Genomic DNA, 56,438 nt, shown 5'->3' on the forward strand with positions numbered 1-56,438 from the left:
TTTGTGCCCGCCCTTGGGGGGGGGGGGGGGGCCCCCGGGCGCGGGGGGGGGGGGGGGGGGCCCCCCCCGCGCCGGGCGCCGGGTACGGCGGTCAGGATCCCTCGAACACGATCTCCACGCGCCGGTTCTGCGCCCGGCCCCACGGCAGGTCGTTGCCCTCGGCGTCGGTCTCCTCGGCCACGGGCTCCTCGGCGCCGCGCCCGCTCGCCTCGATGTCCGGGGCGTCGCCGCCCAGTTCCTCCAGCAGGGCGTCGCGCACCGCCTCGGCGCGGCGCTCGGAAAGCTCCTGGTTGTAGGAGGCGTCGCCCAGGCCGTCGGAGTGGCCCACCACCTCGACGGTGCCCGAGGCCCCGCGCAGCCGCTCGGCGATGTCGGCCAGCTCCCCCTGGGCGTTGTCGGTGAGCGTGGCCTCGTCGAACTCGAACAGCACGTCGGCGGCCACCGTGACCGTGGTGGTGCCGCCCTGGACCTCCTCGGTCTCCAGCGGCGTGATGGAGTTCTCCAGGTCGATCGCCTGGACCGCCGTCTCCAGGTTGATCGGCTGGACGGCGGCCTCGCGGTCGGCGGCGGTGACGTCCTCGGGGCCGGGCTCGGCGGCGGCCGGCGCGCCGGTCGCCAGCACGAGCGCCGCGGCCAGCGCCGCGGCCCCGCCGCGTAGCGGGCTCATCGCAGCACCGGGACGTCGGTCACCGGCGGCAGCCCGGCGACGTGCAGGTCCATGGTCTCCACGCCCTCGGGCGGCGCCGCGTAGGTGTAGCTCACCGGGCGGGGCTCGCCGAAGGGCAGGACGGTGTTGACCACGTCGGGGCCCAGTGACGACGCGTTGCCGGCCCGGACCACCTCGTGCTGGTTGAGGTTGACCGTGTCGACCAGGTAGGGGTAGGCGCCGAAGGAGCTCCACAGGTCGTACATGCTGGCCTCGGTGCCGCCGCTGCCGTCGTCGCCGGCGGTGATGGTGACGGTGAGCCGCATCAGCTCCCCGTCCACCTGGAGGGCGTGGATCTGCACCTCGGCCTCGCCGTCGGCGTGGGAGTAGGGCCAGGTGGTCTCGGCGACGACCTCGGTGGTCTCGGCGGAGGCGGACCCGCCGCCGCTGTTCTCCTGGCCGCCGGCGCCGTCCGCGGGACCCTGGCCGTCGCCGTCACCGCCGCCCAGGCCGCACCCGGACAGCAGGAAGGCGAGGGCGAGCAGCGGTACCGCAGCCCTGATGGGGGATCGCATCGTGGGCACTCCTCGGGTCGGGGGGACGTTGCAGGGGACTCAGGGGTCGCTTCGGGGGTCACCGGTGCTGGACACGGCACCGGCGGATTCCGTTCCGGGACATCATGGCCCAAAACCGGGTCCGGCGCACCGGGTGGTGTCCGCACCCGTCGCGACGTGCACCGATTATTCTCACGCGCTCCGCGCGCCGCCCGCCCGGGGTGCGCCGAACCAGCCGACCAGGTGGCGGGCGCCGATCCGGTAAGCAAAACGCCCATCAGGCAAGAACGCCTGATGGGCGAATCGGGGGTGGGATCAGACCGGCGTCTTCTCCGCCTCCTCCGGCTGCCGCTGGGCACGGCGCCGCCGCAGCAGCGCCGCCAGCGGCGGCACGACGATGACGGCGGCCAGCGCCACCAGCAGCGTCCCCGAGATCGGGCGGGTGAGGAACCCGGTGGGGTCGCCGTCGAACAGCAGCAGCGAGCGGCGCAGCGAGTCCTCCAGCAGCGAGCCCAGCACGAACGCCAGCACCAGCGGCCCCGGCTCGAACCCGAACTTCTTCATCAGGTAGCCGAGCAGCCCGAACACGATCACCAGGGCGATGTCGAAGACGCTGTTGCGCACGGTGTAGACGCCCACCAGCGTGATCAGCACCGTGATGGGCGCCAGGATGGTGGCGCGCACCCGCAGGATCTTCACGAACAGCCCCACCAGCGGGATGCTCATGATCAGCAGCAGGATGTTGCCGATGTACATCGAGTTGACCACGCCCCAGAACAGCTCCGGCTCGGCGGAGACCAGTTCGGGGCCGGGCTGCACGCCGTGGATCAGCAGCGCGCCGAAGATCATCGCCATCGTGGCGTTGGCGGGGATGCCCAGGGTCAGCAGCGGGATGAACGACGACGTGGAGGCCGCGTTGTTGGCGGTCTCGGGCGCGGCCACGCCCTCCACCGCGCCCCGGCCGAACCGCTCGGGCGTGCGGGAGCGCCGCTTCTCCACCGCGTAGGCCGCCAGCGACGACAGCGTCGCGCCGCCGCCGGGCAGGATCCCCAGGAAGAAGCCGAGCACCGAGCCGCGCCCCATGGCGCCGGCCGACTGCCGCAGGTCGGCCCAGGAGGGCCAGGCGTTGGCGACCTTGGCGGGCGCGGCCGCCGCCGTGTGCCGCTGCTCCAGGTTGTGCAGGATCTCGCCGATGCCGAACACGCCCATGGCGATCGGCACGAAGTCGAGCCCGTCGGCCAGCGACAGGGAGTCGAAGGTGAACCGCTCGACGCCGGCGAACGTGTCGCGGCCCACCGTGGCCAGCAGCAGCCCCACGCAGGCCGCGATGACCGCCTTGAGCCGGCCGCCGTTGCCCACCGTGGCCACCAGCAGGATGCCCAGCAGCGCCAGCGCGGTGTACTCGGGCGGCCCGAAGTCCAGGGCGAAGCCCGCCACCAAGGGTGCCAGCAGCGACAGCGCCACGATCGACAGGGTGCCGCCCGCGAACGAGCCGATCGCCGCGACCCCCAGCGCCGTGCCCGCGCGGCCCTGGCGGGCCAGCGCGTGGCCGTCGAAGACCGTGACGACCGAGGACGCCTCACCGGGCAGGCGCAGCAGCACCGAGGTGATGGTGCCGCCGTACTGGGCGCCGTAGAAGATGCCGGCCAGCATGATGATCGCGGTCACCGGCTCGGTGCCGAAGGTGATCGGCAGCAGGATCGCGATGGTCGCGGCGGGGCCGAGTCCGGGCAGGACGCCGACCAGCATGCCGACCACGACGCCGATCAGGCAGTAGAGCAGGTTGACCGGTTCGAGGACGACGCCGAACCCGTCGATCATGGGGGTCAGGGAATCCATCGCCATTCCTAGGAGAGGGGCGGCCGGGGGCGGGCCTAGAAGAGGTGCGGGATCGGCACGGCGAGCAGGCCGACGAAGACCGCGTAGAAGGCGGCCACGATGGCCACCGAGGCAACGGCCGAGAGCCGCCAGGACTCCCCGCCCAAAAAGCGCAGCCAGACGAAGGCCAGCAGCGCGGAGGGGATCTCGAAGCCGATCACGCCGACCACCGCGACGAAGGCGACCATGGTCGCCAGCGCGGCCACGACCTTCCAGCTCGCCGGGGAGAACACCTCGGTGTCGCGGGTGCGGCGGACGCCGGGGAGCAGGGCCGCGCCCAGGAGGGTGATGGCGGCGCTGATGATCAGCGGCCAGGTGCCGGCGGCGGGTTCGGCGGGCGTGCCAACGCCCAGCGACCACGAGCCGGCGATCCCGGCCCCGCCCAGCGCCATCACCACGAGGGCGACGGCGGCGTTGGCCACCGGTCCCATCGGAGCGACGACCGGCTCGGTGGGCTCGGCGGGGTCAACGGGGGCGGCGGCGTCGGCGGGGTCCGCGCCGGCGCCCTCGGGGACGTCGCCGGGCGCGGGGGCCTCGGTTGTGCCGGCGGGCGCCGCCGGGCGCGGCGCGGGCACGGCCGCCTCGGCGGCGGGGGAGGGCGCGGCGGCGTCCTCGCCCTCGCCGGGGCGCTCGACCGGGCGGGCGCTCACCCCTCCTCGCTCAGGTCGATCCCGTACTCCTCGACCATGCCCCGGTACTCCTCCAGGTAGCCGGTCCACTCCTCGGTGACCTCCTCGGGCGCGCTCTCGTGCGCGGTGAGCAGGTTGTCCTCGTTGAACGACTGGTAGGAATCGGTCTCGAAGACCGAGGTGAACGCGGTCCGCAGCTCCTCGACGACCGCGTCGGGGGTGCCGGCGGGCGCCACGACCGCGCGGTACTGGGAGACGCGCACCTCGTAGCCCTCCTCCACCGCGGTGGGGACGTCGGGCAGGTACTGGTTGGTCTCCTCGGAGAAGGTCACCAGCGGCACCAGCTCGCCGGCCTCGATCTGGGCGATGGCCTCGCCAAGCTGCACGGCCGCCACGTCGACCTCCTCGCCCAGCACGGCGGTGAGGGTGGGGGAGCCGCCGGTGAAGGGGACCGCGGTGCCGTCCACGCCGGCCTGCTCGAACAGCAGTTCCTGGGCGAGCTGGCTGCCGGTGCCCACGCCGGTGGTGCCGAACTTCAGCCCGCCGCCGGCGTCGACCACGTCCTGGAGGGAGTCGTAGTCGGAGGCGGCGGCCGTGACGAGCACGTAGTCGTCGCGGGAGACCCCGGTGACCACCTCGTAGTCGTTGATGTCCACGGCCTCCTCGTCGGACACCGCCAGGGGGGTGATCGCGGTGAGCGAGGCGTTGATGACCATCAGGTGCTGGCCGTTGGGCTCCTCCTCCGCGAGCTGGTTGGCGGCCAGGGCGCCGTTGGCGCCGGGGGCGTTCTCCACGGGCATCGCGACGCCCAACTCCTCGGAGGCGCCTTCGGCGAGCGCGCGGGCGATCAGGTCGGTGCTGCCGCCCGCGTCCTGGCCGACCAGCATCGTGATCGGCCCCTGGGGGAACTCCTCGCCCCCGCCGGCCCCGCCGCCCAGGTTGCCCCCGCACGCCGCGGCCGACAGCGTGGCCGTCACGGCCAGGGCCGACACCGCGCCCCGGCGTACGTTCCGCCCGCTGGGAAGCTGGATCATGCGTCCTCCTCGGGTAAGCTCCTCACCCGCCACGCGATGTGAGCGCCGCCACTATGGCGAGTGAGTCGCAGCATAGGAGGAGCGATCATGCATGTCCAAGTCAAATCCGACATAGCCTGATACCTTCTTGGCATCCATGTTCTCCTTCGACCAACTGCGCGGATTCGTCGCCATCGCCGAGGAACTCCACTTCGGCCGCGCCGCCGAGCGCCTCGCCATGACCCAGCCGCCGCTGAGCCGGCAGATCCAGAAGCTGGAGCGCGAGGTCGGGGTCCGGCTCCTCGAACGCGACAGCCGCCGCGTGGTGCTCACCGCCGCCGGCGAGGCGTTTTTGACCGAGGCGCGCCGCCTGCTCGCGCTCGCCGAGAGCGCGCCCGACCTCGCCCGGCGGATCTCGGCCGGCTCGCGCGGCACGCTGCGGATCGGGTTCACGGCCGCGTCGTCCTACGGCGTGCTCGGGCGGCTGCTCAACACGCTGGAGCGGGAGCTGCCCGAGATCGACGTCGACCTGTTCGAGATGGTCACCCGCGAGCAGGTCGACGCCCTGCTCGGCGGCGAACTCGACGTCGGCCTGGCGCGCCCGCCGTTCGACACCGACGTGTTCGGCTCGCGGGTGCTGCACCGCGAGGGGCTGCTGCTGGCCGTGCCCGCCGCCCACCCGCTGGCCCGCCGCGACGGCGCGCTGAGCGTGGAGCACCTGGTCGACGTGCCGCTGATCATGCACTCGCCGACCAAGGCCCGCTACTTCTACGACCTGGTCGTGGGGCTGATGCCGATCGCCCACCAGAACGTGGTGCACACGGTGAGCCAGGTGCTCACCATGGTCTGGCTGGTGGCGGCGGGGCGCGGGGTGGCGTTCGTGCCCGCCTCGGCCACCGGCCTGGGGGTGGCCGGGGTGGTCTACAAGCAGCTCGCCGGGCTGCCCGAGGACCCGGTGGAACTGCACGTCATCTGGCTGCGGGAGACGCGCAACCCGGTCGTGCACCGCGCGCTGGAGGTGTGGGGCTCCCGGCGCGGCGGCGCCGAGGGCGGCATCTGACGATGCCGTGGCGGTATCGGTCAATGCCCAGGTTGTCTTGGACAGCATCGAAGAGCGGTCCGTACGGTAACGCACAACACAGCACCCCCCGCATGGGCGGGCTTGACCTGCCGATCTAAGGACGCACGTGAACACGATGCACCCCGGTGACCTCGCCGACCGGCTGAAGTCCGGCCTCCTGTCGTTCCCCGTCACCCACTTCGACCGCGACCTGGCCTTCGACGAGGCGCGCTACCGCGAACACCTCGCCTGGCAGGCCGGCCACGGCGTCTCCGGCCTGTTCGCCGCCGGCGGGACCGGCGAGGGCTTCTCCCTCACCCCCGCCGAGATCGACGCGGTGGTGCGCACCGCCGTGGACGAGGTCGGCGGCACGGTGCCCGTCATCGCCCCCGCCACCGGCGGCACGGCGGCGGCGGTCGCCCAGGCCCGCGCCGCCCAGGAGGCCGGCGCCGACGGCGTCCTGCTGCTGCCGCCCTACCTCACCGAGGCCGGGCAGGCCGGCCTGATCGAGCACGTCAGCGCGGTCTGCGCGGCCACCGACCTCGGCGTCATCGCCTACAGCCGGGCCAACGCGGTCTACACCGACACCACCGTCGCGGCGCTGGCCGAGCGCAACCCCAACCTCATCGGGCTCAAGGACGGCGTCGGCAACATCGAGGCGATGACCCGCACCTACGCCAGGGTCGGCGACCGGCTCATCTACATCGGCGGGCTGCCCACGGCCGAGACCTTCGCGCTGCCGCTGCTGCAACTGGGCGTGAGCACCTACTCCTCGGCCATGTACAACTTCGCGCCCGAGTTCGCGATGGGGTTCTTCGAGGCGGTCCGCGCCCAGGACCGCGAGGCGGTGTACCGCAAGCTCAACGAGTTCGTGATCCCCTACCTGGACATCCGCGACCGCGCGCGCGGCTACGCGGTGTCGATCGTCAAGGCCGGCCTGGACGCGGTCGGCCGCCACGGCGGCCCGGTCCGCCCGCCGCTGACCGGCCTCACCGAGGCCGAGCGCGGCGAACTGGCCGCCCTGGTCGAGAAGGTGGCGTGAGCGCCACCCCGCCGCGCCCGCGCCCGGCGCGCCGCGTCACCTCCACCACGACGAGGACCCCGGAGAACCGATGACCACACAGCCCCAGTCCCTCGCCGCCCCCGGCGGCGCCGCGACCGCCGCCTCCGCCGACCGGATCGCCTCGGTGACGCTCTCCCGCGTGGACCTGCCCCTGGCCACGCCCATCAGCGACGCCAAGGTGCTCACCGGGCGGCAGAAGCCCCTCACCTCGGTGTCGATGCTGTTCGCCGAGATCCGCACCGAGGAGGGGTGGGAGGGCGTCGGCTACACCTACTCCAAGCGGGCCGGGGGGCCGGGGCAGTACGCCCACGCCCGGGAAATCGCCCCCGAACTGGTCGGGGAGGACCCCAGCGACATCCAGCGGCTGTGGACCAAGCTGGTGTGGGCGGGCGCGTCGGTGGGGCGCAGCGGGCTGGCCACGCAGGCGATCGCGGCCATCGACATCGCCCTGTGGGACCTCAAGGCCAAGCGGGCCGGCCTGCCGCTGGCCAAGCTGCTGGGCGCCCACCGCGACGCGGTGCGCTGCTACAACACCTCGGGCGGCTTCCTGTCGACGCCGCTGGAGCAGGTGGTGGAGAACACCCGGGCGGCCCGGGCGGCGGGCATCGGCGGGATCAAGATCAAGGTCGGCCACCCCGACAACCGCGAGGACCTCAAGCGCGTGGCGGCGGTGCGGGAGGAACTGGGCGACTTCCCGCTGATGGTGGACGCCAACCAGCAGTGGAACCGCAGCACGGCGGTGCGGATGGGCCGCACACTGGAGGAGTTCGGGCTGGTGTGGATCGAGGAGCCACTCGACGCCTACGACGCGGAGGGCCACGCGGCCTTGGCGCGCGAGCTGGCCACGCCGATCGCCACGGGCGAGATGCTGACCAGCGCGCGCGAGCACGAGGACCTGATCCGGATCGGCGCGGTCGACTTCATGCAGCCCGACGCCCCGCGCGTGGGCGGGGTGACGCCGTTCCTCAGCATCATGGAAAGCGGTCGGCGCGCGGGCGTGCGGATGGCCCCGCACTTCGCGATGGAGATCCACGTCCACCTGGCCGCCGCCTACGAGATCGACCCGTGGGTGGAGCACTTCGACTGGCTCCAGCCCCTGTTCAACGAGCGCCTGACGATCGCCGACGGCCACATGCACATCCCGCCGCGCCCGGGGCTGGGCTTCACGATAAGCGAGCAGGCTCGGGAATGGACGGCGCAAAGCGTCCAAGTCGACGCGAACGGCCGCACCGACGTGAAGGGGTAGTCGGGAGTTGATGCCCGGTACCGCCCGAGAGGCGGTACCGGACATCAGTTATGTGCGGGGCGGACCATCCCCGCGCGTGCGGGGAGCACTCGAGGGCGGCGGGCGAGCGGACACCGGTCACGGGACCATCCCCGCGCGTGCGGGGAGCACGAGCCTGTACCTAGGCACACGCGCACCTAGGCGGGACCATCCCCGCCCGTGCGGGGAGCACCCGAGAGCGGCCTGCACCGTGCGCACCGACGCGGGACCATCCCCGCGCGTGCGGGGAGCACTGCTACACCGTCCGCTGCGGCTGCGGTGAGGAGGGACCATCCCCGCGCGTGCGGGGAGCACCCTCGATGACCTGGGACGCTATCCGGCTTTTGCTCCGTTTCCAGTCACTCCTGTGAATCGGCTGGGCTGGAGGGCGAAGGTATGGGCGGCAGGCGTGCCGGGCGGGTTTCCGGGCGGTTGTGGTCCGTTCCCTCAGCCGGTCAGTCCTGCCCCGCCGGGGCAGTGGCCATCGCTCCGGCTGTGCGTCCGTCGCCTCCCGCGTCAGGGCGCTCGGACACGGCTTCCGGCCGCTCTTCCCGCTCTCCATCCCCTACCGTGCCGAACCTCGCCAGTACCGCTCCGGTCTCGCGGTCGGTCACGGCCGCGCGGACCGCCGGACGGCGGCCCTCTACCGGGATCGCGAAGACCACGTCGACGTCGCGGCCGTTGCGGCGGCCCGGGAACGCGGCCATGCTCCAGCAGCCCTGGCGCCAGACGTCGGTCGGCTCCTCCGCCGACACCAGGCTCACGTTCGTCCGCCACACGTCACTCGCGCGCAGCCGGGCCAGCGCCTTGCGGACGGGCATCTCCCGGACCTCGCACGGGGTGCCGTTGACCGCCCGCCGCCGCAGTTCCACCAGTTCCGGCGAGAGCGCGGCCAGCAGCGCGACCTCCACCACCAGCACCGCACCGTGGCCGAGCGTCGGCGCGGCCACCACCCCGGCGCCCGTCGCGGGGAGTCCCACCGTCGCCCCGGCGGCCACCGCGAGCAGGGCGCCGCGCGTGATGCTGCGCCAGTCGACAGGGGTCGTGCTCAGCGACCCGAAGCAGCCGCAGCCCATGTCAGGGGCCGTGCGGCGCAGCACCACCAGGGCCACCGCCGCCCCCGCGAACAGCGCGGCCGCCGCCCCGCGCGCCAGGTCGCCCGGCAGGCCGGGCAGCACCGTGACCGCCACCGCCAGTACGGCCTCGGCGGCGCCGTTGGCCAGGGTCGCCGGCCGGCGCCAGCGCGGCGGCAGCAGGACCGCCGGCCCCTGCCCGCGCCGCGAGCGGTCGGCGAACTTGGCCAGCGCGCCCAGCAGCAGCAACACCGCCAGCAGCGGCAACTGCACCTCGCGGACGGCCTCGAACGTGGCGGCCACCGTCGTCGTCGCGCTCATCGCATCGCTCTCTCGGACCTCGTCGCCGGTACCACTCAGCCCACCACCATGGTCGCGTTGAAGCAGCCGGTCTCCGGGCGGCCGCCCAGCGCCAGGAAGCTCATGAGGGTGAGGTGGGCCAGGCGGCCCTGCGCGTCGGAGTCGCAGGCGGTGCAGCGGTCGCAGAAGTGCGCCGCCGCCGACCCGCAGGCCACCACCGGGAGGGCGGCGACGCCGCCGGTGCAGTCGTTGCGCAGGGTGAACGTCGTGCCGATCGACATCAGCGGCAGGTGCAGGCAGCTCTCGGCGCGGTCGCACCCGCCGTGGCCGCTCGCGGGGTCAAGCGCGGGGTAGGCGGCGCCGCGCAGGTCGCCGCGCGGATCGGGGCCGTTCGGGGGACCGGCGGCCGCCCGGCCCGCGCCGTCCACCGCCGCCGCACCGCGCCCGTCCCCGCCGTCGCCGACTTCGCCCCCGCCGCCGCCGACACCTCCGGCACCGCCCCCGCCAACGGCGGCGCCGTCGTGGGCGGGGTCGTACCAGGCGACCGTGCCCGACAGCCGCACGCCGCCGGCCCGCTCCTCCGCGCGGCGCCGCCGCGCGGGCGGGCGCGGCGGGGCGTCCCACACCGGATAGGGCGGCTGGGTGGTGACCGGCAGGGTGGCGTGGAAGGCGCTGTCCTCCCACACGCCCACCGCGTCGAAGAGGTAGCCGGGTTCGAGCACGGGGTGGCGCACGCCCAGCCGCCCGGAGTAGCGGTAGGGGACCACGACCTCGCGGCGGGGCAGGGCGTGGCCGGCGTCGATCTCCAGGGTGTCGCCGGAACGGGCGGCGATGACGCCGGTGGCGCGGGCGATCCGGACCCACACCCGCTCGGCGACCCATCCGCCGGGGCGGCAGCGGACCACCACGTCGTCGCCCGCCCGCACGGCCGAGGCCCCGGTCTCGCGGCCGCACCAGAAGGTGGTGGCGGCCTCGAAGAGCAGGCGGACCTCGCCCGTGGCGGTGGCCAGGACCAGCAGGTGCGGGGTGGCGTCGAGGACGGTGCCGCGCACGATCGCGGCGGCCGGTTCGGCGGGGGCGGGGGCGGCGCGCTCGCCCAGGACGGCGGCGGCCAGCCGCCGCCGCTCGGCCGTCTGCTCCCGCATCCGCCCTCCCGGTGGGTGGTCCGGTACGTCCGGTGGTCTCGGTGCCGCCGTGCGGCGCCGTGTCCTCCATTGTCGCCGCCGTGACCTGCCGGGCGGCACCCCACGCCGCGCGGCGGGCGCGCGTTACGCGGGTGTTTCGCGGCGGTGTCCTGGAGCAGTGCCATCCCACCGCAAATGATGACATTCTGTTATCGGTAAAAAACATTCCGTGAACGGCATTGATCGGCGCGCGAACCCGACGCACTCTCGTCACTACGTTGGGTGATTACAAAACGGACCGAAACGGCCCCGCTCCGCGAAGGGAACGGTCATGGACACCACCACCGCGAACACCACCACTTCCGCCGCCGCCGCCACCGTCGTCACGGCCACCACCGCCATCGCCGTCCCCGCGCGCCGCCGCGCTCGCGCTCGCCGTCCCGGCCATCGTGCTGAGCCTGTCCGCACCGGCGAGCGCCGCCGAGCTGGCGCCCATCGCCCAGGCGCTCGACGGTGTCGTGGCCGCCACGACCGAGCAGGCGGCGCTGAGCGCGACCCTGGCGAGCCTGGGGCTGTGACCCCGACGCGGGCCGCTGGGCGCTGGGCGCGCCGGGCGGGCGCCCCGGCATCGCGGGGCGCCCGCCGCGCGCGTTCGGGCGGCGGGCCACCCGGCGGGGGGTGTCGGAACGGTCCGGCGAAACGCCCGGCCGGGGGTACGGCATCGGGTTCCGGATACCCGCTTCCCGGGGGTGTTGGACGTCCGGTTTGTGTAGAGATGATCGTGTCCAGAAGTCGCGATTACCCCCTGCGTGCCAGAGTGAAAGGCATGAGGGCGATGTGATCGGGGGTGCCCTCCGGGGCCGCGCCCGCCCGGGGGCGCCCACGAGCCGGGTCGGTGATCGCGTGACGGGAACAGTACGCAAGTCCAGGTACGACGAGTTCTCCGCCTATGTCAGCAACCGGGGGCCGGCACTCCTGCGGATGGCGCGCTCGCTGGCCAACAACACCTCCGACGCCGAAGACCTCCTCCAGGCCGCCCTGATCAAGACCTTTTTCGCGTGGGACCGGATCGCCAGCCCCAGTGCCCGCGACGGCTACGTGCGCCGCGCCATGGTCAACACCCAGATCTCGGAGTGGCGCCGCCAGCGCCTCGCGGTCTACCCCACCGACCAGATCCCCGACCAGCGCATCGACGACCCGTCGTGGAAGACCGACCTCGCCGACACCGTGCACCGCGCGATCGTCCGGCTGCCCGAGCGCCAGCGCACGGTCGTGGTGCTGCGCTACTACGAGGACCTGACCGAGGCCCAGATCGCCCGCCGCCTGGGGGTCACGGTCGGCACGGTCAAGAGCACGATCTCCCGCGCCGCCGCCAAACTTCGCGAAGACGCCGACCTCGCCATCAACCGGGCGACGACCTGAGCGCCTTCCGGGGACATTCGTTTTGCGCCGGACACCTCGGCATCGGTACCCTTAACGCAGCCAGGAGGATTCGCCTAGTCCGGTCTATGGCGCCGCACTGCTAATGCGGTTAGGGAGCAATCCCTTCCGGGGTTCAAATCCCCGATCCTCCGCAGGTCAGAAGGGGTCCGTCGCACAGCGGCGGACCCCTTCGCCGTGTCCGGCGCCCGCCCCTCGGGGGTCAGGTGGCGGCGGGCACGCGGGCGCCTATGGCGTGGGCGGCGCGGCGGGTGTCGGCGGGCAGGGGGGTGGCGGTGACGTCCCGCAGGGACGAGGTGGCTCCGCTGAGGCCCAGCGAGCCCAGCGGGCGGCCGGCGGTGTCGGTGATCAGGGCGGCCACGGCGGTGGTGCCGATCTGGCGTTCGTCGACCGACACCGCGTAGCCGTTCTCCCGTACGCGCCGCAGGTCGGCGCGGACGGCCTCGGTGTCGAGGAGGGTGCCGTCGGCCAGCGCGACCGGTGCCAGGCGGGCCGCGACCGCGTCCGGGTCCTCGTCGGCCACGAAGACCTTGCCCGCGGCACCGGGGTAAAGCGGCAGCCGCTCGCCGATGGGCAGCGAGTAGTGGGGGCGCCGCCCGCCCTCCACGCGGTCGATCAGCACCCGGGTGTCCTGCACCCGCACGTACAGCGAGGCGGTCAGTCCGGTGGTGGTGGCGACCTCCTCCAGGACGGGGCGGGCCACCAGGCGCAGCGGGCTGGTGGTGGCGAACGCGTGGGCGGTGGACAGGGCCGCGGGGCCCGCGGTGTAGCCGTTGGCGTGGCGGCTGGCGTAGCCGTGCTCGGTGAGGACGCCGACCAGGCGCTGGGTGGTGGCCACGTGCAGGCCGGCGCGCTGGGCGAGGTCGGTCAGCCGCAGCGGCTGCTGGGCGAGTTCGAGGACCTTGAGCACGTCGAGGGCGCGGTGGACGGAGCGCATCGGGCTGTTGCCGGTCGTGGTCACGCGGCCTCCAAGGTGGGCATACCCCGAAATCTATCACTGTATGAGAAGTTTCCTCATTTCTTCCCACTCCTCTTGACCGATATTCACACTGTGATGAACACTCTCATTAAATGCATGTTTCTATCATAGAGTGATAATCGGGGGGCTGATGAGGATCGCAGTACTGGGACTGGGCGAAGCCGGCACGATCTACGCGGCGGGATTCGCCGCGGCCGGTGCCGCCGTCGCCGGGTTCGACCCGGCGCAGGCGCCCACGCCTGAGGGCGTCGACCGGGTCGCGAGCGCCGCCGAGGCCGTGCGGGGCGCGGACCTGGTGATCAGCCTGGTCACCGCCGCCCACGCGGTCAACGCGGCGGCCGAGGCCGCCCCCCACCTGGGGCCCGCAACCCTCTACGCCGACCTCAACGCGGCGTCGCCGCGCCTCAAGCAGGAGGTCGCCGCGGCCCTGGGCGAGGCCGCCGCCCGCTACGCCGACGTCGCCGTCATCGGCTCGGTGCCCAAGTTCGGCCCCCGCACCGCGCTCGTGGTCTCCGGCGCCGCCGCCGACGAGGTGGCCGAGCGGTTCCGCGCGCTGGGCGCGCCCGTGGACGCGATCGGCGGCGCCCCCGGCGACGCCTCGCGCCGCAAGATCCTGCGGACCGTGTTCATGAAGGGACTCGGCGCGGTGATCACCGAGGCCGTGGACGCGGGCGCCGCGGCCGGCGAGACGGAGTGGGTGCGCGCGCAGATCGCCGCCGAACTCGCCGGTGGCGAGCAGGCGCTGGACCGCCTCGACCGGGGGACGCGCAAGCACGCGCTGCGCCGCGCCCACGAGTCCGAGGCCGCCGCCGACCTCCTCGCCTCGCTCGGTGTCGCGCCCCTGGTCACCACGGGAACCGCCGACCGGCACCGCGCCTTCACCCGCGCCGCCCCCCGCGACCTGACCGCGCTGCTCGACTCCTACGCCCAGGTGCCCACGGCCGCCATCGGCGACGCCCGCGAACGCCTCGGCGTCGTCCACCCCCGCGTGCGCGCGATGTGGCCCGGGGCCCGCGTCGCCGGCCGCGCCCTGACCGTCCTGTGCCGCCCCGGCGACAACAAGGGCATCCACCAGGCCCTCGCCGCCGCCGGACCCGGCGACGTGATCGTGGTCGACGGCGGCGGCGACGCCTCACGCGCCCTCATCGGCGAGTTGATCGCGCACCGCGCCCTCAACCGGGGCGTGCGCGGCATGGTGATCGACGGCGCCGTGCGCGACGTGGGCGCTCTGCGGGAGGCGGGCTTCCCGGTGTGGGCCGTGGGATCGTCACCGGCGGGCCCCTACAAGTCCGGCCCCTGCCGCGTCGGCGCCGACGTCTCGGTCGGCGGCGTGGTGGTGCACCGCGGCGACATCGTGGTCGCCGACTCCGACGGCGTCGTCGTCGTGCCCGCAGCCGAGGCCGAACGCTCCCTCGCCGGCGCGCGGGCCGTCCTCGACGACGAGGCCGCCCGCTACCAGGCCATCCTCGCCGAACGCGCCGACCGGCCCTGACACCGCCGCGCGCGGGCCGTCCGCGCCCCCACCCCCCGCTCACCCCGCCCACCCGCTGAACAGGGGAATCCCCATGCCGACCGGGCTTGTCGCACTCGGCGCCTTCATCGCCGTCATCATCGTCTGGAACGTCGCCTTCAAGAGGAACATGGGCGAGGCCATGCTCCTCGGCCTCCTCGCCACCGCGGCGTTCGCCGGCGCCGACGCCCCCGGGGCGCTGCTCGCCGGGCTGCGCGGCGCGCTGGACGAGGAGGTGCTCTACGCCGCCCTGGCGTTCGTGTTCATGGCCTACGTGGTCGACCGCACGGGCCTCATCCACCGCCTCCTGGCGATCCTGAACTCGCTGGTGGGCCGGGTGCGGGGCGGTCCCGCGCTCGTCGACACCGCGGGCTCGGCCGTGATGGGCGCGCTCTCGGGCTCCAACTCCGGCAACACCGCCGCGACCGGCGCCTTCACCGGCCCCTGGATGGTGCGCACCGGCTGGAGCCCCGAGCGCAGCGCGACCGTCCTGGCCGGCAACGGCGGCCTGGGTGCGGCGCTGCCGCCCAGCGCCTCCATGGTGATCATGATCGGGTTCGCCGGCTCCATGGTCACCACAGGCGAGGTCTACCTGGCCCTCCTGTGCGCGGGGCTCTACCAGGTGACCTGGCGGGTGCTCCTCGTCTGCTACTTCGTCCGCCGCGACCGGATCCCCCGCGTGGCCGACGAGGAGCTGCGGCCCCTGGGCCAGGTGCTGCGCGAGGGCCGGTTCGCCCTGCTCATCGTGCTGGGCGCGCTCGTCCCCATCGCCGTCACCGTCGGCCCCCTCGCGGAGTTCCTGGCCGCGGCGGACCGGCTGGGCGGCTCGGTCGAGGACATCTCCATCCTGACCTGGATCCCGGTGCTGGTCACAGCCCTGGCCCTCCTGGTGGGCCGCCGTGAACTCCCTCGGGGCGCCCGTGCGTGGGGCACCTGGATCACCGCCGCCATGCCCCGCTTCACCAGCATCGGAGCGCTGCTGTTCTTCGCGGTGGCCGCCAGCGAGGTCCTCAGCGGACTGGGGCTCGCCGAGGACATCGACGCCCTGCTCGCCGGCTTCCACCTCAACCAGTACGTGGTGGCGGTGCTCGTCGGCGTCCTGATCGCCGTGGTCGCCGGGCCGCTGTCCTCGACCGCCACGCTCACCGCTGTGGGCCAGGTGTCCCTGCTCACCCTGGTGTCGGTGGGTGTGGACCCTGTCCTGGCCGTCACCGCGATCCTCGTCTTCGCCTCGACCGAGGGCGCCTCACCGCCGGCGTCGGGGTCGATCTTCGTCGCGGCCGGCCTCACCGGCGCCCGCCCGGAGAGGACGTTCCTGCCGCTGATCGTCTACTACATGCTCCCGATCATGCTCATCGGCTGCCTGGTGGCGTGGGGCGTCCTGCCCGTCCTCACCTGACAGCCGCGAAAGGACTCCGCCATGACCGCTCCGCTCCGCGACCGCGCCCAGACCGCCTGCCGAGCCGCGTTCACCGCCACCCTGCTGGTGTTCCTGGCCCTGGCCACCGCCCTGGTGGCCACCCAGGCCGCCGGTGTGCTCCTCCTGCGCCCCGACTGGGTGACGGCCGCATCCGACGCCCTCCTCGTCCCCAGCATCACCGCCGCCGTCGCCTTCGGCCTGGTCGGCTTCGTCAGCGGCTACGTCATGCCCAAATCCGACGGCCCCGCCGACTGAGGCGCCCGGGCGGCGCCCGTCCGGGGCCGTCCGGTTGTGGGGAGTACGCCTCTTCTCAGACGAGCGGGGGAGACGGAATCCACCTTGGGGGCCATGGGCGGGCGCGGGGATCGCGAATACGCTGTGGGCGACGACGACTAGGGGAGCGAGCGTATGCGGCACAGGATGGCGGTGTCCGTGATGGTCCTGGCGGTGGGTGCGGCCCTGGTCGGGTGTACTCCCGAAGGGCGGGAGCAGGTGTTCGGCGAGGTCGCCGCCGAGGGGCTGCGGGTGGCGGCCGAGGACGCGTTCGCCTCGGCCGGGTTCCCCATCGAGGGGCAGTTGGACTGCGAGGTCGGCGAGGAGACCGCCGGCGAGATCACGGCGAACTGCTCCGGCACCACCGAGCAGGGGGCCGATGTCGCGTTCGACGGCTCCTTCAACACCGGCGACCGCGACTTCACCGACGGGGTCGAGGGCTCCTTCCGCGGAGAGGTCAACGGCGCCGAGGTGTTCTCGACCGACTGCCTCGGCTGCTGACCCGCTGACGCGCAGCCCCGCGCTCCGCCGCGCCCGGCGTGCGGCGGGGCGGGGCGGGACACGAGCCGCCGTGTCCGGGCGGGCTCGTCTCCCGCGGATCGGCGCCAGGACGCCCCCCGGCCTGGCGCGGTGGTGCCCGCCGTGCCTACGCGGCGGTCTTCTGGACGTAGGCGGTCATGATCTGGGCGGCGGCCCAGCCGGTGATGCGGTCGCCGAAGTCCTGCTCGGACCCCTGGCTCTTGCGGGCGGCGATAACGGCCTTCTCGGTCTCGTCGCCGTAGTGGCCGTCGGCGCCGTACTCGGGCAGGTCGAAGCCCGCCTTCATCAGGATCACCTGGAGGTACTTGACCCGCTCCCCGGTGTCGCCCTTGCGCAGTCCGACCATGTCGTCCTCCCCGTCTGCTGACTCTCCCCCGCCCCCGGCGGGCATTCCGTTGTGCACCCAGCGGTGCAGGTCGTCGCCGGGGCAGTCGGTCGAGCCGACGTCGCGGTGCCCCTTGGCGGACAGGCCGCCGCCCTTCCTGCCGACCGCCTCGTCGTAGAGCGCGCGGATGGTGTTCTTCGCGGCGGAGGTGGCGTCGCCGTCGCGGCCGATGAAGCACACCCCGATCCCCGAGGTGTTGTGTCCGGTGGCGTGCGCGCCGATGACCAGCCAGCCCCGGCCCTCATAGGCGGTGCCCTCGACGTCGACCAGGAAGTTGTAGCCGATGTCGGACCATCCGTTGGAGTCCATGTGGAAGTCCTGGATGGACTGGACGGACTGGCTGGTGGGTCCCTCGGAGTAGTGGACGATGAACTCGGTGCGCGCCGACCAGGTGGTGGTGTCGGTTCCGCGGGGGGAACGCGCTCCCCACGCGGAACGCGAAACGATACTGACCATGCGGTGTCCTCCCGACATAGGAAAACCCTGGACACCAGGTCAGGGCAAAGATCGCGTATCTGTCCATCCGCGCAGGTCATCGGGGGTGGACCCGCATACAACCAGGTCACCAGGTGGCTTTTCGGATGAAATGCGAAATCCGAGGTCAGCGGCCGGTCGCTCGGCCCGCGCGGGCGGCCACCCGGTGGACGGCGGGGTGGACGCCTGGCGGCGGTGGGCGCGGTCGAGCTTCGTATAGCGGTTTCTAGAATGTCGGCTAGACGGCGGTAGACGTCGGCATGGTGCGGGGAGAGTTGGAGAATCTAGGGGTGTATTGGGGGAACCCTAGATTGCGCTAGAAGGGTGAAGAGGCGGGCTCAGTCGGGCTGGCGGCGGAGGAAGCGGCCGAAGTGCGGGACGGTGAACGCGATCGTGCCGCGTTCGGCGCTGTAGATCAGGCCCTTCTTGATCAGGCTGTCGCGGGCCGGCGAGAGGCTGGAGGGCTTGCGGCCCAGGGAGGTGGCGACCTCGGTGGTCTGCACGGGGTCGTCGCCCAGGGCGGCCATGGCGCGCATGTAGTCGCGTTCGGCCGGGGTGGCGCGGTCGTAGCGGCTGCCGAAGAAGCCGACCGCCAGCTCCTCCTCGGCCTCGGGGGCGGCGATCGCGACGTCCTCGGCGGTGATCGGGCTGTGCAGCGCGTGGTCCCAGGTGACCTTGCCGTACGCCTGCACGAAGAACGGGTAGCCGTCGGAGATCTCGTACAGCGCGGCCAGCGCCTCGGGGCCGAACTCCACGCCCTCGAGTTCGGCCGGCGCGGTGAGCGCGTGGTCGGCCGCGCCGCGGCTGAGGCGGTCGATGCGGGCATAGCGGAACAGCCGCTCGGAGTAGCTCTTGCTGGCCGACAGCACCGCCGGTAGGTGCGGCAGGCCGGCGCCCACCACGATCAGCGGGCCGCCGTTCTGCGCGAGTTCGTGGCAGGCGGTGCACAGCGCCGAGATGTCGTCGGCCGGGATGTCCTGCATCTCGTCGATGAACAGGGCGATCCCCACGCCGAGGTCGGTGGCGGTCGACGCGGCGTCGACGAACAGCTCCACGAGGTCGATCTCAAGATCGCCGGAGTCGGCCCGGCCGCGCACCGCCGGGGCTTCGATGCCCGGCTGCCAGCGGGCGCCGCCGCGCGCGGCCCGGCCCGAGCGGCCGGCCGGGGGGTCGGAGTCGGCCTGGGCGAACGCCTTGAGGACCCCGAGCACGTGCTCGATGCGGTCGGGCGCCAGGTGGCGCGGGGCGAGTTCGCGCAGCGCCATGTGCAGCGCGGCGGCGACCGGGCGGCGGATGGACTGGTCGGGGCGGGCCTCGATCTTGCCGGTGCCCCACAGCCGCTGGATGGCCATGGACCGGAAGGTGTTGAGCAGGACGGTCTTGCCCACCCCGCGCAGGCCGGTGAGCACCATGCTGCGCTCGGGCCGCCCGCGCGCCACGCGTTCGAGCACGACCTCGAACTGGCGGAGTTCGCGGTCGCGCCCGGCGAGTTCGGGGGGACGCTGGCCGGCCCCGGGTGCGTAGGGATTGCGCACGGGATCCATGGGATCGGACTCTATACGCGGCTCTAGAGCGGCTTCTAGAGACCGGTAGAAAGCCGCAGAGGAGCGGGCGCCCCAGTCGACCCGCCGCAGCGCGCGGCGGTCGTCGAAGGGGGAGTGGGGGGCGCGCCCGACCCCGGCGGGCCGAGGCGCGGTCCGACCTGGGACGTGCGCTGCCGTGGTCATGCCCCCCACTCCCCTTTCTCGAACTGGTGTTCGATCACTGGGAACTGTAGTGGATCCGCGACCGCCGCGCCACCCGGACACGCCACCCGGCGCGCCGCCCCCGCGGCCGCGGCGCCGCCCCTACGCCGTGATCTCGTCCTCGCGCTCCACGGCCTTGCGGGTGAACCCGACCAGCAGGTCGCGGTAGTCGTCCTCGGCGTTGGGCCCCAGCACCGAGGTGGCGCCCAGGTGGTCGCCGTTGCGGTACAGCAGGCCGTACATCCACACGGTCTCGCCGTCGACGTCGGTCTCGACGGCGAAGGCGCGCGAGCCGTCCGCGATCTCCTCGACGTCCAGCTCGGTCAGGCGGTAGGACGCCGTGGTGCCGTCGTCCAGGGTGGCCTCGTAGGTGCCGCAGTCGGCGGGCACCTGGGCCGACAGCGCCTCCTCGGCCGCGGAGGCGGGCACCCGCAGCAGGGTGTGGGAGATGGTGTCGCGGCCGCGCGCGAAGGTGGCCAGCGACGCCGGGGCGTCGCGCACCTCCGGCAGCCGCCCCCACTCGTTCACCACGTCCATGCACTCGGGCTTGTCGAAGGTGGCGGACTCCCGCAGTCGCTCGGTCTGGCGGGTGCTCACCAGCCGGGAGTAGGTGCCCATCTCGCTGTGCTCGGGCACGACCGCGGCGTCGCCGTACTGCACCAGTTGCGCCTGGTTGAGCCGGGCGGCGGCCTCGGCGTTGGGGTCGGCCTCGGCCGCCGACCCGCTCCCCTCGGCTCCGCCGCAGGCGCTCAGGGCCAGGACGGCGGACACGGCCAGTGCCGCGCCCGCCGCCCTCCGTGGTGTCCGGGGGTGCTCCATGGTGCTGTTTCCTCTTCTGTGCGATATTGCGGCTGGGGTCCGCGGGCCCGCCTTCGAGCGGTGATCGCCCAACGTAGCCTGGACATCGCACAGCGTATCGAGGAAGGACGACGGTGTCGGAGCCGAATCCGCCATATCTCCGGGAGGTCCTCGCCTCCATCCCCGCCTACAAGCCCGGGCGGAAGGTCGCCGGCCCCCACGGCCGCGCCGTGAAGCTCTCCTCCAACGAGAGCCCCTACGGCCCGCTGCCCTCCGTCCTGGCGGCCGTGTCCGCCGCGGCGGCCGACCTCAACCGCTACCCCGACTCCGGCGCCGCCGACCTCACCGCCGCGCTGGCCGCCCGGTTCGGCGTGGCCGAGGACCGGGTCGCCGTGGGCGCGGGCTCGGTTGGCCTGATCCAGCAGTTGCTGGAGGCCGTGGCCGAGCCGGGCGCCGAGGTGCTCTACGCCTGGCGGTCCTTCGAGGCCTACCCGCTGCTGGTGGAGCTGTCCGGCGCCACCCCGGTGACCGTGCCCCTGCGGGACGAGACCCACGACCTCGACGCGCTCGCCGCGGCCGTCACCGACCGCACCCGCCTGGTCTTCGTGTGCAACCCCAACAACCCCACCGGCACCGCCGTGCGCGAGCCCGCCCTCACCTCGTTCCTCGACCGGATGCCCGACCACGTGCTGGTGGTCCTGGACGAGGCGTACCGGGAGTACGTGCGCGACCCCGAGGTCCCCGACGGGATCGCGCTCTACGGCGACCGCCCCAACGTCGCCGTGCTGCGCACGTTCTCCAAGGCCTACGGCCTGGCGGCGCTGCGCGTGGGGTTCTGCGTGGCCCACCCCACCATCGCCGCCGCGCTGCGCAAGACCATGGTCCCCTTCGCGGTGAACCACGTCGCCCAGGCCGCCGCCGTGGCGTCGCTGGCCGCCGAGGGCGAACTGCTGGAGCGGGTGGCCGCCACCGTCAAGGAGCGCGAGCGGGTGCGCGACGCCCTGCTCGCCGACGGCTGGGAGGTCCCGCCCACCGAGGCCAACTTCGTGTGGCTGCGGCTGCACGGCGACACCCTCGCCTTCGCCGAGGCATGCGAGGCGGCCGGGGTGGCCGTGCGCGCGTTCGCCGGCGAGGGGCTGCGGGTCAGCATCGGCACCCCCGAGGAGAACGACGCGTTCCTGGCCTGCGCCGGGGAGTTCCCCCGGCGCAACCGGGGCTGAGCGCGGCCGCGCGGCGGGAGGCGGCCGGCCCCCTCCCGCCGTCGGCTACTTGCCGGCCTTGTCCTTGTCGAGCTTCTCGATGATCAGCCGGTAGAGCTGGCGCGGCCGGCCCGGCTGGAGGGTGCGGTTGGGCGGCAGCGGCCAGGCCAGGCCCTCCTCGACCAGTGTGCGCAGCAGCCGCCGCGCCGTGCGGGGGGTGACCCCCAGCATGCGGCCGGCGTTCTCGGCGTCGACGACCAGCGGGCCGTCCTCCTCGGCGATCTTCTCCGACAGCCGCAGCAGGGTCTCGCGGCCCTTGGTGCGCAGCGGCTCGGCCGACTGGCGCTGGGGCGCCCGCTGCGCCGGCACCAGGGACCGGCCCTCGCGGTCGACGGCGAAGCTCTGGCGGGTGGCCTGGGCCCGGCTGAGTGCGGCGCGGGCGTGGGTCTCGGCGTCCTGGGTGGTGCGGCCCATGCCGATGCCGACCTCGATGGCGATGCCGAGTTCGGCCTTGATGCGGTCCACGAACGGCGGCTGGCGGAATCCCTCGGTGGCCGCCACCAGCGAGCCCCGCGTGGCGGTGACCATGAAGGTGTGGTCGTCCACGGGGTGGGCGGTGGCGTTGATGCGGTGGGCCTCCTGGAGCAGCAGCCGGTGCAGGGCCAGGCGGAGTTCGTCGCGCCAGTAGCGGGGGGTCGAGCGGCGCGTGGAGTCGCGCAGGGTGGGCACGTCGACCACGACCACGCCCAACTGCGCCTCTTCGAGGCGGTGGTGGGCGCCCAGCAGGCCGGCGGTCTGCAACGCGCTGCGCACCCCGGCGTTGGTGGGCCGCAGCCGGGTCACGGGCACCCCCATGGCCTCAAGGCGCTCGGCGACCCCGCGCACGCAGGTGATGGCCATGCGGGTGGCCTTGCGCCGCCACAGGGCCTCGTGGAACGAGGTGAGCTGGGCCGTGGTGGTCAGCTCCTCGTGGACGTGGATGCCGTCGACGGGGAGGTCGACCTCGGAGTACGCCTCGACCACGTCGGAGCGGCTCAGGACGTCCAGGCTGGCTTTGGTGGGGTCGAGTCTGTCGTCGAGCGTGGCCCGCAGCAGCGCCTCGTGCAGGCTGGCCCCGCCCAGCGGCACGTAGGTGGCGGGCATGGTGAGCACGCCGGCCTTCCGTGCGAACTCGTAGGGGACGGGGCTGGCGAACAGATACGCGTCGATCGCCGAACCCAGGCGCAGCACCTTGTCGGTGGCCTCTTGCTCATCTCGATACGCGGCGGCGATGAGTCTGGCGTTGAGCGGCCCCGTGGAACCCGGGCCCATCAGCATGACCCGTTCGACCACCTCGTGCGGCCCGATGACACCAATCGTCAGATCGCCAGTTCGCTGCGCACTCACCTCGGGCTGCTCCCCGCTACCATTCCACGCTCTTCACTATGTGCGCCCACTGGTTTCCCGACCCTGCTCCCTGTCACGGCATGATTGCCGAGATCGTACCCATTGTGCGGGGCCAATGAAGATCGTTTCCCACAGAACGCCGAAAGCCCGGGCGGGAGGTTGCCCTCCCGCCCCGGCCTCCGCTGGGATTTCGGTGTCTATTCGGCGCTTTCGCGTACCACGTCCGCGCCGAGGGCGGCAAGTCGGGTGGCGAACTGAGCGTGACCGCGGTCGACCAGGTAACCAGGTGCGACCACAGTCTCGCCTTCGGCGACGAGACCGGCAAGCACCAGCGCGGCGCCGGTGCGCAGGTCGTGGGCCACCACGGGCGCGCCGCGCAGCGCGGAGGGGCCGTGGACGATGGCGCGGGTGCCGTCGACCTCGATCTTGGCGCCCATCTTGGTCAGCTCGTCGGCCAGCGCGAAGCGGCCGTCGTAGATGGCCTCGTGCAGGTAGCTCTCACCGTCGGCCAGGGTGGCCAGCGCCATCAGCGGCGACTGGAGGTCGGTGGCGAAGCCCGGGTAGGGCGAGGTGACGGCGTTGATGGGGCGCAGCGGGGCGCCGGGCTCGCGGCGCACGTGCAGCACGGCGCCCTGCTGGGCGAACTCCACGCCCATCTGCTCCAGCTTCCAGCGCGCCACGCCCAGGTGCTCCAGGTTGGCGCCCACCAGGCTGACGTCGCCGCCGGCCGCGGCGGTGGCCATGGCGAAGACGCCGGCGTCGATGCGGTCGGACATGATGGTGTGCTCGACCGCGGTCAGCTCCTCGACGCCCCGCACCGTGATGAAGCCGGTGCCGCCGCCGCTGATCTTGGCGCCCATGCGGCTGAGGAACTCGATGACGTCGAGGACCTCGGGCTCCAGCGCGGCGTGCTCGATGACGGTGGTGCCCCGGGCCAGGACCGCCGCCATGATCAGGTTCTCGGTGCCGGTGTGGGAGGGGGTGTCGAGGTAGAGGTGCCCGCCGGTGAGGTGGGGCGACTCGATGTTGATGTGGTTACGCTCGTCGTCCTCGGTGACCTGCGCGCCGAGGCGGGCGAAGCCGCGGTAGTGGAAGTCGAGCTTGCGGCTGCCGAGGTTGCAGCCGCCGACGCCCTCGATCCGGGCGCGGCCCATGCGGTGCATGAGCGCCGGGACGAACAGCACCGAGCCGCGGAAGCGGGCCGCGATGTCGGCCGGCAGGACCGCGCGCTCGGGGTCGTTGAGCTGGGAGGCGTCGATCACGACCGTGCGCTCGGCCTCGTGGAACTCCACTTTGGCGCCGATGTGCTCGGCCAGCTCCAGCGCGCGCTTGACGTCCTCGATGATGGGGACGTTGCGCAGCACCGTGCGGCCCTTGGCCGCGAGCAGGGCGGCGCCGATCATCGGCAGCACGGCGTTCTTCGCGCCCTGGATGAATGCCGTCCCGTTGAGGGGACGACCGCCTCGGACGCGGTAACGAACCTCCTGGCCCATGCTCATGTGCTCCTTCGTGAGGCGATTCAGGTTTAGGGGTCGTACTCGTCGGGATCGTGTCTATGCGGTGGGACGCGGACAGCGGGCGAAGCGTTCCGGATGGAGGTGCCCTGCCCGCGCGCCACCGCGTGTCCGGAGTCGGTCGACGGGGTCAAACGGCACTACGGGTCGTGTGCCCGATCCGAACGGTGTCATACCGCTGGCGGGGATGAGGTATTTGACCGCGTCGCCGTCCCGGTCCCGGGAGATGGCAGGTGTTGTGTAGACCTTTGCGGCTTCTCGACCGTCGCGGCCGCCCGGCAAAGGACCGGTACCACTGTATGTCCTGCGCGTACGGTTCGCTCCCAAGGTGGCCGGGATCACCGATACCGCAACCGCTGCGGGGCGGGCGCCGGCGGCGCGCGGCGGGCGCGCGGCGCGGTCCCGCCGGCCCCCGCCGGGGCGGGCCGGGCCGCGCCGCGCGGTGCGGCTAGTCGCCGGTGAGGCGGGTGACGGCCTCCTCGTACTTGGCGCGGGTGGAGGCGACCACCTCGGGCGGCAGCGGCGGGGGCGGGGTGTCGGCCGCGCGGTCCCAGCCGGACTCCGGTGAGGTCAACCAGTCGCGGATGAACTGTTTGTCGAACGATGGCTGGGGCCGGCCGGGCCGCCAGGAGTCGGCCGGCCAGAACCGCGAGGAGTCGGGGGTGAAGACCTCGTCGGCCAGCACCAGCGCGCCGTCGGGGCCGCGCCCGAACTCGAACTTGGTGTCGGCCAGCAGGATCCCGCGCTCCTCGGCGAGGGCGCGGCCCCGGGAGTAGACGGCCAGGGTGAGGTCGCGGAGTTCGGCGGCGGGGGCCTCGCCCAGCAGCGCGGCGACGTGGTCGAAGGTGACGTTCTCGTCGTGCTCGCCGACCTCGGCCTTGGTGGCCGGGGTGAAGATCGGGGTCTCCAGCCGGGAGCCGTCGACCAGGCCCTCGGGCAGCGGCACCCCGCACACCGCGCCCGAGGCGCGGTACTCGGCCAGGCCGGAACCGGCCAGGTACCCGCGCGCCACGCACTCCACCGGGATCATGTCGAGGTTGCGGCAGATCAGGGTGCGCCCGGCCCAGTCGGCGGGCGCGCCCGGCGGCGGGGTGTCGGACAGCACGTGGTTGGGTACGAGGTCGGCCAGCCGCTCGAACCACCACAGCGACAGCCGGGTCAGCAGCCGCCCCTTGCCGGGGATGTCGGTGGGCAGCACCCAGTCGAAGGCCGACACGCGGTCGCTGGCGACCATGACGAGGTCGCCGGAGGCGGTGGCGTAGAGGTCGCGGACCTTGCCGGTGTGCAGGTGGGTCAGCCCCGGCACCGCGACGGGCTCGGGCTTGACGACGAAGCCGCTCATGGGGTTCCTCCTCGGGGCCGGGGCGGCGGGGTCAGCTCAGGTCCTTCAGGCGGTCGAAGACGGCGTCCAGGCGCCGCACGAACCGCTCGGGGCGGCAGACCTCGTCGAGGCGGGCCTCGTCGAGCGTGACGCCGCGCGCGGCGGCCTCGGCCCGCAGGGTGTCGCGGAAGGGGCTCTGGGTGTCCCAGGTGCGCATGGCGGCGGTCTGCACCAGGGCGTAGACGTCCTCGCGCGAGGCGCCGGTCTCGATCAGCTCGGAGACGACGGTGGAGGAGTAGATGAGCCCGTGGGTGGAGTCGAGGTTGGCGCGCATGCGGTCGGTGTCGACCACCAGGCCGGTGACCAGCCGGGTGGTGAGGTTGAGCAGGTAGTCGGTGGCGATCGCGGCGTCGGGCAGCGAGATGCGCTCGGTGGAGGAGTGGGAGATGTCGCGCTCGTGCCAGAGCGGGATGCCCTCCATGACCGGGACGATCTGGGCGCGGACGTTGCGCGCCATGCCGCAGATGCGCTCGGACATGATGGGGTTCTTCTTGTGGGGCATGGCGCTGGAGCCCTTCTGGCCCTTGCCGAACGGCTCCCACAGCTCGCGGACCTCGGTGCGCTGGCCGTGGCGGACCTCAAGGGCCACCGCCTCGCACACCGTGGCCATGATCGCCAGGCACGACACCCACTCGGAGATGCCGTCGCGCAGCACCACCTGGGTGGAGACGTCGGCCGGGCGCAGGCCGAGGCGCTCGGCGACGTAGGACTCCACGGCGGGGTCGATGTTGGAGTAGGTGCCCACCGGGCCCGAGATCGCCATGACGCCCACCGCCTCGCGCGCCCGGCGCAGGCGGTCGCGCGAGCGGGCCATGCCGAACGCGAAGTCGGCCACGCGGTGGCCCCAGACGTCGGGTTCGCCGTGGATGCCGTGGGTGCGGCCGACCCGCAGGGTGTGGCGGTGCTCCAGGGCGTGGTCGCGCAGGGCCGCCACCAGGGTGTCGGCCTTGGCCAGGAGGATGTCGGTGGCCTCGACCAGTTGGGCCGCCAGCGCGGTGTCGAGGAGGTCGGAGGAGGTCATGCCGAAGTGCACCCAGGCCGCGGCATCGCGGGGTTCGGTGTTGTCGGCCCAGGCGGTGAGGAACGCGATGACGTCGTGCTGGGTGACGGCCTCGATCTCGGCCACGCGCTCGGGCGTGGGCGGCGGCGCGGCGCGCACGGGTTCGACGGTGTCGGCGGGCACGGTGCCGGCCGCGGCGTGGGCCTCCAGCACCAGGGTCTCGACCCGGCACCACAGCTCGTACTTATGGGCGTCGGAGAAGACGCGCCCCATCTCGGGAAGGGTATAGCGCTCGATCACCCGCCCATTTTCGCAGGTACCCGAGCGGAGCCGGGCATCCGGAGGAGGACCTGTGGAAAACCGGTCCTCCCCCGGGTCGCTCAGGCCGACTGAGCGGCGGCGCGTTCGGCGATGTCGCGGCGGTAGAAGGAGCCGCGCAGCTCGATGCGGGAGGCGGCGGCGTAGGCGCGCTCGCGCGCCTGGGCCAGGGTGGCGCCGGTGCCCACCACGTCGAGCACCCGGCCGCCGGCGGCCTTGAGGTCGCGGGCGCCGCTCCAGGCGGTGCCCGCGTGCAGCACGTAGGCGCCCTCGACGGCCGCGGCGGCCTCAAGCCCGGTGATCAGGTCGCCCTTGGCGGGGTCGCCGGGGTAGTTCTCGGCGGCGACCACCACGGTGACGGCGGCGCCCGAGCGCCACTCCAGGCGGGTGTCGGGGGACAGGCCGCCGGTGTCGGTGGCCTGGAGCAGCGCGCCGATGGGGGTGGCCAGGCGGTCCAGCACCACCTGGCACTCGGGGTCGCCGAAGCGGGCGTTGAACTCCACCACGCGCGGCCCCTGGGCGGTCAGCGCCAGGCCGACGTAGAGCAGTCCCTGGTAGCGGGTGCCGCGCCGCGCCATCTCGGCCAGGGTGGGCCGCACGACGGTCTCCATGACCTCGGGGACCAGCCCGGGCGGCGCCCAGGGCAGCGGGGTGTAGGCGCCCATGCCGCCGGTGTTGGGGCCCTGGTCGCCGTCGTAGGCGCGCTTGAAGTCCTGGGCGGGCAGCAGCGGGACGGCGTGCACGCCGTCGCTGATGACGAACAGCGAGACCTCGGGGCCGTCGAGGTACTCCTCGACCACCACGCGGCCGCACTCGCGGGCGTGGCGCTCGGCGGCGGCGCGGTCCTCGGTCACCACGACGCCCTTGCCGGCGGCCAGGCCGTCGTCCTTGACCACGTAGGGCGGCCCGAACTCCTCCAGCGCCTCGGCGACCTGGTGCGGCGAGCGGCACAGCCGGGCGCGCGCGGTGGGCACGCCCGCCGCCTGCATGACCTCCTTGGCGAACCCCTTGGAGCCCTCCAGCCGGGCGGCCTCCTTGTCGGGGCCGAAGACGGGGATGCCGCGTTCGCGCAGGGCGTCGGCGACCCCGGCCACCAGCGGGGCCTCGGGGCCGATCACGACGAGTTCGGCGCCGATGCGGGCCGCGAGCTGGGTGACGGCCAGGCCGTCGACCACGTTGATGACGTGGTTCTCGGCGAGTTCGGAGGTGCCGGGGTTGCCGGGGGCGCAGTGCAGGTCGGTCACGCCGGGGTCGAGGGACAGCGCGCGGACGAGGGCGTGTTCGCGGCCACCGCCGCCGAGGACCAGGGCTTTCACTTCATGGACCCTTTTGTGTGTTGTGGGGAGGGCAGGGACGGGCGGCGGCGCTCAGACCAGGGAGCGCAGCTCCAGGGTCTGGTCGCGGCCCGGGCCGACACCGATGGCCGAGACCGGGGCGCCGACCATCTCCTCCAGGGTACGCACGTAGGTCTGGGCGGTCTTGGGAAGCTCCTCGAAGGTCCGGGCGTGGGAGATGTCCTCGTTCCAGCCGTCGAGGTACTCGTAGACCGGCACCGCGTGGTGGAAGTCGGTCTGGGTCATGGGGATCTCGTCGTGGCGGGTGCCGTTGACGTCGTAGCCCACGCAGACCGGGACGCGCTCCAGCCCGGAGAGCACGTCGAGCTTGGTGAGGAAGAAGTCGGTGATGCCGTTGACGCGGGTGGCGTAGCGGGCGATGGGGGCGTCGAACCAGCCGCAGCGGCGGTTGCGCCCGGTGGTGACCCCGTACTCGCCGCCCTTCTGGCGCAGCCACTCGCCCCACTCGTCGTGCAGCTCGGTGGGGAAGGGGCCCGAGCCCACGCGGGTGGTGTAGGCCTTGAGGATGCCCACGACCTTGGTGATGCGGGTGGGGCCGATGCCGGCGCCCGCGCACGCCCCGCCCGCCGTGGGCGAGGAGGAGGTCACGAACGGGTAGGTGCCGTGGTCGATGTCGAGCAGGGTGCCCTGGGAGCCCTCCAGGTAGACCGTGCGGCCCTCGTCCAGCGCCCGGTTGAGGATCAGGGAGGTGTCGGCGACGTAGGGCCGCAGCTCCTCGGCGTAGCCGGTGTACTCCTCGAAGACCTGGTCGACCTCCAGCCCGCGGCGGTTGAACACCTTGGTCAGGATCTGGTTCTTGTCGTGCAGCGCGAGTTCGAGCTTCTGCCGCAGGATCTTGGGGTCGAACATGTCCTGCACGCGGATGCCGGTGCGCGAGATCTTGTCGGCGTAGGTGGGGCCGATGCCGCGCCCGGTGGTGCCGATCTGGCGCTTGCCCAGGAAGCGCTCGGTGACCTTGTCCAGCGCCCGGTGGTAGGGCATGATCAGGTGGGCGTTGGCCGAGACCAGCAGCCGCTCGGTGTTCACACCGCGCTCGCGCAGGCCGCGCAGCTCCTCGAACAGCACCCCGGGGTCGATCACCACCCCGTTGGCGATCACCGGCACCACGTCGGGCGAGAGGATCCCGGAGGGCAGCAGGTGCAGGGCGTACTTCTGGTCGCCGATGACCACGGTGTGCCCGGCGTTGTTGCCCCCCTGGTAGCGCACCACGTAGTCGACGCGGTTGCCGACCAGGTCGGTGGCCTTCCCCTTGCCCTCGTCCCCCCACTGGGCCCCAACGAGCGTGATCGCCGGCATCCGGGTCTACCTCTGCATTCTTCCGATCGGACCGTGGATGTTCGCGCGGTGCGCCGCACGTGAAAAGCCCCTGGCGCAAGAAAGCGACAGGGGCCCTTGCGCATTGAGCGTACACGACCGCTGCTCGGGCGTTAAGCGAGGTTTGTCGGCGCCGCCGCGCTGAGCTGCGGCGACGACCTGGCCCGCCGCGGCGCGCCGGGCGCGGGGGCGGCCCGGGCGCGGGCGGCCCGCTAGGAGGCCAGGGTCCGCGCCGCGGTGGCGCTGCTGTCGCGCAGGAAGGCGGCGCAGCGGTCGGCCTCGTCGGACTCCCCGATCGCGCCGGCGGCCATGCCCAGCATGTGCAGCGCGCGCAGGAAGCCCTGGTTGGGCTCGTGCTCCCAGGGGACGGGGCCGTGGCCCTTCCACCCGGCGCGGCGCAACTGGTCCAGGCCGCGGTGGTAGCCGGTGCGGGCGTAGGCGTAGGCGGCCACGGGCTCGCCGGCGGCGAACGCGCGCTCGGCCAGGGCGGCCCAGGCGGCGGACGAGGCAGGGAACCGGGCGGCGACCTCGGCGGGGTCGGTGCCGGCGGCCAGGAGTTCGCGGGCCTCGGGGAGGTCGGGCAGGTGCGTGGCGGGAGGTTCGCCGAGCAGGTTGCTGTGCGGGTCCATGCCCCCATCCTGCCAGCGCCCGGCGGCCGCCGGTGGGCGGCGTGCGGGGAAAGGGGCGTGCCCGGCCACCACGTCCGCCCAAGGAAGGAAGCGGCCGGGCACGCGCGGCCCCTGATCCGTGGGGAACCAGGGACCGGTCTGGGGCGGGCCGCTACTTCATCTTGTTGCCCGCGGACTTGAGGTGCTGCGCGGCCTCGACGACGCGCGCGGCCATGCCGGCCTCGGCGGCCTTGCCGTAGGCGCGGGGGTCGTAGGCCTTCTTGTTGCCGACCTCGCCGTCGACCTTGAGGACGCCGTCGTAGTTCTTCAGCATGTGGTCGGCGATGGGCCGGGTGAAGGCGTACTGGGTGTCGGTGTCGATGTTCATCTTCACGACGCCGTAGTCGATGGCGGCGTGGATCTCCTCCATGGTGGAGCCGGAGCCGCCGTGGAAGACGAAGTCGAAGGGCTTGGCCTTGCCGTACTCGGCGCTGACCGCCTCCTGGGCCTCCTTGAGGACCTCGGGGCGCAGCTTGACGTGGCCGGGCTTGTAGACGCCGTGGACGTTGCCGAAGGTCAGGGCGGTCATGTAGTAGCCCTTGTCGCCCAGGCCCAGGACCTCGGCGGTGCGCAGGGCGTCGCCGGGGGTGGTGTAGAGCTTCTCGTTGATCTCGCCGACGATGCCGTCCTCCTCGCCGCCGACGACACCGACCTCGATCTCCAGGATGGTGCGGGCGTCGTTGGAGGCGGCCAGCAGCTCCTCGGCGATCTGGAGGTTCTCCTCCAGCTCCACGGCCGAGCCGTCCCACATGTGCGACTGGAACAGCGGCTGCTCGCCGCGCGCCACGCGCTCGGCCGAGGCGCGCAGCAGCGGGCGGACGAAGCCGTCGAGCTTGTCCTTGGGGCAGTGGTCGGTGTGCAGCGCGACGTTGACCGGGTACTTGTCGGCGACGATGCGCGCGAACTCGGCGAACGCGGTGGCGCCGGTGACCATGTCCTTGACGGTCGCGCCGGACAGGAACTCCGCGCCGCCGGTGGACACCTGGATGATGCCGTCGCTCTCGGCCTCAGCGAAGCCCCGCAGCGCGGCGTGCAGGGTCTGGCTGGAGGTCACGTTGATGGCGGGGTAGGCGAAGCCCTGGGACTTCGCGCGGCCCAGCATCTCCGTGTAGACCTCTGGGGTGGCGATAGGCATGGTGTTGACTCCCTGGTTGGCCTGGAGTGTCGGACGAGGCGGTCCCGCCGGCGTGCGCGGTCCCGCATGAGTTTCCGGCAGTGCCCCGGTGCGTGAGCAAGTATCGCGAAGTCGGCAGCCGAGCGAAAGGTCTAGACCAGGACGGCCGCGCGGCGCCGCCCGGCCCGGTGGTCACGGTGCGTGCACGGCCACTACTTTACGCGGTTTACGCGCTGGTTTCCGCCCGCCCGGCCGGGTTCGGACAGGTCTGTGTGTTCCCACCGTCGATTGTCCCCGGTGATACACGCTACATTCAGCACCGTGGGACGACATCGCAATGATCCGCGCGGGATCGGCCAGATGCTGGCCATCGTCGGCGCGATCGTGCTCTTCATCACCCTGGTCATCCTGGGCGGCTACTTCCTCTACCGGTCGCTCCCCGCGGGCAACCCCGACTCCGCCGTGCCCGAGAGCGCCGACACCGCCGCCGCGCAGGCCGGCGGGGTGGCCACCGGCACCCTCTACATCGAGGTGGTGGGGGAGTCCAGCGACGTGGTCGTGCGGGTGCCCGGCGGCGACGTGCTCACCGACGCCACCATGGGCCGGGGGGAGTACGTCACCTTCGACGAGTCCCGCCCGCTCGACGTGACGATCGGCGACCCCTCGGCGGTGGAGCTGTACGTGCACGGCCAGCCGCGCGACATCTCGGGCGAGGAGCCCGGCTACAGCCTCACCGTCGAGCCCTGACCGCCCGCCGCACCCGCGACCGCACCCCGCACCCGCGTCCCGCTCTTTTCCGCCCGGTGCGGTCCTTCGGCGTCGCCCCCGGCTCCGCCGACCGGGCCGCCGCCCTCACACGTCGAGGTCGCCGGCCTCGAAGACCGCGCGGTAGTCCAGCCCGGCCTCGGCCACACGGGCCCGCGCGCCCCGGTCCACGATGACCGCCACGCCCACGACCTCGGCCCCGGCCTCGCGCAGGGCGTCGACCGCCGTGAGGACCGAACCGCCGGTGGTGGAGGTGTCCTCGACCGCCAGCACGCGGCGCCCGGCGACGTCGGGGCCCTCGATGCGCCGCTGGAGGCCGTGGGCCTTGCCCTCCTTGCGCACCACGAAGGCGTCGAGCGCGCGGCCCCGGGCGGCGGCGGCGTGCAGCATGGCGGCGGCGACGGGATCGGCGCCCAGGGTCAGCCCGCCCACGGCGTCGAAGGAGAGGTCGGCGGTGGCCTCCAGCAGCACCCGGCCCACCAGCGGCGCGCTCGCGCCGTCGAGCGTGACGCGGCGGAGGTCGACGTAGTAGTCGGCCTCGCGGCCCGAGGACAGGGTGACGCGGCCGCGCACGACGGCCTTATCGTTGATGTGCTTCAGCAGAACTTCGCGGTCGCTCATGGTCAACGAGCCTAGAACGTGCCGGTGAGTCGCCGCGCGCGCCGTCCACAGGCGACCGCGCCGGCCCCGTAGGAAGGCGGCAGGAGGCGGCCATGACCCACACCCCCGGCGCACCCGCCCACGTCCGCGTCGAGACCACCACCGGCACCGCCGAGTCGGCGGCCGACCTCGCCCGCTCCGCCGTGGAGCGCGGCCTGGCCGCCTGCGCCCAGGTCGAGGCGCCCATCACCAGCCACTACCGGTGGGAGGGCGAGGTCCGCGCCGACCCCGAGTGGCGCGTCGCCTTCAAGACCGCCCGCGACCGCCTGGGCGATCTGGTGGACCACCTCACCGCCGCGCACCCCTACGACGTGCCCGAGGTGATCGCCGTGCCCATCGAGGGCGGCAGCCCCGAATACCTGGCCTGGCTCGTGTCCGAGACCCGGCGCTGACCGTGGCGCTCCCCCCGCCCGCGCCGCCCGGCGCGCCCGCCCTGGTGCTGCTGGCCGACCCGCTGGGCGCCCCGCAGTGGTGGCCGGCGCTGCCCGGCGGACTGCGCGGGCGCGGCGCCTGGGCCGCCGCCGCCGAGGTCCCCGGCGACCCCGCACCGCCCTACGCCGCCCGCCACATCGCCGGCGCGGCCCTGGCCATCGCGCGCCTGGACCCACCGGGGCCGCTGCTGCTGGCCGCGCACGGCGGCGCCGGGCCGCTGCTGCCCCGCGTGGGCGCCGCCCAGCGCGCGGCGCACCGCCCGCTCGCCGGGTACCTGCTGGTGGACTCCCTGCTCCCCCAGCCCGGCACGCCCTCCCGCGCCGACCTGCGCCGGGCCCAGTTCGGCGCCGACGCGGCCGCGCCCGGGGCCGCGCCGGTCCCCGACGGCTACGACACCGAGCCGCTGCCCATGGCCGCCGACTGGCCCGACGCGCCCGTCGGCTACCTGCTGAGCGACCCCGCGCTCGCGCCGTGCGCCCGGCTGGCCGCGCTGCGCGGCTGGCCGGTCCTGGACCGCGCCGGCGCGCCCGCCCCCACGGCGGCCGACCTGCTCGACCTGGCCGCCCTGCTGTAGCCCCGCCGGGTGCCGAAGGCGCCCGACCGCACCGGCCCGCCGCCGCGCCCGCCCCCGGCCGCCGCCCCCGCGCACGGGTGAGGGCGCGCCCGCCTCCCCTTGCGGACGCGCCCCCGGGAGCACCGCATCGCGGCGCTCCCGCCACCGGCCGGCGCTTCGCGGCCGCCCCTCGGGGCCAGAAGGCCGCCGCCGGGCCGGTGGCGGCCGGCCGGTCGCGTTCGCCCCCTCTGCGAACAGCGCCGGCCGGCGGCCGTCGGCACCGGGCCCACGCCCCCTCTGCGGGGCCGCGCGGCGCCGACGGCGTTCCATCCGTCTTCGGTCAGTACCTCCCGTCCTCGGCCGCGCCGATGGCGTCGAGCAGGTCGAGCGCCTCGGCGTGGGTGGGCGGCAGCGGCACCGACCACACCTCGGCGCCGTGGCCGCGCCCCGCCCCGATGCGGGCGCGCAGCCGCCGCAGCGACTCGGCCGTGCGCCCCGGCGCCGCCGCCAGCACCGCCACGCGGCTGCGGCTCAGCAGCGACACCGACTCCCCGGCCGCGAAGAACCGGCCCAACTCGTGGCCGAGCACGATGAGCCGCGCCGTGCGCCGCCACGGGTCCAGCCAGGCCGGCAGCGCGACCACGATCAGCCCGTGGCCCCGGGCGCCCGACCACGGCGGCGCGCCCCGGTACAGCTCGCCCAGGCGGGTGCGCAGGTAGGCCGCCGTGGTCAGCCCGGTCAGCGGGTCCTGGCAGTCGTCGCGGCGGCGGCCCTCGCTCCAGCCCTCGGCCACCGCCCGCACCAGGGCGAACGGCGGGCCGCCGGGGTAGGCGCCGCCCCACTCCGGGGCCTCGGCGACCTCGGCGAACAGCGCCGCGAGGTCGTCCAGCGCCGCGCCGATCGGCAGGCCGTCGCGCGCCCGGCCCCGGCCCAGCCGCGCGCACGCCGCCACCAGGGCGGGGGTGTCGCCGGCCGCGCGGCCGCGCAGGTCCTCGGCCACCGCCGCGCACACCGCCTCCACCGCCGGGCTCCACCAGTCGTCGTGGGGCTCGCCCCGGTCCAGCCGGCTGCGCCGGCACCACCGCTCCCGCAGCCGGCGGGCGGGGTCGACCCGCCCGGCGGCCACGGCGCCGGTCTGCTCACTCGTCCCCATGCCACTCCCCTCTGCCGGCGGTGCGCGGTGTGAGTCGAAGCGGGCGCGCCCCGATGCGTTCACCCCTAATCACGCAGTTCGGTGGCGGGCATGACGCGAGTGCGGGATATTTTTTCCGCGGCCTGTGCACACGGCCGCCCACGCCGCACGACACCGGCGGCCGCACCGTCGACGGCGACCCGGTGCGGCGCCTCGCACACGTGCCGCACCACCGGGGGAAGGGCAGGGCATGACCGAGCCTTACGGCGATCACGGAGAGCTACTCATCGGCGACGACGAGCTTCTGTCGCAGGTCCGCGAGGGCGACACCGACGCGTTCGAGTCGCTCTACACCCGCCACGCCGGGGCGGCGCGCGGCCTGGCCCGCCAGCTCGTGCGCGGGGACTCCGAGGTGGACGACGTGGTCGCCGAGACCTTCACCCGCGTGCTGTCGGTGGTGCGGCGCGGCGGCGGCCCCCGCGACGGCTTCCGCCCCTACCTGCTCACCGCGCTGCGCCACGTCGTCTACGACCGCGCCCGGGGCGAGAAGCGCCAGGTCGTCACCGACGAGATGGAGCACTTCGACTCCGGCGAGCCGTTCGTGGACCCCGCCGTGGAGGGGCTGGAGCGCTCGCTGATCGCCCGCGCCTACCTCTCCCTGCCCGAACGCTGGCAGGCCGTGCTCTGGTACACCGAGATCGAGGGCGTCAAGCCCGCCGAGGCCGCCCCCAGCCTGGGCATGAAGCCCAACAGCGTCGCCGCGCTGGCCTACCGGGCGCGCGAGGGCCTGCGCCAGGCCTACCTCCAGATGCACCTGGCGGGGTCGGCGGCCGAGACCTGCCGGCCCGCGCTGGACCGCCTGGGCGCCTACGTGCGCGGCGCGCTGGCCAAGCGCGACACCGCGCTGGTCGACCGCCACCTGGACGAGTGCGCCGACTGCCGCGAGGTCTACGCCGAGCTGATGGACGTCAACGTCGGGCTGCGCGGGATCATCCTGCCGCTGTTCGCCGGCCCCGCCGCCGCCGGCTACCTCGCGGCGCTGCCCGCCGGGCCGCTGGCCGGCGGCTGGTGGGCGCGCCTGCCCAAGGGCCAGCAGCAGGCCGTGGCGGGCGGCGCCGCCACCGCCGCCGTCGCCGCCGCGGTGGCGGTCGCCCTGGTGGCCAACGAGCAGACCGTGCCGGAGGACGACCCGCCCGCCGCCGCGCCGCCCGCACCCTCCGGCGAGCAGCCCGCGCCTCCCGGCCCGCGCCCGGAACCGCCCGCGCCCCCCGGGCCGCCGGACGCCCGGCCGCCCCAGCAGCAGCCCCCGGGCGAGCGCCCGCGCCCGGCCGAGCCCGCGCCGCCCGGCGCGCCCGACGCCGCGCCCCCCGACCGCCCCCAGCCCCCTGAGGCGCGGCCGGCCGCCGCGCCGGCGTTCACCGCCGCCATCGACCCCGTCGGCGCGCTCGTGCCGGGGCGGGCCGGCATCGTGGTGCTGTCGGTGCGCAACACCGGCGGCGCGGCCGACGACGACGTCACCGCCGACATCACCCTCCCGGCGGGGGTCACCGTCAGCGAGTCCGCCCGCGCGGGCAACGCCGTGCCCTTCGCCGAGGGCACCGGCGACTGGAGCTGCGGCGCCACCGCCGAGGGCGGGAACTGCGTCACCCCGGGGATCGCCGCCGGCGACACCAGCACCCAGTACATCGACGTCGACGTCGCCTCCGACGCCGACTCCGGGGGCGCGCTGCGGGTGTCGGTGCGCTCGGGCGGGGTGCGCGCCACCGCCACCGGCAGCCGCGGCGTGGACCCCGAGGGCACCGCCGCCCGCTACGCCACCGCCGGCCGGGTGCGCGCCGAGACCGTGGGCGGCGCGCTCCAGACCTGCGTCCCGCCCGAACCGCACACCCACTGGTGGCCCTGGACCCCCGAGCCGGGGTGGCCGTTCGGCCCCGAGTACGCCCCGCCCGAGGAGTCCCCGGCGCCCTCCCCGCCCGCCCCCTCGGCGCCCGAGGCGCCGGCCGCGCCCCCGGCGGAGCCCCCGGCCGAGGCCGACGACCACCGTCCGCCGCGCCCCGCCCCTCCCGCCCCGCCGACCTCCCCGCGGCCCAGCCGGCCCCCCGCCCCCCTGCCGCCGCAGGCCTCGCCGACCGCCCCGACCCCGCAGGAGCCGGCCCCGCCCCGGCCCTCGGCCCCGGCGCCGCCCGCCGCCTCGACCGGTCCGTCGGCGCCGCCCTCGGCCGCGCCCCCGGCCGGGGACGGCCGCCGCGGCCACCGCCCGCCGCCCTGCGCCGAGGCGCTCGATCCCTCCGGCGTGCGCCTGGACAACGACCACTGGCGGATGCGCCGCCTGGACCTCGACGACGACCCCGACACCCGGTCCTCCAGTTCCGCCGCCTGGGAGCTGCCGCGCGGCGGCGCGGTCCGCTGGGCCGGGCTGTACTTCTCCGCCGTCGGCGCCGCCCCCGAGCGCGCCACGGCCGCGCTGCGCGGCCCCGGCGCCGCCACCTACACCACCGTCACCGCGGAGTCGGTGCGCCCGGCCGACCTGCCCGGCTACCCCGCCTACCAGGCGTTCGCCGAGGTCACCGACCTCGTGCGGGCGCACGGCGGCGGCCGCTGGTGGGCCGCCGACATCCCCCAGCGCACCGGTGTGGGCACCTACGCCGGCTGGAGCCTGGTGGTGGTGGTCGAAGACCCGGCGGCCCCCGTCAACCAGGCGATGGTGCTCGACTCCGGGCGGCCGGTCTTCCACGACCCCCGGGGCGCCCGCCTGCCGCTGGCCGGGCTGCTGCCCTCGGCGGTGCCGGCCACGGTCGACGTCATCGCCTGGGAGGGCGACACCGGCCTCGGCGGCGACCGGGTGCTGCTCAACGACCGCCCGCTGACCCCCGCCGGCGGCGACCCCGACAACGCCTTCACCGGCACCGCCCGGGGCGCCCGCGGCAACCCCCACGGGTTCGGCACCGACGTCCGGCGCTTCTCCGCGGTGCTGCCGCGCGAACCCGAACTCCGGCTGGTCTCGGCCCAGGACGCCTACCTGGCCGGCGCGGTGGCGGTCACCGCGCCGCTGCGCACATGAGCGCGAGCGGGGCGGTTGTCCCGGTCCGGCCTGATCCGGCCGCCGTCCCCGCACGTCGCGGCGCTGAAGGCGCCAGGGGCCGGGTACACGGCGGCACAGACTTGGTTAGGCTGTGGCGCGGCCCGTCTGCGGGCCGAGTGCCGAACGCCGGCAGGACCCGGTGCGTATCCGTCGCCCCGGGGAACGAACCAACGGGAAGGGGCGGTGTCGCGTGGATCGCTGCGCGCTGTTCGTAGACGCCGGCTACCTCCTCGCCGATGGCGCGATGGCAGTGCACGGAACCCGCAACCGCGACTCCGTGTCATGGGACTACGCCGGGCTCGTGCAGCTCCTCAACGAGGTGGCGCGCGACCGTACGCAACTCCCGCTGTTGCGCTGCTACTGGTACGAGGCGACCGCCGACGGCCGCCGCACCCAGGAGCAGGACGGGATCGCGGACATCCCCGGAATCAAGTTCAGAGCCGCGCGAATCCGTCCCGGCAGACGGGAGGGCGTCGAGAGCTACGTCCAACGGGACCTGACCACACTCGCCCGCACCGGCGTGCTCTGCGAGGCCGTGCTCGTCAGCGGCGACGAGGACATGGCCCAGGTCGTGTCCGACGTCCAGGATCTCGGCGTCCGCGTCACGGTGGTGCACATCTCCGTCGAGGGCAACTGGACCATCTCCCGCGCGCTGCGCCGGGAGTGCGACGACCTCATCGAGATCGGCGCGGGGCACCTGCGCCCCTACGTCACGCTGCTGTCGGGCCTGGGCGAGGAGGACGCCTCCGAGACCACCACCCCGCTCAGCAACGGGCGCTCCCGCAGCGCCCCCGAGGTCACCCGCCGCCCCGTGACGGCGCACCCCGGCTCCAGCCGGGTCGAGCCCGCCCCGCCGGCGTCGGCGGGGCTGGAGGCCGTGTTCGCCAACACCGGCGCCCAGCCCGCCATGACCGGCAGCGCCATGGACCAGTTGCGGGCCATGCGCCAGAGCCTGGCCCAGCGCGGCGGCGACCACCTCGCGCCACAGGGCGCGGGCGGGGTCGACGGCCCGCGCCCCAACCCGTCCGGGCCCATCGACGTCAACGGGTTCCCCTCGGGCGGCCACACCCCGCCCCCGGTCGGCGGCACCGGGGCGCACGCGAGCATGGCCGGCACCCAGCCGCCGGCCGACCCCGGGTTCCCCGCGCCCACCACCGGCGCCCACCCGGGCATGCGCCAGGCCCCCAACCCCTACGGCGGGCCGCCGCAGCAGGGCCGCCCGCCCGCCCAGCACCCCACCGGCGCCCACCAGGCGGGCGCCCACCAGGGCGGAGCCCACCAGGCCGGCATGCCGCCCACGGGCGGCCACCCCTCCATGGCGGGGCACCAGTACGACCGGGACAACCCGCCGACCAGGAACACCCCGCCGCCTCAGCCCGACCCCAGGTACGGCGGTAATACCGGCGAGAATCCGGGGTACGGAGGTAACACCGGCCCAAACCCTACTTTTGGGGTCAGTACGGACGGTGACTCCCGCTACGGGAGCGTCGGCGGACCCAGACCGGGTTCCGCACCGGGTACTGGCCCCCAGCCCGACCACCGGGTCCAGCACGGGCCCTACACCGACCCCACACCGCGCGTCGGGCCGCTGTCGGCGGGAACGCCGGCGGCGCGCAGCGTCGACGACGCGGTGACCGTCGCACGGCAGGAGGGCAGCGACTTCGCCGAGTCGATCGCGCGGGACGCGCCGGCCCTGTGGATGGAGGCGGTGCTGGCGCGGCGCCCGCGCATGCCCTCCGACCTGGAGGCGCGGCTGCTCCAGGGATCGGCGCTGCCGATCGACTTCCTGCTGCGCGACGAGGTCCGCGACGCCCTGCGGCAGGGGTTCTGGAGCGCGCTGGAACGCGCGGCGCGCGGGTGAGGGCCGGGCGGCGGGCGGCCCGCGCCGCGCACCGCCGGGGGGCGACCACGGGCAGGACGACGGGCAGCGAGGGAGGGTGGCAGTGACCCGCGTGACGACCGCCGATCTGGACCGCCTGGAGTTCCGGGCCGTCCAGTCCGGCGACCACGTCGACGTCGCCCGGGAACTCCTGGGCCTGGCCAACAGCGTCGACGCCGACAGCGAGATCTCGCGCGCCGAGATCTTCGTGCGCGCCGGCGAGCAGTGGGAGATGGCCCAGGAGTTCGAGCGCGCCTCGGCCGCCTACCAGCGCGCCATCGACGACGGCGGGGTCACCATCATCGACGCCCGCGCGCTCCAGGCCGGGGCGCTGCTGGAGTTGGACCTCATCGACTCCGCCTACGCCCAACTGGAGCGGCTGCGCGCCGAGGGTCCGCGCAACCTGCCCACCTACATCCACATCGCCGAGACCCTCCAGGCCCACGACGACCTCAAGGGCGCGCACACCTGGGCCACGCTGGGCATCGAGCGGTTCCGCCACCAGGACGTCTCGCCCTACGTCCACGACCTGCTGATGGAGTTGGTGCGCACCCGGTTCCGCATCCGCATGGACCTCGGGCTGCCTGAGGACGCCTTCGACCGGATGCTGGACTAGCCGCCGGCCGCCTCCCGCGCGGCGGCGCCGCCAGTGGAGTCCCGCGCGAGCAGCGCGCGGCCCCGGGTGTAGGCGCCCATCAGGCTGGTGCCCCGGTACTCCGCGCGGGCCAGCAGCGCCACGTGGTGGTCGGCGTTGACCGCGACGCTGTGCGGCACGTGCCGGAACAGGGGGGCGTCCGACAGCGAGTCGCCGTAGGCCACGCACCGCTCCAGGGGGATGCCGGCGCGGCTCCGGGCGTCCTCGGTCGCGCGGACCTTGTCCTCGGGGGTGAGGACCCCGGCGGGGTCGAGGGGTTCGCGGAAGGGCGGCGGGGGGAAGCGGGAGGCCACGACCTCGTCGAAGCCGAAGTCGAGCAGCCGGTTGGCGAAGAAGTCGGTCGACATCGTGACGACCAGGGACCGCTCGCCGCGCGCGCGGATGTCGGCGCATACCTCGGCGATCTCGGCGAGGAAGGGCGCGGCCCCGAACGCGCGGTCGACGTGGTCCTCGGTCAGCTCCGCCCACAGGGCGTGCAGGTTGGCCGAGAACGCGCGGGTGTCGATCTCCCCGGCGCTGAAGCGGCGCTCCAGGTCCAGCAGTTCGGCCTCGGTGCCGCAGGTGCGGGCGATCTGCACCGCCGCGCTCGTGCCGTGGATGAGGGTGCCGTCCATGTCGAACACGTGCAGATGGCTCATGGCGCCGTCCTACCATCCCGCTGTGGGATGCGTCGCCCCGTTTTGTCCCCCCGGGAGCGGACGGGCGCCGGGCCGCCGCACCCCGCGCGGGCCGCAGGCCCGGCGGGGGCGGGGGATCGCGCGCGGGCGGCGCGGGGGTGGCACAGGAGTGGGGGAGTGGCGGCGCGGGGGCGGTCGCGGTGCCGGTGGCCTGGTGTTACCCGGAGGCTCTTCCGTGTAACGGGACGTACCGGTAGAACGGTGCCATGCCAGCCTCCAGCGCAGAACCCGTCGCGTGGTCCCGGGTCGACGTCGCGTCCGGGCTGGGGCTCGGCACCCTCCTGCCGCAGCCCCACGGCTTCCGGCTGGAGGCCAGCGAGACCGTCGCCGACACCGAGGAGCGCTACGCCAGCCGCTTCACCGTGCAGGCCGACCTGGCGTGGGTCAGCCGGTCGGCACGGGTGGAGGTGCTGTCGGGTGCGGGACCGGCGGCCGTGGAGCTGCGGCGCGAGGCCGCCGGATGGTCGGTGAACGGCCGCCGCCGCGCCGAGCTGGACGGCTGCCTGGACGTGGACGTGGCGGCGACCCCGCTCACCAACACCCTGCCGATCCGCCGGCTGGGGCTGCGCCCCGGGGAGTACCGCGACATCTCGACGGTGTGGATCGACGTCCCCAGCCTGGGGATACGGCGGCTGTCCCAGCGCTACACCCGGCTGTACGCGGCCGAGGGCCAGGAGCGCTACGAGTACAGCGACCCCGTCCACGGTTCCTTCGTGCTGACCGTTGACCGCGACGGCCTGGTGATCGACTACGAGGGCCTGGCCCGCCGGGTGCGCTTCGACCGCAGCCTGGACGGCTGACGGCTGACGGCTGACGGCTGACGGACCTGGGCCGTGGGGGCGTGGCGGCAGCGGGCCGCCGTTCCCTCGCCCCGGCGCGTCCCGGTGCCGTCGCCTGCGGATCGCCAAAGGGTTTGTTTCAGGACAAAGGTCCATAAGGGGGGTTTGCTCTTTTCCCTCCCGTTCGGGAGTGCTCACGCGTACTCTGGGGGTTAGCCCCATCGGTTGTCCGGCGCCCGTGGCGATGGTGCGATTCGCCGGCCAATTCTGTATACAATCAGTGAAGATGGTTGTCGGAGGGCCGTGGTTACGGCAGAATTCGGCGATGGATGGCGGTTCCTCTGGGGCGGGTGCGACCAGGTCGCCGCCCAAGGACCGGATACGGCACCGCGGCGGTTTCGGCGGCCGGGCCGCTTTTCCGCTCTGCGGCGCGCCCACTTCGGAGGATCGACAAGCACCGTAAGGCGGTGGCCCGAAATGGCCCAGTGCGACGGAGTGGACGACGACGTCGGCATCTACACGCTGCGGGCGTGCCGCACGTTCCCCGGCGCCGCGCGCGAGTGCCGCGAGGCCCGCCTGTGGGTGCGCCGCCACATGCGGCCCTTCCCCGACGTCGCCGACGCCGTCGAACTCGTGGTCAGCGAGTTCTTCGGCAACGCCGTCCGCCACACCGCCTCCGGCCAGCCCGGCGGCACCGTGTTCGTGAGCCTGGTCGGCCTGGTCTCGGGCGCCCTCCACCTGGAGGTCCACGACGAAGGCCCGCGCCGGGGCGCGCCCCGCACCACCGCGCGGGTGCTCGCCCCCGACCTCCAACGCCCCGACGGCCGGGGGCTCTTCCTGGCGGCGGCGCTGACCAAGGAGTGGGGGCGGCTGCCCCTGCACGGCGGGCCCGGCTACGCCGAACGCGGCTACACCAGCATCTTCGACCCCGACCTCGACCACGAGACCAGCGACTACAGCGGTCCCATGATCACCTGGGCGGAGTTCAGCACCACCAGCCGCGCGCTCCCTGCGTCGGCCTCCGCCTACCCCGCGGGCTGAGCCCGGCGGGCACGCCCCGCCGGCCCGGCCGCCCTCGGCCGCCCTCCGCGCCGGTTGACCTGCGCCTTGGCGGCCCTCGGCCCCGGCCGGCCCCGCCATCCGCCACCCGGCCGGCCCCGCCCCCGCCCCGCTTCTCCCGCCTTCGCCGCGTCGGCCGTGCCGTGGCCGTGTACGGCGGCCGTGCGGGATTTCCGCGCGGGCGAAAACGGGACCCCATTGCCGGGAAGGCGCGGGAAGGCGGGTGGTCCGGGAATCCGGGAAATTCCTCCGCTGCTATTCGGCTCCCGTGCAATTGCATAATCGCCGAAAGGTTTCGACAACGACGGCGACAGCAACGGCGACGCCGCGACTTCGGTGCGTGGTGAGCGCCGCGCGGCGGAGTTTTCCTACGCCGCCATTGCGCGGCGCGCAGTGGAATTCCGCCGCGCGGGCGCGCGGGCGCCCGGCTACGCGCGGCTGGCCGCCCGCTTGGCGGCGGCCTCGGCCAGCCAGCGGAACAGCGCGGGATCCTCGCCCATCTCCGGGTGCCACTGCACGGCCAGCAGTCCGGGCTCGCCGGGCGCCTCCAGGGCCTCGACGGTGCCGTCGTCGGCCCAGGCGGCGGCCACCAGGCCGCGCCCCAGTTCCGCGACCGCCTGGTGGTGGTAGGTGGCCACGGTGACGCGGGTGCCGCCGTGCAGCGCCGCCAGCCGGCTCGCCGGGGCCAGGCGCACCGGGTGCTCGCCGAAGACACCCGGCCGCCGGAGGTGCGCGGCCGCGTTCGCCTCGCCGACGACGTCGGGCAGGTGCTGGTGCAGCGTACCGCCTCGGGCGACGTTGAGCAGTTGCATGCCCCGGCAGATCCCCAGCACCGGCACGTCCGCCGCCAGGGCCGCCTCCAGCAGCGCGAGTTCGGCGTCGTCGCGCTCGGCCAGCACGCCGCCGGTGCGCTCGTGTGCGGCGGCGCCGTAGCGCGCGGGGTCGACGTCGCCGCCGCCCGCCAGGACGAGCCCGTCCAGGCGCTCCAGCGCCGCGTGCACGCCGGCCACCGGCGGCAGGACCACCGGGACCGCGCCGCCGGCGGCCACGGCCCGCGCGTAGGCGTGCGGCAGCAGGGTGGCCGGCATGGCCCACGCCTCTCCCCAGCGCGCGGGCTCGGCGTAGGCGGACACGCCGATCACCGGTACCGCCGCCGCGTCCCCCGCGCTGCCCTGCGAGCTGTCCCGCACCCGGTCCCGCGCGCCGCCCCCCGCGCCGTCCCCCACGCCGTCCCGCGCTCTGTCCCCCGCCGTGTCCGACGCCATGTCCACCTCCCCGCGCTCGCGCCGCCCTTCGGCGCACCGCGTCCACGGTGCCACGGGCCGGCGGCGCTCAACGCCGCCGGGGGCGGGTGAGCGGGCGCGCGGGCGCGGCCGGCGGGGGCCACTCCACCTGCGGCGACGCGGCGCCGCCGCATGCGCCGCCCGAGGACCGGAGCGCCGCTCACAGCGGCGGCGGACGGCCCCGCCGAGAACGGCCCGGCACCGCGCTCAACAATGAATGCCAAAAGTCCCAAACCGGGAGGTTTTACCCCGCTTTTCAGTAGGGACGCCTGTTCAGCGCGTGCCCGCCGCCGCCGGAACATGCCCTGCTATCTGCGGAAATGCGGGGTTTCAGACAGATTCCGGCTGACTTTTGACGTTTTGGTAACGGCGTCTGTAGGGTTCGACCCCGAGTTCCCTCGCGCATCTCCCTTCCCTCCTTCCATTCCATGCTGAGGTGCCCCTCGTGACGAACGAAACCGCAACCATCTACGAGCGCATCGGCGGCCACGACGCCCTCACCACCGTGGTGGACGACCTCTACGTGCGCATCATGGCCGACCCCGAACTGGCCGTCTTCTTCACCGGCACCAGCCTGCCCAAGCTCAAGGGCCGCCAGGTGGAGTTCTTCAGCGCCGCCCTGGGCGGCCCCGACCACTACAGCGGCGGCGCGATGGACGAGGTCCACCGGGGCCGCGGCATCGAGCAGCGCCACTTCGACCTGGTCGCCGCCCACCTGGTCGACTCCCTCAAGGCCGCCGGCGTGCCCGGCGACACCATCGACGAGATCATCGGCGCCGTCGCCCCCCTCTCCGGCGCCATCGTCAGCAAGACCGAGGGCTGATCCCCCCGTCCCCGCCCGCCCCCACACGCCGCGCCCGCACCGGGCGCGCCGGCACCGGCGCCGGACACGGCCGCGCGCCGCGAGCGGGAGACGACCGGGCGCCCTTGGCATGCCGCCCGACGCGCGGCCCGGCCCCGGCCGCTTCCGCCCCCATGCCCCGCCCCCTCGGCCGCCGCGCGCGCCGCGGCCGCCCGGGCGCGGGATCCCTGCTAAGGAATCTGATCACGTGGATGTCACGCGGCTGAAGGACAGTTGGAAGAAGGTCGCGGCCTACGGAGACGAAGTCCCGCTGTTCTTCTACTCCTCACTGTTCATCACCCACCCTGAGACCCGGTCGCTCTTCCCGGTCAGCATGGCCGGCCAGCGCGACCGGCTCGTCGGCGCGCTCGGCCGGATCGTCTCCGACGTCGACCGCGTGGACGAACTGGTGCCCTTCCTCCAGGGACTGGGCCGCGACCACCGCAAGTTCGCGGTGGTCGCCGAGCACTACCCCGCCGTGGGCCAGGCCCTGCTGCACACCCTGGCCCACTTCCTCGGCCCGGAGTGGAAGCCCGAACTGGCCGAGGACTGGAGCGAGGCCTACGGCCTGGTCGCCAAGGTCATGACCGAGGCCGCCGACGAGGCCGCCCGCACCACCCCGCCGTGGTGGGAGGCGCGCGTCATCAGCCACGAGCGGCGCAGCGCCGACGTCGCGGTCATCACCGTCCAGCCCGAGTACGAACTGGAGTACCGGCCCGGCCAGTCCGTCGCCGTGGAGACCCGGCTGCGGCCCAACGTGTGGCGGTTCTACACCCCCGCCAACGCGCCGCGCCGCAACGGCACCATCGAGTTCCACGTCCGGCTGGTCGGCGGCGGACCCGTCAGCACCACCCTCGTGCAGAGCGTGCAGCCCGGCGACTCCCTGCGCCTGGGCGCGCCGGTGGGCGACCGGCTGCTGCTCACCGGCAAGCGGGACCTGCTGCTGGTGGCGGGCGGCACCGGACTCGCCCCCTTCAAGGCGATGATCGAGCAGCTCCGCGCCGAGCAGGCCGCCGGCGACGTGCGCCGGGTCAGCCTGTTCGTCGGCGCGCCCTACGCGCGCGACCACTACGACTACCCGGCGCTGCACGAGCTGGCCGGGGCCTGCCCGTGGCTGCGCGTCGTGCCGTGCGTCTCGCGCGAGGCGCCCCGGCCCGGGGTCGAGTCCGGCGACGCCGTGGACGTCGCGCTGCGCTACAGCACCTGGCCCGACGAGGACGTCTACGTCTGCGGCTCACCGGAGATGGTCACCGGCACGCTGCGCCGCCTCGCCCAGGCGGGCGTCACCGAGGACCGCGTCCGATACGAGGACTTCGACACCACCAGCACGAGCGGAGGGAATCCGTGACCGCACGCGAGGACATGGGTGCCAGGAGCCGGTCTTCACAGCGGCTGAGTCCCGAGCGCGTCCGTGCCCAGGAGTTCTCCCGGGCCTCGCTGGGCCGGCGCGGGTACAACGAGGAGGAGGTGCGGCTGTTCATCGGCCGCGTCGCCGAGGACCTCGCCGCCAGCGACGCCGAGAAGGCCAGCCTGCGCGCCGAGATCGACCGGCTGCGGCGCCGCTACCGCGAGCAGAACCACTCGGCCGCCTCCGTGGAGGGGCCGCCCGCCGAGGCGGTCAACCTGCTCTCGGCCGCCCAGCAGCAGGCCGACGCCTACGTCGCCCAGGCCCAGGAGTACTGCCGCCAGCTCACCGTGCAGGCGCGCCGCCAGGCCGACGACATCCTGGTGGAGGCGCGCGACCAGGCCGGCGCCGCCGCCGAGGAGGCCGCGCGCGGCTACCGCGCGGGCGCCGGGTCCTCCTACACCCGCGAGGTGGAGGAGATGGAGCGCCGGGTGGCCTGGATCCAGACGTTCTGCCGGGCGGTGCAGATCCAGATGCAGGCGGCCAGCGACGCGTTCTCCCAGGAGATCGCCCGGCTCAGCGACTTCAGCACGCTGTCGGCCGAGCGGGACCGCCGCCAGCCCGACTCCCCCGACGGGGTCGGCGGCGCGCAGCGGGCGGCGCCCTCCGCGGCGACGCCGGCGGCCGCGGGTCCCTCCGCCGCCGGCCCCCTGGGTCCGGGCGTCCCGCCGGGCGCGGGTCCGGTCGGCCCGGCGGCCGGCCCGCCCACCGCCGGTCCCGCCGGCCCCGGTCCCGGACACGGCATCGGGCCCGACCTGGACGCCGTGCCGCAGCACCGCTACGCCGGCGGCCACGAGCCCGACCACCGCGCCCCCGACGAGAGCGGCACCGCCTGGCTGCCCCGCGGCTGACCCCGCCGCACCGCCCGCCGTGCCCGCCGCACCGACGGCCCGGCGGGCGCGGCGGGCACACGCCAAGGCCGCGCCCCGGCTGGCACCGGCCGGGGCGCGGCCCGCTGTGTGCGAACAGCGATGGTTCAGGTGTTCAGCGCATCATCCTCTCCGCACCGGCTCCCGCCGGCTCTTACCTGGTGTCCGCACCGGCTCGTTACACCGGCGGGTGGGCGTTGGCCAGCAGCTCCTGGAACTGCGCCGGGAACCAGTGGCCCGACAGCGGGGCGTTGCCCAGCGCGCCGGACATGTTGAAGTTGTTGCGCGCGTTGCCCTCGTAGGTGGGGTCGCACATCCGGTCGAAGCCCTTGCCCTCGTCGTTCTCGATGAACTCGCTGGAGCCGTCGGACTCGCCCGGGGGCTTCACCCACACGTAGGCGTCGATGCCGGGTTCGGGGTTGGCCTGCGGGCGCTCGCCCAGGCCCGCGCCGGACTGGTTGCACCAGTTGCCGACGTGGATGCGCCGGTCGACGCGGCTCTCGTCCACGAACGTGTTGAGGTTGGTGGAGGAGCTGGGGCCGCTGGGCCGCTCCGAGCCGCCCCACCCGTTGCGGGAGGTGTCGATCAGCATGCCGATGTCGCTGTTGAACCCGGCGGACACGGCGCGGGTGCGCAGCGCCTGGGCGAACGACAGCTCGTCGACGTACCGGTTCCAGTCGACCCAGCTCGACTGGCGGATCTGCTGGCCGTTCACGGTGCCGTTGACGTCGATGTAGGGCTCCTCCAGCGCCGAGTAGTTGGCGGTGTTGACGATGAACCCGTGCACGTCGTCGACCGAGGCGCCGCCGGTGGTGGCCGCGTCGTGGAACAGCTCGACCGACGGGCCGAGGTTGTCGTCCCAGCCCAGCCAGCCGTGGTGGCCGGCGTCGATGTAGTTGTAGACGTTGGGGATGGCGCCGAGCTGGTCCAGGGCGTAGGCCACGCCCTCGACGTAGTTGCCGTTGGCCAGCATCTCGTTGCAGTTCTCGGTCGCCGTGGGCCGGCTGCCGACGTTGGTCACGAGGTTGGGCAGCGAGTCCGGCTCGATCGTGGTCACGATGCGCAGGTCGGCGAACGCCGGGTCGCTCATGATGTCCGCGATCGGGTCGATGTAGTCGTTCTTGTAGACGTCGATCTCGTCGGGGCCGAGTTCGCCGTTGGAGGCCAGCGCCGCGCAGTCGCGGCCCGGCAGGTTGTAGATGACGACCTGGATCACCATGGGGTCGCCGTCGGCCTGGGCGACCGCCTCTTCGAGGTGGTCGCGCAGCCCCATGCTGCCGGTGGTGGGGCTGTCGTTGCCCTCGATCGCGCCGCGCCGGTCCATCCACACGGCGGTGGACTCGTCGGCGATGGCGTCACCGCCGGGCTCGCCGGCCGCGTTCTCCGACCAGATGGGGTTGACGTACATGTCGGCGCCCGCGAACGGGTTGTCGACCTTCTCGCCCGGCTCCGGCGGGTCCGTGGGGTCGGGGTCCGGCGGGTCGGTCGGGTCGGGGTCGGGCTCGTTGGTGCCGCCGTCGCAGACCACGCCGTTCAGCGTGAACGACTCCGGCACCTCGTTCTCACCGCTGAAGGTGCCGTTGAAGCCGATCTGCGCGCTGCCGTTAGTCGCCAGCGTGCCGTTGTAGTTGGCGTTGGTGACGGTCACGGCCCGGCCGGACTGGCTGAAGGAGCCGTTCCACCCGTTGCCGATCCGCTGGTCGCCGGAGAACTCCCACTCCAGCTCCCAGGAGTTGAGCGCGTCGCCGAGGTTGGTGATGGACACACTGGCCGTGAAGCCGGTGGACCACTCGTTCACCACCGTGTACTCGACCTCGCACCCCTCGGCCGCCTGCGCGGGCGAGGCCACGGCGAGCGTGGCCGCGCCGAGCGCGAGCGCCGAGGCGCCCGCCACGGCCCGGCCCGGCCACCACCGGGCTCGCCCGCGATGGGGCTGTGATCTCATGAATCCTCCTTGTACGGGTGGCCCGCCGGCCCGGGGGCCGGGTGCGGCGAGCCGTTCAGGGGATGGGGAGGGCGGCCGCCGGCCGATGTCCGGCGGCCGGTTCTTCCGGACCGGCGTTCAGCGCCCCGCCGCCGTGCGGCGGCGGCGGAACGCGAGGCCCGCCGGTCCGGAAGGTCGTGGTGCCCGGCCGGGTCCGGCGGCGGGCACCGCTCGCGCGGCGCCCGCCGGCCGGCTAGCCGAACAGGTTGTCGTGCGTCGCGAAGGCCGTGGCGATCTCCGCCTGCGACCAGAACCGGTGGTAGGTGAAGGTGGGGGCCGGCCCGTCGGGGTTGGCGAGGTAGTCCTCGACCTTGGACCACTGCGGGTCGTCCTCGTAGAAGGAGCGGATGGACAGGAACGTCGAGCCGGGCTCGACCGGGTCGCCGTTGGCCATCTGGCCCGACCAGCCGTTGGGGACGTACACCTCGTCCTCGAAGCGCGCGTAGTCGGCGCGGGACTCCTCGACGGCGATGCCGAGGTCGTCCTCGTTGGCGATCAGGGCGTCCAGCAGGCCCTCGCCGGTGGTGCGCGCCTCGGCGTCGCCGGAGGCCGCGGCGTAGTAGAGCAGCGTCTTGGCCAGGGAGGCCGCGACACCGACGTCCTGGCCGTGGGACACGACCTCGACGTGCAGGTCGGGGTTGCCGGTGGACTGGCCGTCCCAGGTGTCGGGCTCACCCGTCCACTCCATGTCGGCCGGGACCGCGAAGTCGCCGCCCGTTCCGACCTCGGTGTTGGCGATGGCCCACGGCACCCAGTCCTCCAGGATGCCGCCGGCGCGCTCGTCGCCGGTCTCGTAGTAGAGCTGGGCGACGCGCTCCATGCCCCACACCTGGAAGCCGAACCAGCGGTTGGACGGCGGGTCGTGCCACACCGGCTGCCAGTCGTAGTAGAGGCCGTAGAAGGTGGGCGAGCCGGCCGGGGGCTCGGCGTACCTGCCGGCCCAACTGTTGGTCGCGCCGCCCGCGATGCCGCCCTCGGCGGACTGGAGCCACTCCATGAACTCCAGTTGGCGGTCCATGCTGGTGGCCCAGTCCTCGGCCGCCGTCGGCGACTCGGGGATCAGCTCGGGCACCTCCGACAGCGCGTAGGCCGCCATCGGGTTCTGGTAGCCCTGGTGGGAGGAGCTGCCGCCGATGCGCCACGCCCACGGGTACTGCGCCGACTCCATGGCGCCGCCCCAGGCGTAGTACCAGGACATCAGGTAGTGGGCGCTGTTCTTGCCCTGGCCGGCCGCGCACTGCTGCGGGCCGACGCAGTCGCCGATCTCCTTGAAGTACTTGTCGAACATGGCGTAGCGCAGGTAGTCGCCCATCTTGGCGGCGTCGCTGACCACGTCGGCGACCTCGCCGGCGTTGCCCTGCTCCTCGGCCCACTGGTGCGCCCAGTACGCCACCTGCACCGCGCGGGCGTCGGCGTCGGGGGCGTTGGTGTAGCGCCACTGCTGGGAGTAGGCGGAGTCGTCGGTGAACAGGTCGAGGAACCCGTTCTCGCCGCCGTGGGCGAACGTCTCGCACGAGGGGTGCGGGACGGTCTCCCACACCGACTCCTGCGAGCCGCGCTGGAAGGTGTTGATGAAGGCCGGGGCGTCGTCGGTGCCGTCGCCGCAGAAGCCGTAGCCGTAGGTGTTGTCGACGTCCAGCAGCCAGTGCATGCCGTAGACCTCGTCGGTCCCGTAGGTGCTGCTCAGCTCCTGGGCCAGCGGGTCCTCGCCGACCGGGACATCCTGGTCGAGCGCCGCCGGGTAGCCCTGCGGGGTGTCGTGCTCGGGGATGTAGGTGGCCGGGGCCGAGGGGTCGTAGGAGCCGTTGGTCGGCTGGTCCTCGGTCTCGGGGATGATGAACTCCTCCAGCGACGCCCACGCGTCGTTGAAGGGGCCCCAGTCACCGGTGATGCGGCCGTAGTCGGCCTCCAGCCACAGGTAGTAGCTGAACGCCTCGGAGGTGGTGGCGTGGCCGTGGTCGGGCGCCTCCACGATCAGGGTCTCGACCGAGTGGTAGGGCACGAGCAGGCCGTCGAACTCGCGGAAGTAGCCGCTGGCGGGGTCCTTGATCTTCTCGTACTGCTCAAGGAACGCCGCCTCGTAGTCCGAGGTGCTCGCGTCGATCTCGGTGACCTCGACGGTGTCGGAGCCGTAGCCCTGGCCGGAGGCGGTGATGACCGCCGAGCCGAGCGCGCCGCCGTTGTCGGCGGAGGAGACCGTGACCTCCTGCTCGGTGTCCCAGTTGTCGGGCGTGAAGGTCAGCTCGGCGCCGTCGGAGACGGTGATGTCGGAGCTGCCCTCGGTGCGCTCGACGGTGACGTCCACGGGGGCGTCGGGGGAGTTGGACAGCGAGACGTCGAAGGTGGCGGTGCCGCCCTGGCGCACGCTGAGGTTGGCCGGGGTGGCCTGGAGCTGCGGCTCGTCGATGACCTCCACCGCGGCGGCGCCGGAGGTGGTGCTGGCGCCCTGGTCGTCGACCGCGGTGGCGGTGACCGAGTAGGGGCCGACCTCCGCGTCGGACCAGGTGGCGGTGTAGGGGGCGGTGTCGTCGGTGGCGATCTCGGTGCCGTCGGCCTCGAAGACCACGTGGTCGATCTCGCCGTCGCTGTCGCTGGCCTCGGCGGCCAGCTCGATGTCCTCGCCCGCGAGGAAGGTCGCGCCGTCGGCCGGGGAAGTCAGCTCGACCTCGGGGGCCGCGTTCTCCTCGGCGCCGTTGCAGGCGGTGCCGTTGAGCGTGAAGGACTCGGGCACGCCGTTGGATCCGCTGATGCTGCCCTGGAACCCCACGGTGGCGGACTCCCCGCTGCCGAGGTCGGGGTTCCAGCCGGGGTGGCGCACGGTCACGTTGGCGCCGGACTGGCTGAACTCGCCGGACCAGCCGTTGGTGACGCGCTGGCCGTCGGGGAACGCCCAGCCCAGCGACCAGTTGCTGACCGGGTCGCCCTCGTTGGTCACCGTGACGTTGGCGGTGAAGCCGCTGCCCCACTCGTTGGTGATCTGGTAGTCGACGGAACACGCCGTGGCGGCGAACGCGGGCGTGGTCGGCGTCAGTGCGGCCACAAGGGCCGCGGCCACGCCGCCCGCTAACAGCCGCCCGCGCGGCCATCGGGTTAACAGCCGGGAACCCATGGTGAGGAGTACCTCCAGTTTCCGTGAGGTCCCGCCACGGCGGCGGGATGTGGGGGATACGCCCGGGGGCGCGTGAAGCCGGCGGTGGGCACGGAGGAGGGGACAGGGGAGGACACGGAGGTCACGCGCGGCCACCCAGGGTGACCGCGCCGGCCGTCGGTGCGGGGTCCGCGAGGGGCGGACGCGGATGGAGCGGATGGAGCGGAAGCGAAAGGAGCGGGGGCGGAGCCCGCGGCGTCGCACCGGTGAGGGGGATGTGGGGGATGCGGTGTGGGGGATGTCAGCGGGGACGCGGTGGGGGATGCGCCAGGGGGATGTGGGGGACGAGGGGGCGCCCAGGGGGATGGATGCCGGTGTCGTTGCGGGGATCGTGGGGGATCGAGGGGGATGGACGTTCGGCAGCGGTCTGGGAGCGCTCCCAGATCCGGTTGGGCTCCACCGCGATGCGCCGGAGCCTTGGCGGTTGACGCGCTCCGGGATGATCTGCGTCACTCCTGGGAGCGCTCCCAATCACAGTAACGAGATCATTTCGGCGTGTAAACCGTCTATGACGTTTTTCCCCCACCAATCCCCGCGCTCCCGCGGTCTGGCCGGGATGCGGGAGCGCCGGCGGGCGCGGGGAAAGGGGCCGTGCGGGGTCGGCGGCGGCCGCCGTCCGTCGGGGAGGCGGGGGACGTAGGGGGCAGCCGAATCGGTGGGGAAAGGAGCCGTGCGGGGTCGGCCGTCCGGCCAGGGAGGCGGGAGCGGAGGGCCGAAACCGGTGGGGTTGGGGAAGGAAGCCGCTGTGCGGGGCCGGCCGGCCCCGCACCACCAGGGCGGGCGGCGACCGGGGACGGATTAGCCGGCGGACTCCGTCTTCGCGGGCCGCAGGTGGGAGATCAGGCTCTTCAGGTGCCGGCGGTCGGCGGGGTCGGTGCCGTCGCCGAGGGAGTACCACAGCGCCGGGGCGGGGCGCGGTCCCATCCGCACCGGCGCGACGGGGGCCGCCGTCGCGCGTTCCAGCCCGCCGACCTGCTGGACCCCGGCGCTGCCCAGCGCCACACCGATCGGGATCAGCGGCCCGGTGTGGTGCGCCGCGCGGGTGAGGTCGGGACGGCCGCGCCGGCGGTGGACGTTGAAGGACAGCAGGCTGCCGTTCCCGGCCAGCTCCTCGACCACGCCCTCCACCGCCGCCAGGTCCGGCCGGGTCCCGGCGGGGTAGGCCACGGCCAGCGTGGCGCTCTCCCGCACGCCCTCCGGGGTCGGCTCCACGCGCAGGCTGCCGCTGAATGGCCGCGCGCCCGAGTGCGGACCCAGGAACACCACCCGCGAGCCCTGCGGCGCGCGCCCCCGCACGAGTTCGGTCAGCCGGTCGCGGTCCCACACCAGCGGGGCCGGCTCGCCGATGCCCCACAGCGCCGGCGCGGAGCCCGCCAGGGCCGTGGTCAGCAGCTCCACCTCGGCCCCGACCCGCACGTCGGTGTGGTCCGCGTGCCGCAGCTTCAGGTCGAGGACCAGGTGGTCCACCAGGGAGTCGGGGTTGCGGCGGAACTGCGGATGCACGGCGGAACCCGTCCTCGGGGCGGGGTCGCGCACGAAGCCGGACCCGTCCTGCCACACCAGCGGCGCGCCGTAGAGGCCGTCGAAGTAGGAGCCGTCGGAGGTGCGCACCACCCACCGCGACCCGCGGTTCTGGAACAGCGCGGTCATCTCCTGGGTCAGCCGGGCGCCGGGCGGGGTGACCAGGTGGAACGCGCGCTGTTCCCGCCCTGACGAGGTGACGGCGTCGATGATCCAGGGCGAGAGCGGCACCACGGGGCGGTCCTGGACCGCCACCGCGACGCGGTCGGTGGCCAGGGTCAGGGCGGGGTGGTCGGTCGTGCCGAGCAGCAGGGTGTCGTCGCGGCGCAGGCGCGGCTTGGGCTCCCACATGTAGCCGCCGAACTGGGCGATGAGCGCGGCGGCGAAGCGCCGCACCAGGCTGGCGGTGTCGGCGTCGGTGTCGTTGCCCGTGCCGGTGCCGTCGGCGCCGAGTTCGGCGCCGCGCGCCTCGACCCACCACGGCCGCTCGGGCATCGGGGACTGCGCGGCCACGCGGCCGCCCCCGCCGCCGCCGCCGCCCCGCCACACCACCCGGTCGCCGCCGCCCAGCAGCCGGCGCACCTCGTCCAGCCCGGCCAACCGCTGCCCGCCCCGCGCGGCGGCGAGCAGCCGCCCGGATCCGTCGCGCAGCTCGACCCCGGTGCCGTCGGCCGACGTGCGGACGTGCGCGTTGGGGTCGGCGCTGACCAGCGCCGCGGTCATGCCGCGCATGGTGGGGCGGTTCTCCAGCAGCGCGACGACGTCGTGGGTCATGCGGGGGGTCCCCTCTGTGCCGTGTCCGGAGCCTACAGGCGGTCGCTGACGTCGATACCCGCACCGTCGTCGGCGACATGGGCGCTTACGCCGTAGTTATAGGGGGTGCCGAAGAACGTCGGGCCGCCGGGGGTGCCGGGGAAGCCGAGGACCTGCTCAACGGCCTCCAGCCCGGCGGCCAGGCGGGGGGCGTTCAGTTCGTGGACCTCCGGCTGCGGGGTGCCGAAGAAGTCGCGCTCCGCCCAGATGTCATGGTAAACGCGGACCTCGAACTGAAGGTGTTCTTCGTGGAGCAGCGCCCTTACCTCGATGAGGCCGTCGTGTGTGCGCCCGCTCCCTTTTCCTTCGGGAAGGAGGACGCTGCCTTCGCCGAGGAACGAGAGCCGTGCGGGCCGGAGATCCGGTGTCACGGCGGGTCGGCTGCCGAGGATCCGCTCGGCGAACGCCTCCGCTGGAGTCGCGCGTGGCCGCATCACGAGGGTCTCCCACGGGACGGTGGCGCCGTCCTCGGCCCGCCAACCAACGACGGGTTCGTAGCGACCGATGAGGCCACTCGGCCCGAAGCAGTCGATCAGCTCTCGGGAAAGCGCGATGGCGCCGACGAGATCCCGACTCGGTTCCGCCGGCGTCCACCGCCAGGCGGAGACGGGTTCTGGGGAAGTCGGTAGAAACCTCATGGATGTGCCTCCTCGGGCGGGCTCGGCGCAGGGGTGGGATCCCGGTGGACTCGCCAGGACGTCATTCCTCGGGGTCGGTGAGCAGTTCCACCCCGTAGCCGACCGGTTCGGCGTAGGCCGTCGCCTCATCGGGGTCGTTGAAGTCGAGGCGGGAACCCAGCGCGCTCTCCAGGCCGCGCAGGGCCTGCTCGAGCCTCGGCGCGTTCCGCTGGCGGACTTCGGGGTGGGGCCGCCCGGTGAAGTCCAGGTCCGACCAGACGTCGTGATGGACGCCCACGGTCAGACCGACCGACGGGCTGGAGACGTCGACGCTCACGGAGACGATGTCCGGTTCTTCCCTCTCTGTTCCGGACGCCGATACCCAGAACCCCGTGCCGCGCATGTCCAGACGCGCCGGACGCGCGCCCGGATACCCGGAGGGCCGCATGTCCGCCACGTCGGCCGCCAGTTCCCCGGCATCGGTCAACCGGGGGCCATGGATCCTGGTCTGGAACCAGAGAAGGCCGCCTCCGTCGCGATGCCACGAGACGTCGATGTACTCGACCCGCAGCAGCCGGTGCTCCCGCAGCACCTCCACCGCGGTGAGCCCGACAGGCGCCCCCACCTCAAGGCCGTCCGCGTCCAGGTCGTGGTTCAGCAGCCAGGTCCATGTCGCGATCGGTGACCGTGTGCTCATCAGGAGGGCATGACCGGACTTCCTGTCGCGTTTCGCGCCCGCGCGGGATCGGCTCACGGGATCTCGGCGGGGCCGTGGAAGGCGGTGCGGTAGGACTGCGGGGTGGTGCCCACCACGCGTTTGAAGCGGTCGCGGAAGGCGGTGGGGGAGCCGAATCCGACCTCGCCGGC

General features: G+C 74.0%; 51 protein-coding genes, 1 tRNA gene and 1 CRISPR repeat array (1 of these 53 running past the window's edge). Of the genes, 22 read left to right on the forward strand and 30 right to left on the reverse strand.

The window, feature by feature from the left end:
• Positions 1–91: 91 nt before the first annotated feature.
• From LG943_RS10015 to LG943_RS10035, 5 genes are all read right to left on the reverse strand, one after another.
• Complete coding sequence (locus LG943_RS10015) at positions 92–667, reverse strand: OmpA family protein (protein WP_270071954.1); 576 nt, start codon at positions 665–667, stop codon at positions 92–94.
• On the reverse strand, positions 664–1,221 hold the full coding sequence (locus tag LG943_RS10020; RefSeq protein WP_270071955.1) for a hypothetical protein: 558 nt from the start codon (positions 1,219–1,221) through the stop codon (positions 664–666). Before LG943_RS10020 ends, LG943_RS10015 begins: the two co-directional genes overlap by 4 nt.
• 294 nt (positions 1,222–1,515) lie before the next feature.
• The gene (locus LG943_RS10025) at positions 1,516–3,039 is read right to left on the reverse strand and encodes a tripartite tricarboxylate transporter permease (RefSeq protein WP_270071956.1); all 1,524 of its coding nucleotides are present in this window, start codon (positions 3,037–3,039) and stop codon (positions 1,516–1,518) included.
• 35 nt (positions 3,040–3,074) lie between these two features.
• Complete coding sequence (locus LG943_RS10030; RefSeq protein ID WP_270071957.1) at positions 3,075–3,728, reverse strand: tripartite tricarboxylate transporter TctB family protein; 654 nt, start codon at positions 3,726–3,728, stop codon at positions 3,075–3,077.
• The gene (locus LG943_RS10035; protein ID WP_270071958.1) at positions 3,725–4,741 is read right to left on the reverse strand and encodes a Bug family tripartite tricarboxylate transporter substrate binding protein; all 1,017 of its coding nucleotides are present in this window, start codon (positions 4,739–4,741) and stop codon (positions 3,725–3,727) included. The genes LG943_RS10030 and LG943_RS10035 overlap by 4 nt, the downstream gene beginning before the upstream one ends.
• A 136-nt stretch (positions 4,742–4,877) precedes the next feature.
• On the opposite strand from LG943_RS10035, the gene LG943_RS10040 reads away from it, so the two are divergent.
• The 3 genes from LG943_RS10040 to LG943_RS10050 all read left to right on the forward strand — a co-directional run bounded on the left by LG943_RS10040 (position 4,878) and on the right by LG943_RS10050 (position 8,089).
• Complete coding sequence (locus LG943_RS10040) at positions 4,878–5,780, forward strand: LysR family transcriptional regulator (RefSeq protein WP_270072025.1); 903 nt, start codon at positions 4,878–4,880, stop codon at positions 5,778–5,780.
• Positions 5,781–5,916: 136 nt separating this feature from the next.
• Positions 5,917–6,822, forward strand: a complete 906-nt coding sequence (gene kdgD / locus LG943_RS10045; RefSeq protein WP_270072026.1) for a 5-dehydro-4-deoxyglucarate dehydratase — start codon at positions 5,917–5,919, stop codon at positions 6,820–6,822.
• 70 nt (positions 6,823–6,892) lie between these two features.
• Positions 6,893–8,089 carry an L-talarate/galactarate dehydratase gene (locus tag LG943_RS10050; RefSeq protein WP_270071959.1) on the forward strand — a complete coding sequence of 399 codons (1,197 nt, stop codon included), beginning with the start codon at positions 6,893–6,895 and terminating at the stop codon, positions 8,087–8,089.
• Positions 8,090–8,150: 61 nt separating this feature from the next.
• Positions 8,151–8,422: direct repeats of the CRISPR family, unit length 28 nt; unit sequence GGACCATCCCCGCGCGTGCGGGGAGCAC.
• A gap of 140 nt (positions 8,423–8,562) precedes the next feature.
• Here LG943_RS10050 and LG943_RS10055 read toward each other — a convergent pair.
• From LG943_RS10055 to LG943_RS10065, 3 genes are all read right to left on the reverse strand, one after another.
• Positions 8,563–9,501 carry a MauE/DoxX family redox-associated membrane protein gene (locus LG943_RS10055; RefSeq protein ID WP_270071960.1) on the reverse strand — a complete coding sequence of 313 codons (939 nt, stop codon included), beginning with the start codon at positions 9,499–9,501 and terminating at the stop codon, positions 8,563–8,565.
• Between the two features lie 35 nt (positions 9,502–9,536).
• Positions 9,537–10,625: a hypothetical protein gene (locus LG943_RS10060; RefSeq protein ID WP_270071961.1), complete on the reverse strand. Its 1,089-nt coding sequence runs from the start codon at positions 10,623–10,625 to the stop codon at positions 9,537–9,539.
• 252 nt (positions 10,626–10,877) lie between these two features.
• Positions 10,878–11,006 (reverse strand): hypothetical protein, encoded by a 129-nt coding sequence (locus tag LG943_RS10065; RefSeq protein WP_270071962.1) that lies wholly within the window; start codon positions 11,004–11,006, stop codon positions 10,878–10,880.
• Between the two features lie 47 nt (positions 11,007–11,053).
• Between LG943_RS10065 and LG943_RS10070 the strand changes: the two genes are divergently transcribed.
• The 3 genes from LG943_RS10070 to LG943_RS10080 all read left to right on the forward strand — a co-directional run bounded on the left by LG943_RS10070 (position 11,054) and on the right by LG943_RS10080 (position 12,178).
• Positions 11,054–11,182, forward strand: a complete 129-nt coding sequence (locus LG943_RS10070; RefSeq protein ID WP_270071963.1) for a hypothetical protein — start codon at positions 11,054–11,056, stop codon at positions 11,180–11,182.
• Positions 11,183–11,507: 325 nt separating this feature from the next.
• Positions 11,508–12,026 (forward strand): SigE family RNA polymerase sigma factor, encoded by a 519-nt coding sequence (locus tag LG943_RS10075; protein ID WP_270071964.1) that lies wholly within the window; start codon positions 11,508–11,510, stop codon positions 12,024–12,026.
• A 63-nt stretch (positions 12,027–12,089) separates the two neighbouring features.
• Positions 12,090–12,178 (forward strand) — tRNA-Ser (locus LG943_RS10080).
• Between the two features lie 68 nt (positions 12,179–12,246).
• On the opposite strand, the gene LG943_RS10085 is transcribed toward LG943_RS10080, so the two are convergent.
• Positions 12,247–13,005 (reverse strand): IclR family transcriptional regulator, encoded by a 759-nt coding sequence (locus LG943_RS10085; RefSeq protein ID WP_270071965.1) that lies wholly within the window; start codon positions 13,003–13,005, stop codon positions 12,247–12,249.
• 148 nt (positions 13,006–13,153) lie between these two features.
• On the opposite strand from LG943_RS10085, the gene LG943_RS10090 reads away from it, so the two are divergent.
• The 4 genes from LG943_RS10090 (at position 13,154) to LG943_RS10105 (ending at position 16,727) form a co-directional block, all read left to right on the forward strand.
• Complete coding sequence (locus tag LG943_RS10090) at positions 13,154–14,515, forward strand: RraA family protein (RefSeq protein WP_270071966.1); 1,362 nt, start codon at positions 13,154–13,156, stop codon at positions 14,513–14,515.
• Positions 14,516–14,588: 73 nt separating this feature from the next.
• Positions 14,589–15,932, forward strand: a complete 1,344-nt coding sequence (locus LG943_RS10095; RefSeq protein WP_270071967.1) for a TRAP transporter large permease subunit — start codon at positions 14,589–14,591, stop codon at positions 15,930–15,932.
• A 21-nt stretch (positions 15,933–15,953) separates the two neighbouring features.
• Positions 15,954–16,208: a hypothetical protein gene (locus tag LG943_RS10100; protein WP_270071968.1), complete on the forward strand. Its 255-nt coding sequence runs from the start codon at positions 15,954–15,956 to the stop codon at positions 16,206–16,208.
• A gap of 153 nt (positions 16,209–16,361) precedes the next feature.
• The gene (locus LG943_RS10105; RefSeq protein WP_270071969.1) at positions 16,362–16,727 is read left to right on the forward strand and encodes a hypothetical protein; all 366 of its coding nucleotides are present in this window, start codon (positions 16,362–16,364) and stop codon (positions 16,725–16,727) included.
• A 145-nt stretch (positions 16,728–16,872) separates the two neighbouring features.
• Here the strand turns inward: LG943_RS10105 and LG943_RS10110 are convergent, their stop codons facing one another.
• From LG943_RS10110 to LG943_RS10120, 3 genes are all read right to left on the reverse strand, one after another.
• The gene (locus tag LG943_RS10110; protein ID WP_270071970.1) at positions 16,873–17,607 is read right to left on the reverse strand and encodes a peptidoglycan recognition protein family protein; all 735 of its coding nucleotides are present in this window, start codon (positions 17,605–17,607) and stop codon (positions 16,873–16,875) included.
• A gap of 356 nt (positions 17,608–17,963) precedes the next feature.
• A complete protein-coding gene (locus LG943_RS10115) occupies positions 17,964–19,169 on the reverse strand; it encodes an ATP-binding protein (RefSeq protein ID WP_270071971.1) in 1,206 nt (401 codons plus the stop codon).
• Positions 19,170–19,472: 303 nt separating this feature from the next.
• Positions 19,473–20,189: a hypothetical protein gene (locus LG943_RS10120; protein ID WP_270071972.1), complete on the reverse strand. Its 717-nt coding sequence runs from the start codon at positions 20,187–20,189 to the stop codon at positions 19,473–19,475.
• Positions 20,190–20,302: 113 nt separating this feature from the next.
• Here LG943_RS10120 and hisC point away from each other — a divergent pair, with 113 nt between their 5' ends.
• A complete protein-coding gene (hisC, locus tag LG943_RS10125) occupies positions 20,303–21,388 on the forward strand; it encodes a histidinol-phosphate transaminase (RefSeq protein WP_270071973.1) in 1,086 nt (361 codons plus the stop codon).
• Positions 21,389–21,433: 45 nt separating this feature from the next.
• On the opposite strand, the gene LG943_RS10130 is transcribed toward hisC, so the two are convergent.
• The 8 genes from LG943_RS10130 to fbaA all read right to left on the reverse strand — a co-directional run bounded on the left by LG943_RS10130 (position 21,434) and on the right by fbaA (position 31,438).
• Positions 21,434–22,699: a transcriptional regulator gene (locus LG943_RS10130; RefSeq protein ID WP_270071974.1), complete on the reverse strand. Its 1,266-nt coding sequence runs from the start codon at positions 22,697–22,699 to the stop codon at positions 21,434–21,436.
• Positions 22,700–22,950: 251 nt separating this feature from the next.
• The gene (murA, locus tag LG943_RS10135) at positions 22,951–24,252 is read right to left on the reverse strand and encodes a UDP-N-acetylglucosamine 1-carboxyvinyltransferase (protein ID WP_270071975.1); all 1,302 of its coding nucleotides are present in this window, start codon (positions 24,250–24,252) and stop codon (positions 22,951–22,953) included.
• 463 nt (positions 24,253–24,715) lie between these two features.
• On the reverse strand, positions 24,716–25,609 hold the full coding sequence (locus tag LG943_RS10140) for a phosphoribosylaminoimidazolesuccinocarboxamide synthase (RefSeq protein ID WP_270071976.1): 894 nt from the start codon (positions 25,607–25,609) through the stop codon (positions 24,716–24,718).
• 31 nt (positions 25,610–25,640) lie between these two features.
• Positions 25,641–26,948 carry an adenylosuccinate lyase gene (gene purB, locus LG943_RS10145; protein WP_270071977.1) on the reverse strand — a complete coding sequence of 436 codons (1,308 nt, stop codon included), beginning with the start codon at positions 26,946–26,948 and terminating at the stop codon, positions 25,641–25,643.
• An 80-nt stretch (positions 26,949–27,028) separates the two neighbouring features.
• Positions 27,029–28,282, reverse strand: coding sequence for a phosphoribosylamine--glycine ligase (gene purD / locus LG943_RS10150; protein ID WP_270071978.1), 1,254 nt, complete (start codon positions 28,280–28,282; stop codon positions 27,029–27,031).
• A 51-nt stretch (positions 28,283–28,333) separates the two neighbouring features.
• Positions 28,334–29,617 (reverse strand): adenylosuccinate synthase, encoded by a 1,284-nt coding sequence (locus LG943_RS10155; RefSeq protein WP_270071979.1) that lies wholly within the window; start codon positions 29,615–29,617, stop codon positions 28,334–28,336.
• Between the two features lie 230 nt (positions 29,618–29,847).
• Complete coding sequence (locus tag LG943_RS10160; RefSeq protein ID WP_270071980.1) at positions 29,848–30,264, reverse strand: DUF3151 domain-containing protein; 417 nt, start codon at positions 30,262–30,264, stop codon at positions 29,848–29,850.
• Positions 30,265–30,415: 151 nt separating this feature from the next.
• On the reverse strand, positions 30,416–31,438 hold the full coding sequence (fbaA, locus tag LG943_RS10165) for a class II fructose-bisphosphate aldolase (RefSeq protein WP_270071981.1): 1,023 nt from the start codon (positions 31,436–31,438) through the stop codon (positions 30,416–30,418).
• A gap of 300 nt (positions 31,439–31,738) precedes the next feature.
• On the opposite strand from fbaA, the gene LG943_RS10170 reads away from it, so the two are divergent.
• Positions 31,739–32,164: a RodZ domain-containing protein gene (locus LG943_RS10170; protein ID WP_408648576.1), complete on the forward strand. Its 426-nt coding sequence runs from the start codon at positions 31,739–31,741 to the stop codon at positions 32,162–32,164.
• Positions 32,165–32,269: 105 nt separating this feature from the next.
• Here LG943_RS10170 and pyrE read toward each other — a convergent pair whose 3' ends face one another.
• Positions 32,270–32,803: an orotate phosphoribosyltransferase gene (pyrE, locus tag LG943_RS10175; RefSeq protein ID WP_270071982.1), complete on the reverse strand. Its 534-nt coding sequence runs from the start codon at positions 32,801–32,803 to the stop codon at positions 32,270–32,272.
• 92 nt (positions 32,804–32,895) lie between these two features.
• Here pyrE and cutA point away from each other — a divergent pair, with 92 nt between their 5' ends.
• Entirely contained in the window at positions 32,896–33,234 is a 339-nt protein-coding gene (gene cutA / locus LG943_RS10180) for a divalent-cation tolerance protein CutA (protein ID WP_270071983.1), read from the forward strand.
• 2 nt (positions 33,235–33,236) lie between these two features.
• Complete coding sequence (locus tag LG943_RS10185; RefSeq protein WP_270071984.1) at positions 33,237–33,848, forward strand: hypothetical protein; 612 nt, start codon at positions 33,237–33,239, stop codon at positions 33,846–33,848.
• A 319-nt stretch (positions 33,849–34,167) separates the two neighbouring features.
• Here LG943_RS10185 and LG943_RS10190 read toward each other — a convergent pair whose 3' ends face one another.
• Entirely contained in the window at positions 34,168–34,980 is an 813-nt protein-coding gene (locus LG943_RS10190; RefSeq protein ID WP_270071985.1) for a hypothetical protein, read from the reverse strand.
• A 229-nt stretch (positions 34,981–35,209) separates the two neighbouring features.
• On the opposite strand from LG943_RS10190, the gene LG943_RS10195 reads away from it, so the two are divergent.
• The 3 genes from LG943_RS10195 (at position 35,210) to LG943_RS10205 (ending at position 40,536) form a co-directional block, all read left to right on the forward strand.
• Complete coding sequence (locus LG943_RS10195) at positions 35,210–38,020, forward strand: sigma-70 family RNA polymerase sigma factor (RefSeq protein WP_270071986.1); 2,811 nt, start codon at positions 35,210–35,212, stop codon at positions 38,018–38,020.
• Positions 38,021–38,231: 211 nt separating this feature from the next.
• Positions 38,232–39,902 (forward strand): NYN domain-containing protein, encoded by a 1,671-nt coding sequence (locus tag LG943_RS10200; RefSeq protein WP_270071987.1) that lies wholly within the window; start codon positions 38,232–38,234, stop codon positions 39,900–39,902.
• Between the two features lie 82 nt (positions 39,903–39,984).
• Positions 39,985–40,536, forward strand: coding sequence for a hypothetical protein (locus LG943_RS10205; RefSeq protein ID WP_270071988.1), 552 nt, complete (start codon positions 39,985–39,987; stop codon positions 40,534–40,536).
• Here the strand turns inward: LG943_RS10205 and LG943_RS10210 are convergent.
• Positions 40,533–41,213: an HAD family hydrolase gene (locus tag LG943_RS10210; RefSeq protein ID WP_270071989.1), complete on the reverse strand. Its 681-nt coding sequence runs from the start codon at positions 41,211–41,213 to the stop codon at positions 40,533–40,535. The two genes, LG943_RS10205 and LG943_RS10210, sit on opposite strands and share 4 nt — an antisense overlap.
• 245 nt (positions 41,214–41,458) lie before the next feature.
• Between LG943_RS10210 and LG943_RS10215 the strand changes: the two genes are divergently transcribed.
• Entirely contained in the window at positions 41,459–42,052 is a 594-nt protein-coding gene (locus LG943_RS10215) for a putative glycolipid-binding domain-containing protein (RefSeq protein ID WP_270071990.1), read from the forward strand.
• Positions 42,053–42,508: 456 nt separating this feature from the next.
• The gene (locus LG943_RS10220; RefSeq protein WP_270071991.1) at positions 42,509–43,072 is read left to right on the forward strand and encodes an ATP-binding protein; all 564 of its coding nucleotides are present in this window, start codon (positions 42,509–42,511) and stop codon (positions 43,070–43,072) included.
• Positions 43,073–43,518: 446 nt separating this feature from the next.
• Here LG943_RS10220 and LG943_RS10225 read toward each other — a convergent pair whose 3' ends face one another.
• Positions 43,519–44,232, reverse strand: coding sequence for a gamma-glutamyl-gamma-aminobutyrate hydrolase family protein (locus LG943_RS10225; protein WP_270071992.1), 714 nt, complete (start codon positions 44,230–44,232; stop codon positions 43,519–43,521).
• 586 nt (positions 44,233–44,818) lie between these two features.
• Here LG943_RS10225 and LG943_RS10230 point away from each other — a divergent pair.
• The 3 genes from LG943_RS10230 (at position 44,819) to LG943_RS10240 (ending at position 47,470) form a co-directional block, all read left to right on the forward strand.
• On the forward strand, positions 44,819–45,196 hold the full coding sequence (locus tag LG943_RS10230; protein ID WP_270071993.1) for a group I truncated hemoglobin: 378 nt from the start codon (positions 44,819–44,821) through the stop codon (positions 45,194–45,196).
• A 226-nt stretch (positions 45,197–45,422) separates the two neighbouring features.
• On the forward strand, positions 45,423–46,562 hold the full coding sequence (locus LG943_RS10235) for a globin domain-containing protein (protein WP_270071994.1): 1,140 nt from the start codon (positions 45,423–45,425) through the stop codon (positions 46,560–46,562).
• Positions 46,559–47,470, forward strand: a complete 912-nt coding sequence (locus LG943_RS10240) for a DivIVA domain-containing protein (protein ID WP_270071995.1) — start codon at positions 46,559–46,561, stop codon at positions 47,468–47,470. Before LG943_RS10235 ends, LG943_RS10240 begins: the two co-directional genes overlap by 4 nt.
• 196 nt (positions 47,471–47,666) lie before the next feature.
• Here LG943_RS10240 and LG943_RS10245 read toward each other — a convergent pair whose 3' ends face one another.
• From LG943_RS10245 to LG943_RS10270, 6 genes are all read right to left on the reverse strand, one after another.
• The gene (locus LG943_RS10245; protein WP_270071996.1) at positions 47,667–49,433 is read right to left on the reverse strand and encodes a glycoside hydrolase family 6 protein; all 1,767 of its coding nucleotides are present in this window, start codon (positions 49,431–49,433) and stop codon (positions 47,667–47,669) included.
• Positions 49,434–49,665: 232 nt separating this feature from the next.
• Positions 49,666–52,581, reverse strand: coding sequence for a glycoside hydrolase family 48 protein (locus LG943_RS10250; protein ID WP_270071997.1), 2,916 nt, complete (start codon positions 52,579–52,581; stop codon positions 49,666–49,668).
• An 837-nt stretch (positions 52,582–53,418) separates the two neighbouring features.
• Positions 53,419–54,915: a DUF6177 family protein gene (locus tag LG943_RS10255; protein ID WP_270071998.1), complete on the reverse strand. Its 1,497-nt coding sequence runs from the start codon at positions 54,913–54,915 to the stop codon at positions 53,419–53,421.
• 32 nt (positions 54,916–54,947) lie between these two features.
• Positions 54,948–55,592 carry a hypothetical protein gene (locus tag LG943_RS10260; protein ID WP_270071999.1) on the reverse strand — a complete coding sequence of 215 codons (645 nt, stop codon included), beginning with the start codon at positions 55,590–55,592 and terminating at the stop codon, positions 54,948–54,950.
• A 61-nt stretch (positions 55,593–55,653) separates the two neighbouring features.
• A complete protein-coding gene (locus tag LG943_RS10265) occupies positions 55,654–56,268 on the reverse strand; it encodes a hypothetical protein (protein ID WP_270072000.1) in 615 nt (204 codons plus the stop codon).
• Positions 56,269–56,321: 53 nt separating this feature from the next.
• Positions 56,322–56,438: the 3' portion of a GlxA family transcriptional regulator gene (locus LG943_RS10270; protein WP_270072001.1), read on the reverse strand. The gene runs 837 nt beyond the window's last position; the window shows 117 of its 954 coding nt (coding positions 838–954); its start codon lies beyond the right edge, outside the window; the stop codon is at positions 56,322–56,324.

This window comes from Streptomonospora mangrovi, from assembly GCF_027604915.1.
Taxonomy (GTDB): domain Bacteria; phylum Actinomycetota; class Actinomycetes; order Streptosporangiales; family Streptosporangiaceae; genus Streptomonospora; species Streptomonospora mangrovi.

Bases quoted from the DNA above. Each gene is read 5' to 3' on its own strand.
- cutA (WP_270071983.1), top strand. From the start codon at position 32,896: ATGACCCACACCCCCGGCGCACCCGCCCACGTCCGCGTCGAGACCACC.
- LG943_RS10100 (WP_270071968.1), top strand. From the start codon at position 15,954: ATGACCGCTCCGCTCCGCGACCGCGCCCAGACCGCCTGCCGAGCCGCG.
- kdgD (WP_270072026.1), top strand. From the start codon at position 5,917: ATGCACCCCGGTGACCTCGCCGACCGGCTGAAGTCCGGCCTCCTGTCG.
- LG943_RS10055 (WP_270071960.1), bottom strand. From the start codon at position 9,501: ATGAGCGCGACGACGACGGTGGCCGCCACGTTCGAGGCCGTCCGCGAG.
- LG943_RS10260 (WP_270071999.1), bottom strand. From the start codon at position 55,592: ATGAGGTTTCTACCGACTTCCCCAGAACCCGTCTCCGCCTGGCGGTGG.
- LG943_RS10140 (WP_270071976.1), bottom strand. From the start codon at position 25,609: ATGAGCGGCTTCGTCGTCAAGCCCGAGCCCGTCGCGGTGCCGGGGCTG.
- LG943_RS10015 (WP_270071954.1), bottom strand. From the start codon at position 667: ATGAGCCCGCTACGCGGCGGGGCCGCGGCGCTGGCCGCGGCGCTCGTG.
- LG943_RS10215 (WP_270071990.1), top strand. From the start codon at position 41,459: ATGCCAGCCTCCAGCGCAGAACCCGTCGCGTGGTCCCGGGTCGACGTC.
- LG943_RS10190 (WP_270071985.1), bottom strand. From the start codon at position 34,980: ATGGGGACGAGTGAGCAGACCGGCGCCGTGGCCGCCGGGCGGGTCGAC.
- LG943_RS10060 (WP_270071961.1), bottom strand. From the start codon at position 10,625: ATGCGGGAGCAGACGGCCGAGCGGCGGCGGCTGGCCGCCGCCGTCCTG.
- LG943_RS10035 (WP_270071958.1), bottom strand. From the start codon at position 4,741: ATGATCCAGCTTCCCAGCGGGCGGAACGTACGCCGGGGCGCGGTGTCG.
- LG943_RS10210 (WP_270071989.1), bottom strand. From the start codon at position 41,213: ATGAGCCATCTGCACGTGTTCGACATGGACGGCACCCTCATCCACGGC.
- fbaA (WP_270071981.1), bottom strand. From the start codon at position 31,438: ATGCCTATCGCCACCCCAGAGGTCTACACGGAGATGCTGGGCCGCGCG.
- LG943_RS10120 (WP_270071972.1), bottom strand. From the start codon at position 20,189: ATGGAGCACCCCCGGACACCACGGAGGGCGGCGGGCGCGGCACTGGCC.
- LG943_RS10040 (WP_270072025.1), top strand. From the start codon at position 4,878: ATGTTCTCCTTCGACCAACTGCGCGGATTCGTCGCCATCGCCGAGGAA.
- LG943_RS10220 (WP_270071991.1), top strand. From the start codon at position 42,509: ATGGCCCAGTGCGACGGAGTGGACGACGACGTCGGCATCTACACGCTG.
- LG943_RS10025 (WP_270071956.1), bottom strand. From the start codon at position 3,039: ATGGATTCCCTGACCCCCATGATCGACGGGTTCGGCGTCGTCCTCGAA.
- LG943_RS10020 (WP_270071955.1), bottom strand. From the start codon at position 1,221: ATGCGATCCCCCATCAGGGCTGCGGTACCGCTGCTCGCCCTCGCCTTC.
- LG943_RS10115 (WP_270071971.1), bottom strand. From the start codon at position 19,169: ATGGATCCCGTGCGCAATCCCTACGCACCCGGGGCCGGCCAGCGTCCC.
- LG943_RS10255 (WP_270071998.1), bottom strand. From the start codon at position 54,915: ATGACCCACGACGTCGTCGCGCTGCTGGAGAACCGCCCCACCATGCGC.
- LG943_RS10065 (WP_270071962.1), bottom strand. From the start codon at position 11,006: ATGGCGGTGGTGGCCGTGACGACGGTGGCGGCGGCGGCGGAAGTGGTG.
- LG943_RS10105 (WP_270071969.1), top strand. From the start codon at position 16,362: ATGCGGCACAGGATGGCGGTGTCCGTGATGGTCCTGGCGGTGGGTGCG.
- LG943_RS10160 (WP_270071980.1), bottom strand. From the start codon at position 30,264: ATGGACCCGCACAGCAACCTGCTCGGCGAACCTCCCGCCACGCACCTG.
- LG943_RS10265 (WP_270072000.1), bottom strand. From the start codon at position 56,268: ATGAGCACACGGTCACCGATCGCGACATGGACCTGGCTGCTGAACCAC.
- LG943_RS10245 (WP_270071996.1), bottom strand. From the start codon at position 49,433: ATGAGATCACAGCCCCATCGCGGGCGAGCCCGGTGGTGGCCGGGCCGG.
- LG943_RS10155 (WP_270071979.1), bottom strand. From the start codon at position 29,617: ATGCCGGCGATCACGCTCGTTGGGGCCCAGTGGGGGGACGAGGGCAAG.
- LG943_RS10095 (WP_270071967.1), top strand. From the start codon at position 14,589: ATGCCGACCGGGCTTGTCGCACTCGGCGCCTTCATCGCCGTCATCATC.
- LG943_RS10195 (WP_270071986.1), top strand. From the start codon at position 35,210: ATGACCGAGCCTTACGGCGATCACGGAGAGCTACTCATCGGCGACGAC.
- LG943_RS10050 (WP_270071959.1), top strand. From the start codon at position 6,893: ATGACCACACAGCCCCAGTCCCTCGCCGCCCCCGGCGGCGCCGCGACC.
- murA (WP_270071975.1), bottom strand. From the start codon at position 24,252: ATGAGCATGGGCCAGGAGGTTCGTTACCGCGTCCGAGGCGGTCGTCCC.
- LG943_RS10090 (WP_270071966.1), top strand. From the start codon at position 13,154: ATGAGGATCGCAGTACTGGGACTGGGCGAAGCCGGCACGATCTACGCG.
- LG943_RS10250 (WP_270071997.1), bottom strand. From the start codon at position 52,581: ATGGGTTCCCGGCTGTTAACCCGATGGCCGCGCGGGCGGCTGTTAGCG.
- pyrE (WP_270071982.1), bottom strand. From the start codon at position 32,803: ATGAGCGACCGCGAAGTTCTGCTGAAGCACATCAACGATAAGGCCGTC.
- LG943_RS10110 (WP_270071970.1), bottom strand. From the start codon at position 17,607: ATGGTCAGTATCGTTTCGCGTTCCGCGTGGGGAGCGCGTTCCCCCCGC.